Genomic DNA, 56,398 nt, shown 5'->3' on the forward strand with positions numbered 1-56,398 from the left:
GTTCCCCCTGTGAGAGTAGGACGTCGCCAAGCTTATATTGTTCCGCAGTAGCTCAGTGGTAGAGCATTCGGCTGTTAACCGAACGGTCGTAGGTTCGAGTCCTACCTGCGGAGCCATTATTGGAGAGCTGTCCGAGTGGCCGAAGGAGCACGATTGGAAATCGTGTAGACGGGTAACCCTGTCTCAAGGGTTCAAATCCCTTGCTCTCCGCCATTTATACCTGGCCCGTTGGTCAAGCGGTTAAGACACCGCCCTTTCACGGCGGTAACACGGGTTCGAATCCCGTACGGGTCACCATTTAGATAACATATTGGAGGATTAGCTCAGCTGGGAGAGCATCTGCCTTACAAGCAGAGGGTCGGCGGTTCGATCCCGTCATCCTCCACCATTTTCAATAAGATCAGGTTGTTTCTGCATAAAGGATTGATTATTCAGCCCATTGAAACGCTTAACACGAAAACTTGATGTATAATAGCAACATTATTACCGTCGCGGGGTGGAGCAGTCCGGTAGCTCGTCGGGCTCATAACCCGAAGGTCGCAGGTTCAAATCCTGTCCCCGCAATCTATGGTCCCGTGGTGTAGCGGTTAACATGCCTGCCTGTCACGCAGGAGATCGCGGGTTCGATTCCCGTCGGGACCGCCATTTTTATTGTTTGGCTCAGTAGCTCAGTCGGTAGAGCAAAGGACTGAAAATCCTTGTGTCGGCGGTTCGATTCCGTCCTGAGCCACCATAGTAGTGCCGGTGTAGCTCAACTGGTAGAGCAACTGACTTGTAATCAGTAGGTTGGGGGTTCAAGTCCTCTTGCCGGCACCATGTTTCATCCATATGCGGAGGGGTAGCGAAGTGGCTAAACGCGGCGGACTGTAAATCCGCTCCTTCGGGTTCGGCAGTTCGAATCTGCCCCCCTCCACCATTTTATTACAGGGGTATAGTTTAAAGGTAGAACAGAGGTCTCCAAAACCTCCAGTGTGGGTTCGAGTCCTACTACCCCTGCCAATTTAAATTCTATAATGGCGATTGTGGCGAAGTGGTTAACGCACCTGATTGTGGTTCAGGCATTCGTGGGTTCGATTCCCATCAGTCGCCCCATTTTAAAAAATATGATATAATAATTACAACGTTAATGGGCTATAGCCAAGCGGTAAGGCAACGGATTTTGATTCCGTCATGCGAAGGTTCGATCCCTTCTAGCCCAGCCATATGCGAAAGTAGTTCAGTGGTAGAATACAACCTTGCCAAGGTTGGGGTCGCGGGTTCGAATCCCGTCTTTCGCTCCAAAAAACGTTGGCGGCATAGCCAAGCGGTAAGGCAGAGGTCTGCAAAACCTTTACCACCGGTTCGATTCCGGTTGCCGCCTCCAACATACATGCCGGTGTGGCGGAATTGGCAGACGCGCACGACTCAAAATCGTGTTCCTCTGGAGTGCCGGTTCGACCCCGGCCACCGGTATCAAATAGTCGAAAAATGATTATAGAATCAAGGTCTCAACTTAATTGTTGGGGCCTTTTTTCTTTGTCTTAAATACGACAAAAATAATTCAAAATCGTGTGCGTAGGAGGCCTTAATGATGAGAAGGCGTAAAGAATTAACGGAAGATGAACTAAGAATTATAAAGAAGAAGATTTCAGATGAAGAAGTATATTGAAGCCTTTTTTAAGGACTGCTATTTAAGAAACTTAAGACCAGCGACGATTGAATACTACAAAAATGAATTTCATGGAGCAAAGAAGATTATTAATAAGCAGCTCGTTGAATGGGTACAAAAGGACGTAGAAAGCTTAATTCTCCAGAGTAAGGAATTAATGAAAGTTACTATTATTAATACCCGATTGAGAGCTCTAAGAGCATTCTATAACTTTTTATGTAAGAACAAACTTATCGATAGAACCCAATGAAGAACATCAAATTATTAAGGGATAGACAAAAGACAATTGAAACTTTGGACAATAAAGAAATTGAGAAACTTATAAGGACAATTAGAAAAGAAAAAACGTTTATATCCTTTAGAGATGAAGTAATCATACTTGTTTTCCTAGATACTGGAGTTAGATTGTCTGAACTTGTAGGAATTGAAGCAGATGATGTTAGAGGGAACATTATCATTATTAGAAGAACAAAGAGTCTCTTTGAAAGAATGGTTTATTTATCTGAAACGACACAAGAGCAGCTAAGCAGATATATAAAGATAAGAGGAGACGTTGAGACGACCAAACTGTTCATAAGCCAGGTTAATAAAGAATTAAAAATAAATTAATTTCTGAATATCGATTAAAAGGATTGAGTAAAGAAGTTTGTTACAGGGTCTTAAAAGAGGTCCATGCTTCAATTGGCTTTTATATAAGGTGTTTTCTAAGCAAGTTCTAAATAAGCTCCAAAGTTATCTATATCAGGATTTGCTTCAAATTGATCCCTATGAGATATTTGAAGGAAGATTAAATGATTCCAATGTTCAATTAATTAACTGGTAAGATTTATATAATCCCTAGAAGTCTCAGGATGCTCTGTATTCCAATAACTTTTATATAGAATTTTTATATAGGGAATAGTTTAATGGCCAATTCAGAGTGATTATTAATCCCATCAAATCAATTTAGATTTAGATGATTTTGAGGATTAATAACATATGCTCTATTTTTTTATTATAAGATAAAAATTTTATATCTTTCTATCTATATGGTTACTTAATAGTTTAAGATTATTTGTTAATAGTTTCTGTTAATATAATAATGGTTAGCTTATCCATAAAAGGATGTAACTGAAATGAGTGATAATCGAACTATGACTCGGAGGAACTTACAATGAACAAATTTAGATGGTCAATGGTTGGACTTATAACAGCTGCAGCAGTTATCTCAGTGGTAATGACAATTTATCAGAATGCTAAAAATTATGAAGAAAGGCGGGAATCTAGAAATACTCCTGGGGAAATTTTGAATAAGGATGATGAAGAAGCAGAAATGGAAGAACAAACTGCAGCAATTGGCGGAGTTGAAGATTCAACTGGTCTTAGTCCTAATTCAACTCAAGACGAAGTCATTGAGGTTATGCATCACATGACACATCAAAAAGTTATTTCTGAAGACAAATGGGGATCAGTTCAGATGACTTCTGAAAACATTAACGAAGTTTACGAAATAGTGAAAGGCAGCGATTTCTCTCTTAAAAGTTATTTGTTAAGGATCGTAACTGGTTGGAAAGAAGGAAACTTTGAAAACGTTGATCAAGATCATAACTTCTTTTGGGAATATCAAGGAGGAACTGTTGGAAAAGCTACTGGAGTCCTTAACTCGGATGAAGAAGCAGAATTTATCGATAATAACTTTTAACAAAAACGAGCCCATCAAGGCTTATTTTTTATTTTAAAATCAATATTTTATTAACCAAAACAAAAAGGACCTGGGTGGTCCTATTGTAGCTTGTCCGCAGCAAGGACATCAAATTTCAAATTTCTTTGTTGTGATGAAGTTCATAATTCAGCAAAATTTATTGGATATGATCTTCAGCTTGGAGCAAAGAAAGAAGAAACGAACTTATATAAAGCTTTAGAAAAGATTGTTTGTGACCGTAGACGATACCCCGTTAACTAAACGCTAGGTACAATCACGAATACACGATTACGGAGAGCAGGCGGGTATAAAAGATGTACGTTGCAGACCGCATACGTTCCGACATACCTTTGCAAAGATGAGCGTTAAGAATGGCACCGGGATATTCGAGCTTCAGCAGATACTCGGACATACTACGTTTGAAATGGTCCGGATATACGTTAACCTATTCGCGGAAGATTTGAAAGAGCAGCACCGGAAGTTTTCTCCATTAAATACGTTAAAGAAACGAAACTACTAATTAAGCGTCACTTCGGGTGGCGTTTTTTTCTTTTCTTCACGGGGTTAAAAAACCCGAAATACGCAGCGAATAACGTCTTGCTCCAACTACACAGGGACGGAGAGATACAACGCTCGACCGCCTTTATTCCGTATTGCTATTTCGGTCCAAACGTACAGATGAAACAACAATCGCAGAAAGTAGGTCATTTTTTGGCGATATTAAACGTCTATAAAGAGATGCTGAAGCTTGGCGACCTGGAATCGTTTTTAGTTGAGCCGAAGTAGGGACGGAAAAAGGACGGATGCTGCGAGCCGGACATATACGTACACTTTCGGCGCACTCCGTTTTTTATCGAGGTACAGAAAACAGTTTACAGCTCTAAGCAGATGGATGAGAAACTCGACCGATATTGTCTGTTATACGAAAATGGTGTTATCGATAATCCGTTCCCGCACGTCCTAATACTTTCGGATCAGCGCTATGCAATCGACGGAAATTATCCATTTAAGGTCTTTCAAAGCGAATCATTTACGGAGTTCATGAGTTCGTTAAGGAGCGAACCAGCGCCAAGCAGGTCGAGTGAAGGCGGAGTGCGAATCGTTGTTAAATAAAAAGGCTCTGTTAAAGGATGTTGTTGATTTTCTTGATGAACTAACTGGGCAGTTTAGTTGAACAAGGAAAGATGGTCCAATGTTTTGCATAAGACGCATATTGCGAAACTAGCTCAGCAATTCATCCAGAGAGAAACTTAATTCCGGAACAAGGTCGGAACGCTGGTAAAAGCTATATTTTTCTATTTAGTTACAACTATAAGGACAAACGGTCACGCAATATTAAAAAACAAAAATATATTATTTAGAAGGAGGGGAATTTTATGTCATCTAATTCTAATTTTTGCTGTCCTCTCTGTTTTAATAGGATCTGTTGTTGTCCCCCTGTTCATCAAGGACCTCCGGGTCCTCCAGGTCTCCAAGGAGTTCCAGGAATTCCAGGGCCCCGAGGACTACGAGGACCTCTAGGACCTCCAGGACCTTCAGGACCTCCAGGACCACAAGGGCCTTCAGGACCTCTAGGGCCTCAAGGGCCTCAAGGGCCTTCAGGATCTCCAGGACCTCAAGGACCTCAAGGGCCTTCAGGATCTCCAGGACCTCAAGGACCACAAGGGCCTCCAGGAGAAGATGCAGGTTGTCTATGTGATTGCTGTGTTTTTCCTATGCAGAACGTTTTACAACAACTTGTTGGGCAAACTGTAATTCTTGGCACTATTGCAGACGCACCAAATGTACCTCCTCTCTTTTTTTTATTTACTATTATTCAAGTGAATGATTTTTTAGTTACTGTTACAGATGGAGTGACAACCTTTAGTGTAAATATTTCTGATGTAACAGGGGTAGGATTTTTACCTCCAGGACCAACTATCAATTTGTTGCCACCTGTTGATTCTGGGTGCGAATGTGAGTGTCGTGAACGACCAATTAGACAATTGCTGGATACACTTATCGGTTCTACAGTGAATCTTTTAGCAAGTAATGGTTCTATTGCAGCAGATTTTAACGTGGAACAAACAGGTCTTGGCATAGTGTTAGGTACTTTACCAATAAGTCCTGAAACAATCGTTAGATTTGCAATTTCAACTTGCAAAATTACGGCTGTAGGGCAGACTAGTTGATCAACCTTAATCTTTAACAAAGTCTAATAAAAAAGAGGAAGTCGGGGGATTATTCCGCATCCTCTTTCTTTTCGATAAATTCAACTACCTCACTTATTGAGCAATCCAAGTATTCGCCGATAAATAAAATATTGGAGGCGATTATATGAAAAACGCTAAAAAAATTACCGTAACTTACTTATTTGAGGGAAGATTTATCCATCAGAAAATACACCTGGCCTTCTTTTATCAGGCAATAAAGTTTTCGTGACTCACGAAAGGTTAGCTGTTTATAAAGCAACTCCTACAAGCGATCTGAACGTTTATCTCGTTAATTTGGACGAAAATGACAAGGATTATTTAATGAATTCGGGTCCAGTCATGGAAGCTATAGGCGTTTGAAACCGAAAAGGTAAATAAACGGCGCGGCAACGCCGGAATTAAGACAGGATCACGGCAATGACCATCGAACGGAACGCCTGTCATGCGGCAACGTGGCGGGCAATGAAAAAGAACGGTTCAGGGCAATTTAGGCGGGCCCAAGAGCCGTTTTTTATATATTGAAGGCGGGAAATTTCGAAAAAGCTACGAAGTTTCCGTTCCTAATGCCTATTATTTTTTAGGGAGTTGCACTACATCTATTATGTCTACATGCACTTAGTGTTGCAACAAAATATAGTTAGGACCACGAGGACAGCGTACATTTTGGTTAGCTGTCTTTTTTATGGCAAAAGAGAACATTAAATCTAGATACAGTCTATATTATCCTTATTCAAGGGAACTATATAACCAATTAACTTAATGATGTCAGGAGCAGGGGGATAAATAATGAAAGTACTGTCGATGATCCAGCCTTGGGCAAGCTTATTTGTCCTTAGGGAATCCGAATATGAAACAAGGACTTGGAGAACGCATTATCGGGGTCCTCTTGCTATTCATACGAGCAAAAAAGTAGATAAGCCCGCCTGTAGACTGGATGGAGTTGCCGAGCTGCTGGCTAAGCATGGGTATACAGAAGATAATCTGCCGACCGGAATGATAATTGGAGTCTGCAAGCTGAAAAACTGTTTGAAAATAGAAGAAAACAATGGAAACTGGGCGGTCTTAGAAGATAGTCGGGTTATTTCAGGGAATGACTTGTTTTTAGGGGATTACAGAGTTGGCGGCTATGCCTGGGAAATTGAGGACATGCGGATGCTCGATGAATATATTCCTGCAAAAGGGCAGCTTGGGCTGTGGGAGTTTAGCGGAAAAATATAAGTATCAAACCATAGTGGCACTGAATCTGGAAATTCTATGCTTGTGGTTCTCTTTGGGGTTGCCATTTGATTAGGAATTTACTGTTTTTTTGGTGGTTTTTCATAGTTCTGAGACTAATTTTTGCTTGTTTCCCCATTGCGCGGTTCAAAAAGAGGGAGAAATATGATGGTTTTTAAAGGATATCGGTTTCCGCAAATGGGGATTAACATTTTTTTAGCCCGACTCAAAATCGTGTTCCTCTGGAGTGCCGGTTCGACCCCGGACACCGGTATCACCAATAGCGAAGGATTGCTATTACAAAAAGCTTCACACTTAATTGTGTGAAGCTTTTTTTGTGTTCATGACACTACAAGATCAAATGATTTTCCATCACTCAAGAATGTAGGAAAAGTGAAACGAAGGAGCAAACAAACATCATGGGAGTGATTAAGGGTATTAGAATATCATGTGATACGCTGTGACAGACGCCTATTGAAGCTACAAAACGATACATGAATTCTCTATTAAGGAGCACGTTTGTTACTACGATTAAAAAAAACGAATGGTCAAAGAGTATTAACTCTGCCATTCGTTTCGTTAACTTTGATAAATGATTTAGAATTCAATATTCATAGCATTCAAGTCTGCTTCGGTATAGCCAGAAGCGGAGAGTGCGATTTCAATTTTTTCAGCAGCCTTATAATCAAATAATTTGAATTTAGACATTAATGCGAAAGCATTTTGATTTTCGATCGCCAAGGCAACAGCCTCCACGTCTTGCAGTAACTTCAGGTCTTCAATGTAGAATTGAGCGGTTCTCATAGCTAAATACTCATTCGTTGTAGTCGAACTGTAGAAAAGCCTTGTTAAAGTGGCGATTGCGTTAGGAACGAAAATCTTATTCATAATTACCCCTCCACTATTCATAATATTCTGTCACCTGAGTCACTACTAGTATGAGTCACTCTAAAAATGTTGTCAATCTTTATCTTTTGAGCATTTTTACTCACCAGTTGAAAGTAGATATATATTGAAATTGAGTAATAAAATATCTGAGACTTTTCCAAAGGCAAAAATCATTGCACAGGGCGCACGACGTAGGCGAAAGAATGAAGTTTGTTTACGAAACGAACATCTTTAGGTCTCAGGCTCGATCATAACAAGTTGGATTATATACTTCTTCTATTTACTTTATTCAACGCCATTTTTTTAGAAATTCTTTCAATTATGAGACTGTTTCTGTGTTCGGAAATTTAAAAGGGCTTATGAATCACAGATCCTTATAAACTGTAAAGAAGGCGGGCTCCCACATTACGCAGCTCTCCAGATGAAACACTATCAGCCACAATTATTTGCATGGTTCTCGTAGCTGTCATTCGTTTGTCTGGATATTTCAGTTGTAGCTGCTGTTGTATCGCTCGGAAAAGTTCATTATTTTCTGGACGGTTAGCGTTATAGATTTCTTGTAAACTTTTTGATTTTCCCATGACCTTTCCTACTTTCCATCAAGTGTGAGATACATATAAAAGCTTATGCAATAATATTCGTATGTTCTATATTTCCGTCTAATCGCTTCTAATTCCTTCTTTTTTCAATTAAATCTTTAAAGAACAGAGAAGGTTGCCCCTGTTTTTTTACAAGGCGTTAGCCCACCTGTCTTACAGCTTGACCTTTGTTATATATGTTGTTGTTGTTTTTCTTTATTTTTTAAAAAAGAACCTGTGCATTAAACAGGAGAGAGGTATAGGAAGACCTTATAAAGGGTAATTAAAATCAGTAAATAATAAATGGAGGAGCATTTAAAAATTTCATTAAAGAATTATTATTTAAGAAATCCAAGACCAGGAAAGTAGCCGCCTCGCAGTATTTTTAATAATATCGATGGAATATGGCAATAAATAAAAAAACACTATCTAAGAACACTTCACAAAACAAATTTTCTAAGGGGCGGAAAATTGTGAACAATATGGGATGTCAATGCAGGTCCAATGACGAATTACAGCAACTGGTTGATGAGGCAAAAAAATATACGAGTAACGGAACAGTGGCAAACTATATACCGGCTCTTGAAAAGGCGAATCCTGAGGATTTGTCTGTTGCTATTTATTATCCTGACGGGAAAGGATATTGTGCGGGGAATGTAAGCGGTAAAATGACCCTTCAAAGCATATCAAAAGTTTTGACACTTGCTCTTGTATTAATGGAAAAAGGGGAGGATCATGTTTTTTCCTATGTAGGAAAGGAACCCACTGGGGATCCTTTTAATTCGATTGCCAAGCTAGAGACAAACAAGCCATCCAAGCCGTTAAACCCCATGATTAATGCAGGAGCATTGACTGTGACCCACATGATAGAGGGTGCCAGTGTAACCGAGCGATTTCAGCGTATTTTACATTTTATCCGGAAGTTGACGCAAAATCCGAATATCGGCTTTAATGAAGATGTTGCCCGGTCAGAATATAATACAGCAGACTTGAATAGGTCGTTAAGTTATTTTTTAAAACAGCATCAAGTAATAAATGAGGATGTGGAGGATTTAATCGAATTGTATTCGAAGCAGTGTGCCATTGAAATGGACAGTCAGGATTTAGCGAGGATAGGCTGTGTGCTTGCCATGAATGGGAAAGATTTACTGACGGGAAAGCAAATCATCCCAGGGGACATTGCCCGTATTTGCAAGACATTCATGGTTACCTGCGGCATGTATAACGCATCAGGTGAATTTGCCATTAATGTTGGCATACCGGCTAAAAGCGGTGTGTCAGGGGGAATCATGGGGGCCGTCCCCGGAAAATGCGGGATTGGAATTTATGGTGCAGCGCTGGATGAGAAGGGGAACAGCGTTGCCGGGATAAAAATCTTGGAAATGATGGCGAAAAAGTATTCCTTAAGTATGTTTAATTTGTAAACATGGAAACCAGTACCGAGTCAGTCGGATGTTAATTGAGTTCAGTGTAAAGCCTTAAGGAAACAAATTTTACTTTCAAGGCAAAAAAAAGACCTTTGCACATCAGGGCAAGGTCTTAGGACTATTTCATAACAAGTTGGAGAAAAGGGATACTTTTTTATATAAAGCATTTACCTCTTTATTTCGATGTTCCCCGATTTCATTTTTTAGCTGGCCTTCCATATCGATCATTAGATCAGCTAACTTCAATGCCTTTTGTCTGTCGGAAATATTGCTGCGAATGATAGATTCATATTTTGCATTGTATTCAGTCAGTGACATTTCTTCCGTCCTCCCATAGTGTAAAGTCATATAAGCTGCCCTCTGTTCCTTCATCAGCAACCCCAATGTACTTAAGTGTAATTACAGGGTGTGAATGGTTAAGGATCATTTGTAACTCAGCGAGGTTCTTACTACGTTTATAGTGCCAGTACCCGAATGTTTTCCGCATGGTATGTGTACCGACGCCCTCGATGTCCACCATGTCCGCTGCTTTATTAAGCTGTCTGTATGCTTGTATCTTACTTATTGGCTTATCACCCTTGCGTGAGGGGAATAGCCATTCACCATCAATGGTGGCTATATAGGCGGCCAATTCATTACATATAGTATTAAGCTGTATCATTCTTGGCTTTTTTGTTTTCCCTTCCTTGATGATGACCTCCATCTTGCCTTCAATGTCCTTTATCTTCAGCGATAATAGATCAGTCACCCGTAAGCCGGTATTGATGCCTAACAAGAACAATATGTAGTCTCTCTCGCTGCAATGTCTTTTCAATGACCATTTCATATCATCTAATTTTTCCGATGATCTGATTGGTTGAACGTCTATTAAATGTTCTTTTGGCAAAAGTGATCACCCTTAATTCACGCCAATGGAATCAGTATTTTGAATGTATACTTTTAAGAGTAACACTGAAAAAGGAGGGAAGTCAATTTGAGGGGTATATTGATATTTTTTGGACTGTCCATTTTATAGGGTTCGGAGTATTTTTAGTTGTTTATTGAATAATGGCAATAAAAACTTCTGGAACTTGATATAATGAAAATAGTAATATTTTTCTAAACTAGTGTTATTGATGGATATTTAATAGATGAATTAATTCATTCTGAATGTAATATGCTTTAGCAGGATTGGGGAAACCACCATGAAGAGAGTTTTGGCTATATTGAAAAAATTACACCCTATAATGTCAAGGTTGATCACCATGGCAATTATGGTTTTGGTTTTTTACTGCATGTTCATGTTCGCAGACCTGGATAATGAAAAGTCAGACAGCGAGCGTCATAACGAGCGGTCGGTGAATTTTGAAGAGATGAGCGATCAAGAGTCTGAAGAAAAGCCAGCAGGTTCTATAGTGAACTATTGTAAAGATAGCGCTAATGAGAGTCGCTCCTCCAGTTGGTTTGGTATGGAAGTAAACGAAATGGAACCTAGCGAATACACGGTCGAATGCATTGAACACTTGGAATAGCAGCGGAGTTCCTATGAACAAATTAAGGATTCACACCATGGACATTAGGTACGTACATCCAAGCGTCTGGCTGGCTTATTGGAATGGAGCGGAAAGCACGGGAGTAATGGTCTACACTGAAATGATTGGTGATGAACCGGGTACACAGCGGGGGAAGCCCATATTAGCCTGTTTGGATCTTAACCAAACAGGTTTTTAGTATGAAAGGAAATCCAATGGAAAAAATGGAATAGAATATAATGAAGCATGAAGGAAATTTTTTCACCCCCATATCTTTTTCTCTTTCTGAAACGTTTAGAGGATAGAGGGTGTTGAAGGAGTGAGAAAAATGATAAATAAGTTGAGGGAAGATATTTCTGAAGAAAAGGATAACGGTGCAATTTTGCGTGAAGTTTATCCTGAATTGATTCGATTTTGCCGATTTCTGACCCAAAATAATTGGGATGGGGATGATTTGGCTCAGGAAACGATATTGAAGGCAATGCAGGGCTATGGGAAGAAAACGGTGATAACCACAGCTTTATTGAAGACGATAGCCCGACATTCCTGGATTGATACGATACGAAAAAGGAAAAAAGAATCTTTAGACGATCTGTTGGATACCGAACAACTGGGGGCAGTTGGGGAAAATGTCTTTGAAACGGTTGAATATATAATAAAATCCCTTACCCCGAAACAAGCTGTAGTGTTCATATTAAAGGAAGGATTCCTCTACCGGTCAAAAGAAATCTCAGATTACTTGAACACCACGGAAACGGCTGTAAAGGCAATCTTGAACCGTGTGAAGAAGCGTTTTGAGAATGACGTTGAAGATCGTAGGTTGTCTTGCGTGGAAGATTGGCAGGATGAGGAGGAGCAGCGGCTCATGTCCCTGATGACACAGGCTTTAAAAGCCCAAAATCCGGATATCCTCATTAGAAGCATCCCATCTTTCAAATCCCTGAAGAGTGCGTCGATGATTCCTAAACTGATGAATCGTTCGAATCTTTCCAAATCAAGCTTCACTCCTTCAAACACACTCTCAATGGCTGCATAGCCAATATTATTGTTAGGAGGAAGAAGAGATATGACCACCATTCCATATGTAATTGAGCAATCCAGCAAGGGTGAGCGCTCGTACGATATTTATTCCAGACTTCTAAAAGACCGTATCATCATGATTGGGGAAGAAATCACCGATCATTTAGCCAATAGTGTGGTTGCCCAATTGTTATTCTTGGCAGCAGATGCACCTGATAAAGAAATTACTATCTTCATAAACAGTCCCGGGGGATCGACCAGTGCCGGTTTCGCCATTTATGATACGATGCAATATATTAAGCCTGATATCCGGACTGTATGTACGGGGATGGCCGCATCATTCGGTGCCATGCTTTTATTGGCGGGTACGAAAGGGAAAAGGTGCGCTTTGCCAAATAGTGAAATCATGCTTCATCAACCGCTTGGTGGGGCGAGGGGGCAAGCAACGGAAATCGAAATTTCTGCCCGAAGGATTTTGAAGCTGAAGGATCATATCAATCAAATCATCTCGGAAAGGACCGGTCAGCCTATCGAAAAGGTGGCGAAGGACACAGATCGCGATTACTTCTTAAGTGCAAATGAGGCGAAGGATTACGGTATAATCGATGAAATAATCGTTCAGGATAATTAATTCTGATAAAGACGCTGGCTGTACGAAAACGAAAAGAAACTGCCGATATTAGATTGGCAGTTTTTTTTACCTTTTTCCCATTACTCCATCTATTTATCCACAAAACCCCATACCTTGTTTCAATACTATTCCAAATCCACTACCTCAGCTTCACAATGCCCGGCACCCGGTATTATCAATTTGTCTTTGTATACTGTTGCTGCATTATATATGTCATCCAGTATGCAATAAGTGACGAATGAATCTTCTTGAAAAAATGGAATGTTATCTTGGGTAATTATTGATATCTGGGTTTGGATGTCTTCCTTTTCTGGATAGTCCATCCATTTAATATGTTAAAATAAATAGTATCTGACATTATCAATCTTGGAGGAAGTTTTTATGAAGAAACCGCAAAAGGTTTTACTTATTAGTGGAATCTCTGCTGTTGCATTATTCGGGGTGGGGGTTGCTTCCTTTAAAATCATGGAGAACTCCAATGAGTACGAAAAAGCTCAACTCGTAATGGAGGCCAGGGAAGCCAAAGAACAAATTGAAAGAGAAAGAGAAGATGAAAAAATCGAAGCCAAAAGGGAAGCGAAAGCTAAAGCTGCGGAACTTGAAGCGAAAACAGCGATATATGATGGGATTGAATTTGAAACGGGACTTGATGAGGGCTCAACCGAAATGGAAGTCATGGACGTCATGCATAAAATGACTCATCAAAAGGTTCGCTCGCAAGATAAATGGGGAGCTATACCGATGTCCCCTAAGATTATAGAAGAAGTTTATAAAATAGTGGATTCAAGTGATTTTCAGCATAGAGAAAGATTGCTGTCCATCGCTGCCCGGTGGCGAGACTTTGATTTTAGCACGATCGTTCAGGACCATAACTTCTTTTGGGAAGATAAAGAGGGCACCGTTGGAAAAGCCCATGGAACATTAAGTCGGGCAGAAGAGATTGAATTCATTGAAGTTAATTTTAAATGAGGGGACAAAGTACTGAAAATGCCAAAGGGCGAGTTGGCTAGTCCTGCCAATAAAGAAAACACTCAAACTTCCTGCAATAAGGCCGTTTGAATGTTTTCATTCGCTTATGGGGCAGTCAGTAAAGGAAGCTTACCTTCGATACAGGAGTTTTATTTCTTAACAATTAGTCTGCTGGACTCGTTCTCCTTGTTTACGGGAACGTCTTTTCCTACTGTGACCCTGCGAACGACGCGGTGCTGGTTCCCGTAATCGGCAATAGCGTAATGCTGCGTGGCTAGGTTATCCCAAATGGCCACGTCGCCTTCACTCCATTGCCAACGCACGGTATTTTCTAAGCGCGTGACGTATGAATCGAAGATGCTTAATAATCTTTCGGATTCACTTGTTGTATAGCCTTCCACTCTACCAGCAAAGCCACCTAATAACAAATGCCTTTTTCCGGTTTCGGCGTGTACGTGAACGACTGGGTGCCTTGTTTTATAAATGGTCGATTCGAATATATCACGATATTTCTTTTTAACCTCATCATCAATGTTTTCGGCTGGTTTGAATTGAGCATAATCATATTCATTTGTATGGATTGCCCATAGTCCGTCCGCTAATTTCTTCAATCCATCCGGCAGGTCCTCATATGCTTCATTCGTATTGGCCCAAACTGTATCTCCGCCAACTTCAGGGATGGTCACCCCTCTTAAAACAGAGTATTTAGGAACCTCTGGAACGAAAGTGACATCAGTGTGCCAATGGTTTGCTTTAGCACCGCGTTCGGAGTCAAGCTCGAAAATATAGTTAGTATTGTCTTTGACCGGTACTGTAGGATGTGCATAAGGTTCACCCAATAGTTTGGCAAATGCTTCTTGGCTGGCATCGTCCAAATGATTTTGACCTTTGAAGAATATGACTTTATGATCGTTTAACGCTTGTTTGATTTCATTGAAAATAGTTAAATCCAAGTCTCCGCTTAATTCCACTCCTTGAATTTCCGCTCCAATCCTTCCTGCTACCGGTACCACTTTCAATTGTTGTGTTTTAGTTTCCGTCATAATCAATCTCCTCCTGTAAGGTTAGTTTTTTATTTTTTAAAGGCTTCATCAATGTATTCATTGTTGATGTGATTTTTAAAATTAAATGATTTCTTGATATAACCCACACCAGCTAAAGTATCGATGGATTCTTGTTGTGCTTTGATGGCATCTTCGGTAAAGAAGATATTTGGTTTTTCGGCCGTTATTATTGTCTTTACGGTGCTCACTGGCAATTTAGTTTCTTTGGAATAAATTTCAGATGCTTCATCTGGATTCTCAATTTGCCAGTCGGCTGCTTTTTTATAAACCTTTAAATAGGCCTCGACAATTTCAGGATGCTCTTCGGCAAAGCCCTTACGTGCAATGATTGCACCAGGAGCTAATATTTTTCCTTTTACTTTAAGTGCGACAGCATTCCCTTTTTCAATATTATTAAGGTAATAAGGGTTCCATATTGCCCAGGCGTCCAATTTTTTGGTTTCAAAAGCCGCTTGAGCATCATCTGGTTGCAAATTGATGAGTTTAATGTCATCAGTCGTTAAGCCATGGGCTTTCAATGCCTTGATTAAATACACATGACCCGTTGTCCCCGAGGCAACGCCGACCGTTTTTCCTTTTAAGTCTTCAATCTTCTTTATGTTACCTCCCGCTTGAGCCAGGATCCGGACAGATGACTCACCCCGGCCTGTTTGTGCAATCACTTCGAATGGCAGGTTTTTATCAATGCCGGCAATCAGTGCACCATCCCCTAAAAAGGACAGGTCAACCCGATTGGAAGCGAGGGATTCCAAAAGCGGGGGACCACTCTGGAATTCACTCCACTCGATTTGGGCATCCAGTTTAGAAAACTCTTCGTTGAACAATCCCTTTTCCTTTGCAATGACCAATGGTCCCATTTTGCCATTTAAGGCAATATGAACTTTCAGTGGATCACTTTTCCCGGAAGCTTTGCCGGCATCGGAATTACAGCCTGCCAATACAGCGATGCTAATGATGGCAAGTAGTACTGCGGTTAGATGTTTACGATATTCCTTCATGAATTCCCTCCTTTTTTACAGCTATACACATCTGGATAGTCAGACAAATGACAAAAAAGAGATTCAACGAAGAGTTTGATTGGTTACTCTTCATTGAATCTCCGGTAGTCCAGTTGATTCACATGACCTTTATTTAATTGGCTCCAGTGTGAAGCGGATTTGTGTATGAATGCATCTTAACAGCTGTTAGAATTATCTGTCAATACTTTTTACGATTAATCCGATAAAATAAATTGGTATTAGGTGTTGATTATAAATAATCGATAAGTTAATATAAAATGAAATATTGAATCGACTAGTTAACTAGAGATTCAGCAAAGGGACAATTTGTGCCTTATTGCTGGATCTCTATTTTTTTTATTTGAGAAAGGGTGAGGGGATTGGTTGCGACATTAGAAATTAATCAGGTAAGCAAAACATTTAAGAATGAGAATGAAAGTGTCCATGTTTTGGATCATTTAAATCTGACCGTCAACAATGGTGAGTTCGTAACCATCATTGGTCCGAGCGGCTGCGGGAAAAGCACATTATTAAAGTTGATCGCAGGACTTGATTCAGACTTTGATGGCACGATCATGGCAGGGGATCTTAAGGTTAGCGCCCCATCTAAAGACCGTGGTTTCATTTTTCAGGAGCACCGATTATTTCCATGGCTAAACGTGGAGAAGAATATTGCAGGTAACCTTCCATTAAAGAAACCGGACATTCGAAAAAGGGTGGATGATTTGATATCACTTGTTAAACTAAAAGGTTTTGAGAAGGCGTATCCACGCCAATTATCCGGAGGAATGTCGCAGCGTGTTGCCATTGCCAGGGCCTTATTGCGTAATCCTGAAGTTTTATTGCTGGATGAGCCATTCGGTGCATTGGATGCATTCACGCGAACGCATCTTCAAGAGGCTTTACTGGAAATATGGGAGAGAAATAAGACAACGATGGTGCTTGTCACCCATGATATTGATGAATCCATCTTTTTATCGAGGAAGGTGGTCGTCATGGATGCAAAGCCTGGACGGATTAAAGCTATCGTTCCGATTGATTTGCCATACCCAAGAACCCGAACAAGCAAAGCGTTCCAGGAATTCAGGGCCGTCATATTAACACAACTTGAACATCATCCAGCAGAGGTGGAAGATTGGAGCATTTAATTGAATTTTTGAAAAAGGAAGGATGAAAATTATGTCTACACAGACCGTTGCACAAAACAAGCACCTTGTCATAAGGGAAACGACAAAACAATCCAAACTTGCCAAATCGGCATTGCGGGGTTCGGTACTTCCCGTTGTCGTGTTGATTGCATGGCAAGCATTAGGTTCGGTTGGCATCCTGCCTGCCCAATTGTTCTCATCCCCTTTATTGATCGTCATGACGTTCATTGATCTCGTCCAGTCGGGGGAAATGGGCATGCATTTACAGATCAGTTTAACGCGGGCTTTTCTTGGCTTTGCCTTAGGTGGGTTTTTAGGCTTATTGTTTGGTGTCATCGTTGGGATGCAAAAAAAATCCGAAGAGTATCTTAACCCAAGCATTCAAATGTTACGAACGGTTCCTTTACTCGCGATCACGCCTTTATTCATTATGTGGTTCGGGTTTGGTGAACTATCAAAAGTGCTGCTTATTGCTTTAGGTGCTTTTTTTCCTCTATATCTACAAACTTTTTTGGGTCTTCGGAATGTGGATAAAAAACTCTACGATGTTGCCCTAATCTTGGAGTTTAGCCGTCGGGAACAAATAACGAAGCTCATGATTCCGGCAGCATTGCCTAACATATTACTTGGTATCCGTTTAGCCTTAAGTGCGGCTTGGATGTGCCTGGTCGTCGCTGAATTGCTTGGTGCGGATAGAGGGGTCGGCTTCATGATCCAGGATGCCCGTTCATTCATGCAAACGGACGTCGTATTCGTAGGCATCATCATATTTGCCCTCGCTGGTAAAATCTCAGACTCGTTTGTCCGCCTTTTAGAAAATCATTTGCTGAAATGGCAAGATAGCTTTAAAGCGTAATTGAAAAAGGATGACCGCCCGGTGATGGGGGGTCATCCTTTTTCTTATTAGGTATGTATGTTTAATCTATTTTATTATATAAGGGCAAATAAATGGTGAACGATGTTCCTTTGTTCACTTCGCTCTGTACCACGATTTTCCCTTTGTATTTTTGAACGATGGAATAACAAACGGTCAGGCCGATACCGGTTCCCCTATCTTTAAGCGAGTAAAATGGGGTGCCAAGTATTTCAAGCTGCTCTTTTGATAACCCTATTCCTGTATCCGTTATTCGTATTTTTGCCATAGTGCGTTCCTGCTCTGTTTCCACCTTGATGAATCCGGGTTTGTTCATTGACTCAATTCCATTTTTCATGATATTGACCAGTATCTGTTTAAGCTCGATGGGATTCATGTTAATGTGCAGGTCGTCACGGAAATCGAGAAGAAAGCCGATGTTGCGATTATTGGCAAAACTGGTCAATAGGTCGGAAATCTTTTGGATTTCATCATTTAAAGGAATGACCTGTACATTATCCGTTTGCGGTTTAGCTAAAGACAAATAGTCATTGATAATCACTTGTGTATATTCAAGTTCCGTAAGCATGGTCTGTACATAAAATTTTTCCGTTTCATTCAGTTCCTTCTCTTGATCTAATAGCTGGGCAAACCCTTTAACGACTGTAATCGGATTACGTATCTCATGTGCAATGGTGGCAGCTAGCTGTCCGACTGAGTTCAATTGCTTGGCCTGCTGTATTTCCTTATGAAATGCATTATTGGATTCCATCCTATTATTGGTTCCTATGAATACGAATACCAATATGATTTGTATAGCGATGAAATTAAGCGTGTTGCCGAAACTATCCAAAGCGACATATTCATAAGTGTGTTGAAGATCCGTTTTTGAAATGATCAAGATGGAAGCGGGACCTAATAAGATATTTAAACTGGCCACAATATAAAACCCGATCTTATCAAAGAGAAAAATGGGAAACAAGGGTGCTATAGCGAATAAGGCCAGCATGATGGCAGTATCCGGGAATATCCAAAACTTGCTATAAAAATAAACAGTAATTAAGAAAATGAATAGGGTTTTATAAAAATTGACTTCTGTTTTTAAGAAAAATAACAGAGAAATTATCATCCCCGATATTAAAATGACCTGTAATGTCATCTCGTAGGGATTATCTTTCCAACTTATAGGTGATACAGAAATCCCAACTAATAGTAAAAAGGATATCATTGCCATGAAAGCCTTCAGTATAAATCGGTGTTTGTTTTGATAATATTGATAATTTTTTAACATAATTCCCCTTAGTATTAATATTCTGTTTGCTTAATAGTAATATGATACTAGTTTTTTGTAAATCAGAAAAAGATAGATTTTGTCATCGATAACCTTTCTATCTATATTATGGAAATGGAAAGGTGTGTCAACATCGGTGCGTCCTCTCCAATATATGGGATTTATCGTCTGAAAGTTTGGTTTATTATAGGTATGGAAGATTTAAATTGTTTGAATAAGAAGCATGACTTGCATAAAAGCGGAGGGTTTAGAAATATTTAGTTATAATCATTTGGACGATCGTTTTTTTCTACTATTTCAATATGTACATGCCAAGAAATATTTTATATTTTTTTAGAAAAAGAGGCTTTTAGAAGGCTTCTTATCATTAATCAAACAATAAAGTTTTCATTCAACTTTTTGGTTGGGTAGAACGTACTGCATGAATGCCCTGTTTTTGATAGGTTATTTTAACCATTTTAACTACTATATTATTTCTTTACATTATATTCGCTGTAGATTCACATTCCCCTTTTAAAATAATGGTAATAATAGGAGGGAGAGAGGGAAATGAAAACGAATCTAAAGAAATTCGGTTTTTGTATGATGAGCGCGGCCTTTATATTGCAGGCTACTTCAATGGGGGCCTCCGCTGCAAATGGAAATCATTCCAATTCGTCTATTTATGAGAAGAAAATTGTGAATGTCGCACATAGGGGAGCTTCTGGTTATGCACCTGAACATACCATTCCCGCTTATCAAATGGGAGAACAAATGAAAGGCGACTACATAGAAATCGATCTTCAAATGACCAAGGATGGTAGATTGGTAGCAATGCATGATGAAAAAGTGGATCGTACAACGAATGGTACTGGACTTGTGAAGGATTTAACGCTGGCAGAAATCAAGAAACTGGACGCCGGTACTTGGTTCAATGAAAAATATCCACAATTGGCAAAAGAGGGATATGAAGGGTTAAAGGTCCCTACTCTTGAAGAAGTCTTTAAGAAGTTTGGAAAGAAGGCCAATTACTATATCGAAACAAAGTCCCCTGATGTGTATCCAGGGATGGAAGAAGAACTTCTGCAGGTTCTGGAAGAATATAAAATGGTGGATTCGAAGGGCCGTACAAACAATGTATTAATACAATCGTTCAGTAAAGAAAGCCTTATGAAGGTTCATGACTTGAATCCAAAGTTACCTCTTGTGCAACTTTTTTCATACAAGACCCAAGCAACCATTTCCGATGAAGAATTGGAATCCATAAAGGAATATGCAGTTGGCGTTGGCCCGAACTTTAGTAAAGTTGACGGACAATATGTGAAGATGGTTCGAAACCATGACCTCCAATTCCATCCATATACAGTAAATGAAAGAGCCGATATGAAAAAGGCGCTTGAATGGGGTGCAACGGGGCTGTTTACGAATTATCCCGATGTGTTCAACGAGGTACTAAGTGAGTATAAACACAAAGATAATGGAAATAAAGTTACTAAATAAATAGTTTCAAATGTGAGTTCCGGTTTCCGGGGCTTTTTTTTTGTCATCCAGGTGCAGCATAATGGGCGATTAATTCTTGGGGAAATTAGATGTCCATAGGCTTAGTAGTCTTTCGGACGGGTATATAAAATAAATCAAGAAAATTTTAGGAGGTTGATTATGAAGGCTGTAACTTTTCAAGGAGCAAAAGATATACAGGTAAAACAGGTTGAAGATCCGAAACTTCAGGAAAAGGATGATATTATCGTCCGAGTGACTTCAACAGCTATATGCGGGTCCGACCTCCATATATATCAGGGGGCTTTGCCGACGCATAAAGATTATGTCATTGGCCATGAACCGATGGGCATCGTCGAAGAAGTGGGTCCGGAAGTGACAAAGGTGAAAAAAGGAGACAGGGTTGTCCTGCCTTTCAACATTTCTTGCGGGCACTGTTATTATTGTGAACATGATATGGAGAGTCAATGTGATAATTCCAACCCTAATGAAGCGGTGGATACAGGCGGGTACTTTGGTTTTACGGAACGATATGGGAACTATCCAGGCGGGCAGGCAGAATATTTAAGGGTACCATATGGAAACTTCATGCCGTTTGTCATCCCAGAGTCATGCGAACTAGAAGATGAGTCGCTTTTGTTCATGTCTGATGTGCTGCCAACCGCATATTGGAGTGTAGAGAACGCTGGCGTCAATAAAGATGATACGGTAGCGATATTGGGCTGTGGACCGATTGGATTGATGGCTCAGAAGTTCGCTTGGATGAAAGGAGCAAAAAGGGTCATTGCCATCGACAATCTACCTTATAGACTCAATAAGGCTAAACGGATGAATAAGGTAGAGGCGTATAACTTCGATGAATATAACGATATGGGCAGCTACATTAAGGAAATCACTTCAGGCGGGGCCGATGTAGTCATAGATTGTGTGGGAATGGATGGGAAGAAATCGACGATAGAGGCGATTGAGCAAAAGCTGAAACTTCAGGGTGGAACGTTAAGTGCGATCGAGATTGCCCTTAACGCCGTACGTAAATTCGGCACGATTCAACTGACTGGCGTATACGGTTCGAAATATAATATGTTCCCATTAGGCAATATATTTGAGCGGAACATTAACCTGAAAATGGGACAAGCACCAGTCATTCACTACATGCCAAAGCTTTTTGATGAAATCACGGCTGGAAAGTTCGACCCCACGGAGATCATATCCCATAAAGTCCCTCTCGAAAAAGCGAGTGAGGCTTATCAAATCTTTAACGATCATGAAGATGAATGTATTAAAGTGGTGCTAAAGCCATAATGTGAAGCTTATAAAAAGTCCAATGCATGGAGTTGCATTGGACTTTTTGGTTATGTTCATAAATAGTTAATGGTGTATTATGGATAAACGTATAAATGACTCGTGATAAATGATCATCATACCCTTGAAGTGAGGAAATAGGGTTACACTTTTTTTACCATGATGCCGTTTTAAAGGGGCTTCCGATGATGAAGGAGAGATGCAGTGCCAAGTGAACTTGAATAAGGGTTTTTGGTAAGGGAATGGAGTATTTATATTATATAATGATAGTGACAAAAGGAGGATGTTCAGATGGTATATAACTCGGCAGCAGAACTTTGTGAAGGGTTTGGTTATCCGCCCGTTCACGTTAAATTGACGATAGAGATCATAGATAAGAGATTGGGACCTGTAAAGGCAGAAGCGGAGATTGCCATCAAGCCTGTTAAGGCAAAGGGATACCTGGAAGTATTGGTGGAAGAATTGGAATCGGAGCATATCTTTGCCGATGAAAATGGCAGTATCTATGGCAGCTTCGGCATCGATCAAAGCATCCAGATATATGATGAGGTCCTGACTACCATTCCGTTCGAAGAGATAATGGGAAATGAAAATTGGAAAGAGACAGTTGAGGAATCCATCACGGCGGATAAACTAAGGGAACAACTGGGGAAATCCCTAAATGATTATCAATTCAGTGATTTGAGCGGGAAATATAAATTCAGGAAAAGATGTAAGATAACAGAACTCCAATTCATAGATTAAACGAAAGGAGAAGGCGATATGCTTTCTCTTTTTTACATATGGCCATAATGTTTTTCCTTATGATAATTAAATTCTTGCAGTGACACAATTTGGAGAACCTTTGACCAGGTTTTAATGGTTTCAATTTGCATTTATTATATTGCTTTACATAGGTTAATATATTGTTAAGGGCTTTTATAAGAAATAGAAACGAATATTTTAAAAGATAAAAAGGAGAATATATGAAAATTGGTTTGGTACGGCATTTTAAGGTGGCACATGAATTTCCTACTGGGAAATCTGTGACGGCGGATGATATGAAGCAATGGTTTGTGGACTATGATGCAGCGGATATTATTTATGGAACGACTTTATTTGGCATGGAGGAATGGCAGGAATGTTATTGCAGTGATATGTCGAGAGCCGTCAAGACAGCGGAACACATCTTTCCAGGCACGGTTCATCGGATGGAGGAGCTGCGGGAAATTCCTTCTCCCCCTCTGAGGGGAAGGATTAAGCTGCCGTTCATCCTTTGGGCCATCTGGATTCGCTGCTGCTCGGTGATCAACAAGCAGACAAGGGCGGAAATTAAGTTTGCTGAGCAAAGAATCAAAAAAGTATTGGATGAAGTCTTTGCAAAGGGGGAAAGGAATGTTCTGATCGTGAGTCATGCCGCCCTCATGGTATATATGAGGAAAGAGCTGATCCGACGGGGGTTCACCGGTCCAAAATTCAAGATTGCCAGCAATGGAAAACTGTATGTATTTGAAAGCGGAAAAGGGAAATGAATATATGGTTCCCACCGGAAAAGGGAAGCCATTTTGCGAAGAAAGAGGCATGCATTTTCCGAATAGTTATTCTTTTTTTATTGGTTGTGGTTTATTATTGTAATAGTGTAATTTTTACGAATTCAATATTGGGGAAAGAGGGGTGGACATTTTGCTGAAGGCAGTTTTTTTTGATTTAGATGATACATTACTATGGGATCAGAAAAGTGTAAAAGAGGCTTTTGTGGCCACATGCGAAGTTGCCAAGGAGAAATATGGTCTGAATGTCGACGAGTTTGAAGAAGCGGTGCGGAAGGAAGCGCGTGATCTTTATTCTTCTTACGATACATATGCATTCACTCAAATGATTGGAATCAACCCATTTGAGGGACTATGGGGGAATTTTCAGGATGATCATGATGAATTCCGGAAGATGGCCGGGATTGTACCGGCTTATCGGAAAGAAGCGTGGACGAGGGGCTTGAAGGCATTAGGGATCAATGACCCGGAATTTGGACTTGAACTGGCAGAACGTTTCCCGGCCGAAAGACGCAAAAAGCCATTTATCTATGAAGAAACATTCCGTGTTCTGGATGAATTAAAAGGGAAGTACAAATTGCTATTGCTTACGAACGGATCTCCTGAGCTGCAAAATACCAAACTTGAAATAACGCCTGAACTGGTTCCTTATTTCGACCAAATCGTGATTTCAGGCGCATTTGGACGAGGTAAACCGGATGCCTCCATTTTTGAGCATGCTTTGGAAATCATGGAGCTAGATAAGGATGAAGTATTGATGGTCGGCGATAATTTAATGACCGATATCCTTGGAGCATCACGGGTAGGCATAAAGTCGGTTTGGATAAATCGCCATGATAAGGAACGGAATGAAGTGATTCCAACCTACGAAATCACGCATTTAGAGGAGCTTTTCCCTATCCTTGGGAGCCTGGGGAATTAATTGGCGGTCCTCCTCCAAATAACAAATTTTTAGATGATTGCAGAGAAAATACTAGGTCTTTTAAATTATTTACAGAATGAAAAGGGTGAGATATAGTTACCCTGTAATCAATTAAATTATTCAGACTAGGGGTGTCCAATAAAAGTTGGGCTGAGAGAGAAGCGCTTAAGCTTCTTAACCCTCAGGACCTGATCTGGTTCATACCAGCGTGGGGAAGTTAGAATCTACTAAACGATGACCTTTCAATTGGTCATTTCTGTAGTCATACTAACGTTAGCCGGGTCTTAAATATGAGACCTGGCTTTTTCGTGCGAAGTGGATTGGATTTTGTCCTTTTTAAATGAACTTAAAAAGGAGAAATGAAATCATGAAGAGTAATTCAGTAAATGACATGAACGTTTCAATTATGTCCAGTTTTGCCGGGAGTAAAAAAGTGTATGTTGAGGGATCTAGACCCGATATTAAAGTACCTATGCGTGAAATTGAGCTAAGTCCGACGACAGGGGCATTCGGCGAAGAGGAGAATCCGCCTTTACGTGTATATGATACAAGCGGCTTCTATACGGATTCAGAATATCCGATTGATATTCATAAAGGCCTTGCCCCGATTAGACGCAGCTGGGTTCTGGAACGGGAAGATGTTGAAGAGTATGAAGGGCGTGAAATAAAGCCGGAAGATAACGGATATAGAAAAGTGGAGTCACAATCCAATGCCGAAGTTTTTCCGGGATTGAAAAGAAAACCATTGCGTGCGGTGAAAGGGAAAAACGTAACCCAGCTCCATTATGCCCGCAAAGGGATCATTACTCCAGAAATGGAGTTCATTTCGATCAGGGAAAATGTAGCCCCTGAGTTTGTAAGGGAAGAGGTAGCTAGCGGGCGGGCAATTATTCCGGCAAATATTAACCATCCTGAAAGTGAGCCGATGATCATCGGACGTAATTTTCACGTGAAGATAAATGCGAATATTGGAAATTCAGCTGTCAGTTCATCGATCGAAGCTGAAGTGGAGAAAATGACTTGGGCTACACGATGGGGTGCAGACAACATAATGGATCTTTCCACAGGAAAGAATATTCACACGACGCGGGAATGGATTATCAGGAATTCACCTGTGCCTGTTGGGACGGTTCCGATATATCAAGCATTGGAAAAAGTGAATGGGGTCGCGGAAGATTTAAATTGGGAAGTATTCCGGGATACATTAATCGAGCAGGCTGAGCAAGGTGTCGATTACTTCACCATACACGCTGGTGTGCTTTTGCGATACATCCCAATGACAGCAAAGCGAGTTACGGGTATTGTTTCCCGGGGAGGCTCCATCATGGCACAATGGTGCTTGGCCCACCACCAAGAAAGCTTTCTCTATACACACTTTGAAGAGATTTGTGAAATCATGAAGACGTATGATGTTTCTTTCTCATTAGGTGACGGTCTCCGTCCGGGATCCATTGCAGATGCAAACGATGAGGCACAATTTGCGGAATTGGAAACACTTGGGGAATTGACGAAGATTGCTTGGAAGCACGATGTTCAAGTCATGGTGGAGGGACCCGGTCACGTACCGATGCATTTGATTAAAGAAAATATGGATAAACAGCTGGAAGTCTGTCAAGAAGCACCATTCTATACCCTGGGACCATTGACGACGGACATAGCTCCTGGATACGACCATATCACTTCTGCGATTGGTGCTGCCATGATTGGATGGTTTGGAACGGCCATGCTTTGCTATGTGACACCGAAAGAGCATTTGGGACTTCCGAATAAAGAGGATGTTCGGGTAGGGGTCATTACTTATAAAATTGCAGCACACGCAGCTGATCTTGCAAAAGGCCATCCGCAGGCAAGAAAACGGGATGATGCCCTTTCGAAGGCTAGATTCGAATTTCGTTGGAGAGATCAATTCAATCTTTCCCTTGATCCTGAAAGGGCGGTTGAATATCACGATGAAACTCTTCCGGCAGAAGGTGCCAAAACAGCCCATTTCTGTTCAATGTGCGGACCGAAATTCTGCAGTATGAGAATCTCTCAGGACATCCGTGATTTGGCGAAGGAAAAGGGTCTGGGCTTTGAGTCGGTAATCGATGAAGGGCTTAAAGAAAAAGCGAATGAATTTAGGAAAACGGATGGGGAAATCTATCAATGATTCCGACGAGAGGGAGAATTCGATGAATCGGGTAATCCAGATAAAAGTTGAAATGAAACAGTTGGAAACTCAATTGGAGCAGCTGAAAAGAGAGCTGAATATTTTTCGGGAGAATTGCAACCATGAATTTGTGAAAAATGATTATAGTCAACAATGTACAAAGTGCCACTTGATCGAAAGTCTTCAATGGTAATGATTCCTTAATCGTCCTTTTGGAATGAATCCCTTAATCATGTTGATTCGATTACAAACATGATTAAGGGGATCTATCATTACTATTTACATACTTGTTTTATTGATATGAAGGGGAGGAGGGACAAGCCATCCTTTTTCCTTATTCAATCTTAGGAAGTCAGCACCCAATGCAGCTTTGTTGGTATGGAATTGCGCAAACATCTGTGCAATATCTTCGCGGATGCATTGACCCATCATTTGGCTGCAAGCAACTAATCCTGCATTAATATCGATTGATACTGAAGCGGAGATTTCAGGATCTTGAAGACGTGCCCCGACGGGAATATCCTCCAAATTAGCTTTAGGCCTTTCAGGTGGTGAGGGAGGCAGTCCTACGTTATTTTCTTTTAATAATGATTCAAGTTGGTCATGTTCCTGTTTCCCTTGATCGATCACTTCAACAAGCAATTTATGCAGGTCTTTGTCGCCAGTATGATTAAGCATGGTTTGATGACAGGCAATCAACCCTTTTGTAGTTGTTAGAAATGCCCATGTTCCAAAAACCTCTCCGTAATGCATAGGCTCATCTTTCGGATTTCCGCTTAAAATTCCCATAACCATCCTCCTTGAAATTCATTAACGAATTTAAGTTACCCTGAATTCATCCAAGCATGCATCGTTGATGTTTGGGAAATGTTAGAGGGCTTTTAATGCTTACCCTTTTATTCCTTGCAGCCATTCTTGATAACATTCATCACACAGCATTTCGTTTCTATCCGTGTCAGTAATTTGAAATGTTACGATATGGATTTTTTTTTCTTCCGTGACATCACTACAATAGAAGCATTGATGTGTCATTAGAAATCCTCCCATGTATATAAAGTGTTTATAGTTTAAAGCGCCACGGTTTTTTTATACAGAAAAAATGATGCAGCAGTTTTTTGGTCTTCTTGGAAGAGTTTAGATTGAATAATCCGGTTGGGGTTTAACATACTAAACGTGTTCGCTTGATTGATAAAATGAGGAGGGAAATACAATGCAAAACCAATATCAACAAGGTCAAGTACACCAGAACATGCAAACGGGTGCTATCCCCCCACAATTGAATCACGGTGGTCACGAAGTATTCGATGTACATGAAGTGCTGTCGGGAGCGATCGGTACTTTAAACACGTATACTCTTTTGCGTCAGCATGTCCAAGATCAGGAATTACTCGACATTCTGGATCGTCAATATCAGTTCATCCAAGATGAATATAATATTTCATTGGAGTGCTTCCAAACGGGCCAGGATCCTTCTAAACGGACTGAGAGCTACAAAATGAATCAAGGTAACGATTTTATATATGGATTGACACCAACTCAGCCAAAAAAACCTTTGCAATCCGTATCGGAAATTACGGATGAATGCATTTCAGGCTTGATGCTTGCGGCTGTTAAGTCTGCGGCATCCATGAAGGCGATGGCAGCACTTGAAATAACGAATCCGGTGGTTCGCCGCGTATTTGCAGATTCCGTTCCGAACTGCATTGAAATGGCCTATGAGATTTCGATATATCAAAACAAACATCATTATTACCAAGTTCCGCAGCTTGCACAGCAGGATATGCAACAAATGATGAATTCGTATGCCCCCGCACAAGGGAATAACAACAACATGAGTCATTAAAAGCAGTTATTAATAACATAAAGAAGGGATAGGACTGATTCTCCTATCCCTTCTTTATCATTGTTTCATCTGATTTATTTCCTGAATACATTCCTGGACGAGGGTAACAGCCTGACTCATGGTTGCTCCTCCGCCAAATGCCGCGGTCACACCAATGGCTTCAAGAATTTCTTGTTCGGAACAGCCTTGAACAAGACATCCTTTTGTATGATAGATAATACAGTATTCATCTTGTGAATATAAGCTTATTCCTAGTGCGATAAGCTGTTTTTCTTTCTTGGACAATTGACCTTCTTTAAAGCACTCTTCCGTAAACGAATTGAATTTCTCAGCAAGATCTGGCATTTTATGCGTAAAGACACCGATTCCAGCTTTATAATCACGAAGAGCATTTTCAGTAGAATTGTTCGCTTCATATTCCATTTTTCATTCAGCTCCATCCAAAATTTTTTCATCAAAAATTAGTATGAGCTAAATGTTGGACGATTAAACAGAAACGCAGGAGTTTACCGAAGTAATCATGGAACCGCCTTCCTATAAGGCAAGTGACCCCTTGGGCCGGGTAACTTTGAACCATTGATAGCAAAGGATGCATATAAGTGCAACGTCAATCGCATCACCAGCATAGTACATTAACATTCCGCCATTTTCCGCTTGTACCTTGGTGACTCCGTTTGGCGGGTGGGCAAAAATATATTTAGAAAGGATATCATGGCCGGCCAGTGAAATTGTAAATACGATAGCTCGAAACATAAAGCTGAACCTGTGGGGTGCAGGGTCCATATAAATCATAGACGCAGTGAATAGATAGCCTGCTATGAACACGTGGAAATGCACTAATGCATGCAGAAGGGCATTCTGATGCATCAACCCGTACAGACCAGTCGTATAAAGGATCCAAAGCCCTCCAATATTAAGCGCAGAGGCAGTGATTGGATTGCTTAAAAATCGCAGCGGCCAACTTTTCAACACCTTTGAAAGGCGTCTTGCTGATTGTACATCAAGTGTTCGCAGTGCAAGCGTAATGGGTGCAGCAAGCACGAGCAGGATGGGTGCAATCATTCCAAGCAGTAAATGACCAACCATATGCGCCGTGAAGTCCATATGCGCACGATTGGCTATTGGGCCTATAATTGCAGAGGCTGCACAGAGAGTGCCAAGAATCCAAAAGAAGGTACGGTATAATGGCCATTTTTTATAGCGGCGGTTCGAAATGATGACAGCTGCGATATAAATCACTAAACCCGGCATGAGTAGCATCAATAAAATCGGTTCAAAAACAGTTCCGTTATCATGAATATGTCCATTACTGTGCATTGCTGGCGTCTTCTTTCATTTTAAGTAAGCTGCGCCTTGTTTGAATGACGAGGGTAATGCCAATCAAGATCATGATTGTAGCGGCAATGTTCCAAGTCAAGTCGTATGGGAAAATATCGACATTGTAACGGATTTGATGGAGGCGCATGAGCTTGTGCTGGATGATTCCGTCATATAACTGGAAAGAACCTGCCCCGAGCAAAACTCCCCCTATCCACCTTTTCAGCCATAACCCCTTTCGACGGCGAAGGTCAGCGAACATGAATAACGACCCGACCGTTGCGAACCAGCTTAGGGCATGAAATAAACCATCCGAGATAAGCCCGATACTGGTTGTGGATTTGTCATAGAAATGATGCCAATGTAATAGTTGATGAAAGATGGCTTCATCGATGAATGCAACCAATCCGATCCCGAATAGAAAACCGGACCATAGGTTACGAGCGGAATAAGTATAACGTAATTCTGAAATGGATTGATCTCTTTGATTTCGGGGCTTGAAATCCATTTTTCATCCTCCTTTTTCCTATATATGGTTCTTTCTACTTTACCCTGTATTTTAAAGTTATAGACAGGTAGATGGACCTTTTATATATCTTATTTATTGAGCGATTCATAGCACAAAGAAAATCCTTGGCTTATTAGTTCAGTCATCAATGTTAATGGTATGTAAATTTCTTCTAATTATTGTTCATGATAACTGAATTATGGTTTTAAGTATGTACAGGCGGGTAATAAAAAACCGTACATCATAAAAAAAAAGGAGGAGTTAATATGTTTCGCCATCAAAAAGAATTGCAATTTGAAGTTAAGGTAGATCGACCAGATCCGATGCTTGCCCGTCAAATTCAGGAAGTGTTAGGTGGACAGTTTGGGGAAATGACTGTCATGATGCAATACCTTTTTCAGGGATTTAACTGCCGTGGAGAAGAAAAATACAAAGATATGCTGATGGATATCGGTACAGAGGAAATTGGACATGTAGAGATGCTTTGTTCACTCATTAGTCAATTGCTTGATGGCGCTTCTCCGGAAGATCAAGCAGAAGCCGCAAAAGATCCTGCTACAGCAGCGATCATGGGTGGTATCAATCCCCAGCATTTGCTCGTAAGCGGTCTTGGCGGACTGCCAACCAACTCGAATGGGGTGCCTTGGAACGGATCTTATATCGTAGCCAGCGGAAATTTATTAGCAGACATGCGATCCAATCTGCATGCTGAAAGCCAAGGACGCCTTCAAGTGGCCCGTTTATATCATATGACAAAAGATGAAGGGGTACGTGCTACCTTCCGTAAAATGTTAGCCCGTGATCGTTACCACCAATATCAATGGATGGCGGCCATTGCAGAACTTGAAGAAAAAAATGGCGTGGTTGTTCCCGCATCATTCCCACCGGAAGCGGAAATGGAATCTCAACCGGAAGCGTACGAATTCTGGAACTTATCGGAAGGTAATGAATCGGCAGATGGCCTATGGGCAACAGGAAGCGCCCCAGATGGTACGGGAGATTTTGTTTATGTAGCTGAACCAGTCGCAAAAGGACAGATTCCTAACCCTAAGGTTCCGGCAGCACAATTGCATCATGACCTGGATAGAAGTCAATCGCTTAATAAAAGATAATATAAACTTTTCAAAAAAAGCTCGATGGCCCCGAAAGGGACATCGACTTTTTTTATTCTATCTTATTTGCCAAAACCTAATTATTTGCTTGTGGATATTTTTTGGAGTAGGATAGTTTCCATCTTCAAGACAAACCATTTTAAAAGGATGGTCACTAATTAATTGGTAAGGAGTGGGGCAAATGAAAGCAGTAGTGGTTAAAGAACCGGGTGGTGCAGAACAATTACTATTTAAAGATTTTTCAAAGCCCGTGCCCGGTAAAGGGGAAATATTAATAAAGGTTAAAGCGTCTGCGATAAATAGAACGGATATTGTTTCCCGGGAAGGGAAAACCGGTTATATGGCCAATCCAATATTGGGGATTGAAGTTTCCGGGGAAGTGGTGGAAACAGGGGAAGGTACAAATATACAAACGGGGACGAGGGTGATGGGCCTTGTAAACGGCGGCGGTTATGCTCAATATGCCTTGATGCCGGCTGATCGTGCAATGAAGATACCGGATAACCTGTCATTTGAAGAAGCGGCAGCGATTCCTGAAGTATTCTTGACTGCGTACCAAACCTTGTTTTGGTTAGGTGAATTGACGGATCAAGAAACGGTATTGATTCATGCTGGCGGAAGCGGTGTAGGCACAGCAGCTATCCAACTGGCAAAAAAACTGACAAAAGCGAAAATCATCACTACAGCCGGCTCAAAGGAAAAATTGGATTTCTGTCACTCACTAGGAGCGGATATCTGTATCAACTATAAAGAACAAGCTTTTGATGAGGAAGTACTGAAAGCTACAAATAATCAAGGAGTGGATGTTATCCTGGATTTCATCGGTGCTTCTTACTGGGAGAAAAACCTTAAAAGCATAAAAACTGATGGACGATGGGTACTGATAGGCATTCTAGGCGGAACTGTAGTCGAGAAGGTAAACCTGATGGAGCTTCTCTTAAAAAGAGTTCAATTAAAAGGCACTCTACTAACTCCCCGGAGTGATGAATATAAAAAAGAGTTAACGGAAGAATTCGTTAATAAGGCAATGCCGTTGTTCCGCAAAAATGAAATCAAGGCAATCGTGGACCATGTCTTCCCTTTTGAAGAGGTACAAAGGGCGCATGAACATATGGAAGCTAATAAGAATGTAGGTAAAATCATCTTACAGGTAAATGAATGATTAAAGAAAAACTGCCTCGGTGCATGAATGGGGGAGGTTGCCCATGATTCAGACAAGATTGGGCGACCTCTTTTCAGGTGATAAGCAAAAGGTGGAGCTGATGGCAGATTGATTGAAGGATGAAATATGGACAAAGTATAATGAATATATACAAAGTCAAGATACGCTTCGCCGGTATCTGTCTAAGGGGGGAATCTTAATGAATGAACTGAATGTATTATTCAGGAAAAGAATAGGGCTCCAGGAAGATGTGAAACTGACATTTGAGAAATTAGACGAAATTCTCGATAAGACAGCGAAAACCATTCCTTTTGAAAACTTATCGATCATGGCATCCCATCTGAGTGATATCAATAAAGCGAATATCATGAACAAAGTCCTCCTGAGGAATGAGGGGGGATTATGCTATGAATTGAATTCAGCCCTTTATTTTTTCCTGTTGGAAAATGACTTTGATGTATCTTTGGTTCGTGGTGTCATCTATAATCAGGGGTGGATGACCATAGGAAGGACACATGTCACCATTCTATTGAACCATGAGGGCCAAACCTATTTGATCGATACGGGTTTTGGCGGGAATCTGCCATTAAAACCAGTTCCGTTGAACGGAGAAACGGTCGTTTCCCAAAATGGCGAATTCAGGATAAAAAAAGAAAGTACTAACCACGGAGATCATATCCTTGAATTAAAACTGAAACATAAAGATCGCGATTGGAGAATAGGCTATGCTTTCGATTCTTCACAACCCGTGGGAAATGTAGCGGAACTTAATGAGGTCCAAACGATCATCAGGGAAAATCCCCAATCGCCATTCAATAAACATCCATTAATCACCCGTTTGACAAACAGCGGGAACATCACTTTAACCGATACTTCCTTTATACAGTGGGAAAATGGAAAAATGACGAAAGAAGAAATAGATGGAACACGATTTAAAGAGTTAATGAAACAGCACTTCGATAGATAGTATAAAAAAATCTGAATATCAAAGGCATCCTTATCGAAAGATTGTCCATTCTAGACAGTTTTTTATAGAATGGTCTTTCCATAGGATGTCATGGATATGCAAGACTTAGAAAACTATTACTATATTAATGTGCGACACTCCTGCCGAATAGTTGGCCGGTAGAGAACCCGCTGAATGCTTTATGGCGGAAAAGTAGCGAATTTCTGAGAACACTTGAAAACTGTAGGCAAACTGTCTTACTACGAATTTGTCTACAGTCTGAAACATCCATTATGGATGTTTTACTATTTATTCAATACATTCGAATTCAGTGGGGTGAGAAGGATATGGAGAAGAAGAACCGATTGGTTTTTACTAGATCGAATGCAGCTGCTAAACGAAAATTCGATGAAGCCATCACCATTTTGGAATATAGTGTAATGCTTGTTGAATTCTTTGGATTACAAGAATTCAACAATATAATTGCCGGACAGTTAAGGCTGATTCTATGTGAAACGAAAAATACGCGCATAAAGCGGGAAAAGGTCACAATTGACCAATCCTTAATAAAGAAAATCAATCCTAACCCGAAACTGTATCCCATTAAAGACTCCAATCAAATGAGCAATGATCATGATCATATTACTGAAGAACTCTTCGATTATACTAAACAAAGGATTGAGCTAAAGCTTTGGAGAAATCAAATTATCTATAAAATCGACATCGAAGGAAAAAACCAGGAAATTAAAGTCATTGATTTTATTAAGGAGACAGCTAATAAAATTGGCGGTGCACATGCTGAATCAAGTTTCCCTAATAAGTCCATTATTTCTGATGGACATACGAAAATCATGTTAATAGGTATAGCGAAAGGGTTATTCAAATCCATAGGCAGGGATTATAAAAAACATGCCTCCCTGAACCTTTCACATATCATGCAAAAAATCGAACAATCAACTTTGGAAGACTAGACAGAGGAAGGACTTTTGACCAAGTCCTTCTTGCTTGATTTCCAAGCACGATCCGGCAGGAATGAATACCTCAAATACCCTCTCTATCACTAAACCATTCTTTTTCCTCGTTAAACCCCGCTCGATGGCATGCTGTTCACTTTTATCCAGACCTTTAATATGATCGCCATCAGGTTACATTCAGTCACGAGTGTACTCCATATTTTCTGCATATTTAATTGGTAAGATGGATGTAATCATAAAGGAGGTTTTATTCAATATGAAAATAAGAACAAAATTGCCTATCATCTTATCATTATTTGCAGCCCTGTTTTTAGTCCTTGGAGCATGTTCCAACAGCGATGATAAAAACAAAGAAGAGAAAGAAGTAAAGGAACATAGTGAAATGGACATGAACCATTCTAGCTCGGATGATGTTCCGGAGGGATTAAAACCGGCAGAAAATCCAACCTATGAAGTTGGAAGTCAAGCGATTATCGAATCAGGTCATATGGAAGGGATGAAAGGGGCGGAAGCAACAATAGTGGGTGCCTTTGATTCGACTGCTTATGCAATTTCGTATACCCCTGCAACTGGAGGAGAAAAAGTGGAAAATCATAAATGGATCATTCACGAAGAAATCAAAGATGCAGGTGAAGTGACGTATGAACCCGGAGCGGAGGTTACAGTAAATGCTTCTCATATGGAAGGGATGAACGGGGCAGTCGCTGAAGTTGAATCTGCCGAAAAAACGACTGTTTATATGGTCGATTTCACACCGACTACGGGAGGAGAAAAAGTGAAGAACCATAAATGGGTAACTGAAAGCGAATTATCTGCGTCTAAATGATTTAACATCATGAGTTCAAAAACAGAAGAAAAAAGGATTGGAAACTCCTTCTTCTGACTAGGAGGCTTGGCAGAAAGTCGTCGGAAAGGGAGCGGATTTCGAAAAAGGGTATGTGTAATGATTTCCAATCCAGGCACTCGCTTTCCGCGGGCGGTCCGGGAGCCTACTCGGCGTTCGCCTGCGTGGTCTCCCTGGCCACGCTTTTCCCGCAGGAGTCTCGTACCTTCCGTTCCAATCAACTGGAATTTTATAAAAGTAATATTGTATGGAAACTGGCTCTTTTCCAATTCGTCTACAGTCTGGCTGTCCCATCAATTTTTTGACAAAAGGGAGTTCGGATTGGTCCCACCCCGAACCATGAAATATTAAAACAAGATTAGATTTTCATTGATGTTTTTTCTCTATAATCCTTATGGGATTGAAGAAATTGCGACTGCCGAATAACTGGCTAGCCGAGACCCCACAGGCGCTTCTGCCTAGGAGGCTTGGCAGAAAGTCGGAGGAAAGGGAGCTGGTTTCCGAAAGGGGGGATGTGTAATGATTTACACTCCAGGCACTCGCTTTCCGCGGGCGGTCCGGGAGCCTACTCGGCGTTCGCCTGCGTGGTCTCCCTGGCCACGCTTTTCCCGCAGGAGTCTCGTACCTTCCGTTCCAATCAACTGGAATTTTATAAAAGAAATATTGTATGGAAACTGGCTCTTTTCCAATTCGTCTACAGTCTGGCTGTTCCATCAATTTTTTGACAAAAGGGAGTTCGAATTGGTCCCGCCCCGAACCATGAAATATTAAAACAAGATTAGATTTTCATTGATTTTGTCCACAGTCTGAAGGAATGGTAAACAAAACCATTCCTTTTTTGTGTGAATGAATTTTCTTGAAAATTACTTTACTTGGAGTGTAAAACATTAGTTTCTGTTAATATGGCTTTATCAGAAATATGAAAATGGGGTGCAAGTATGATGGCTGGATTAATTATTAGACCTTTTATGGAAAGTGACCTTGAGGCGCTGAGCAATTATTGTTTACCTATAGGACAAGCAATCTATACTTCTATACCTTTAAAAGTTATCGAAGACTTCAGGAAGGATAAATATAACCTCCCCATGGTCATTTATTTAGATGAGGATTTGATTGGTTGTTTTGCCTTATATACGGATAAAGCGGGAAATCAATATACAAATAATGAGAATGCGATCCTTCTTAAATCATTCTCCTTGGATTTGCGCCATCAAAAAAAGGGGCTAGCTTTTAAGGCGTTAAAAGTGCTGCCTGATATGATCAAACTAAGTCATCCAGATAAAGATGAGATTATTCTAACGGTGCATCATTCGAATGTCCCAGCGATAAATTTGTATAAGAAAGTTGGATTCATTGACAAAGGATACAGATTTAACGGGGAAGAAGGGGAGGAATTCATTTTCCACTTTGCTCTGGATCAAGGGGGATTTAACTAACTTCTGGAATGCTTTGTCCCGATAGGAAAAGCATGTAATTAAACGACAGTATACAGTCAGCTTAAATATGATGAAGTCGTTAAACGCAAAATAAGCATCAAAACGATGCTTATTTTTTTGAAGATATTCTAAACGATATGATTAAGAATTCATGGAATCCATCCTATAATTTCTAAAATCGTCAGAAGAATCTCAAAGACAATGAGAATTACAATGATCCATTCAACGAATAGTCCCCTGATCGAATGGCTAATGTTAGAAAACCCATCCATGATGTTATATAAAATTTCGGTTTTACTTTTCAAGATTTTATACCGATCATTCAATTCAAAAAATTCAAGCATTCTATCATAAAATTCGCCGGCAATGCTGCTTGTCCATGTAATATCAGGTTTATCCAGAATCATGATATATGCCAGGGTATTGTACTCGTGACGTACGATTTTTGCCGTAGTCCTCGCTAGTTCCTTGTTACCGATTCTGAGCTTGCCTTTTTCCAGTCGGTCAATCATGGCTTCAAGCTTGTCGTGGATTTTTCCTAGTTGCTCCTCCGTCTTTTCAAGTGCCACCGATTTTGCGAGAATGGTGGAAATTAATTCAGGGTAGAAAAATTCATATTTAGGAACAACTACATATTCGTCTGTCAAATTGATGTTTTCAGTTTCACTGAAGTGAAGGCTGTAATCATCCGTATATCTATCTACATTGACGAGATCAATGTCGGGCTCGAATGAATGGATAAAGGAGGAAAATGCCTTGATCTCATCCTCATGTGAGTAATTGATGAAAACGATGCTGCCAAAGGAAAAAACCAGCACCTGCTGCGATTCGTCCACATTTTTATAAAGGATGGAACGTAGAATATCGCCTTTAAGAATTAAAGGCTCTTCCCAGGTGAATTTTTTGGGGATGCCGCAATGAATGGCGATTTTGTTCAAATCGATTTCATTAGTGATTGCACATGCTTTAAAGGTAATTGCCTCCATCTATATCACTCTCTTCAGCAAATTGGTCTTTTTTCGATTTTATTCTATTCTTACAAAAACATGCTTGAATAATTCTGGAAGTAGAAAAAAGTCAACTGAATAGGATATAGAAAGTGATCAATAGAAAAATATGATTTTACTGTATTTAAATAACCAATATTCCATAAATTTCTTCGGAAGGTATATGGATAAAAGATGAAAGTTTTGTAGAGATGTCATGAACATAAATCCCGCAATCCAGCAATATATTCGTATGTTTATTCAATAAAACAGGAATTTGCCTGCTCTCACTTTGGCCAACAAACATTGTTTGATTTCTAACGGCTAAACCGCGGGTATAACCAAGGCATTTAAAAATATCTTCCTCATTTCTTTTTACTAGGAATTCACCTGAAACACAATAAAATATCTTATTATCATAATGAAGTACGCTGTGAGGCTGGAGTAATTTATCATGACAAATCTTAACCACTTTTCTTTCCTGTAAAGAATATTCCAGAATCACACCTTGGTAAGTTTTATTAGCGAAAGAGAGGGAATTTTTCCTTGGAGGATATGAAAACATTGATACATATAGCTTATCATTTGCTATATACAGATCGTTGACGTGGCAAACATCGTCATTTTCAGGTGAAAATCTAATTTCATCGATTCTTTCCAAATTGTTTTTCAAATTATAAATACCAATTGAATTAGTTTTGGTTTCAATAATATAAGCTTTATCATTATCTATTGCTACACCATGTAAATCTAATTCTGTAGATAAAGCCTTATTCATTATAACATTTAGGTTTTCATCCAAAATGAAGATTCCGTGAGAATTTGAAATTACGACAAAAGAGCTTCCGTATTTTGTAATGCCTGTACATCCAACATTTAAAATCTTTTTTATTTCAGGTTGTTGTTGTTTGAAATGGACTAAATAAAGACCACCTTTATGATTGCAGCATGAAATTAATAATTGACAATCATCTATGGGTATCATGTAGATTTCACCTCTTTTTCTTATATAGTATGAATTTTAATTGTAATAGTGTGGACAAGTTATGGAGGATGATAGTGGACATTTTATATCGGTTTAACAGGATTGTTCGTTTTGAAATGGGCTTTAGGCCCTAAACTCCCAAACCCTATTAATAGTATGAAAATATAATAGTTTATAGGTAAGAGGGCGATTCCGCAAACTGGATCGTCCTTCTTTATTTTGCTTGTTTATACATACTTAAACTTTACAAAAACATATAAAAGTTCATGAAAACTTTACCTTTATTTACAGAATTCTAACATTGATGTCAATATTCAGTAATACATGTTTGTTATAATCGATTGACGGTTTTAAAAGTGGTTGGAAAAGGGTCTTTTAAAAATCCTTCATTTACAGATAAGTAGCAGGCTGATTGAAGATGACTGAATAGTAGGAGTGAACAAAAATGGAGGAATCTATAAATCTATATGAGCTTACATTTAGTGAAAAAGATAGATATGTGATCATTACGAATGCTTATCCACATGAAGATCAGTTATATCGGAATGGGTTTATCCACCGAAGAGTCAAGGCTTATCTGGATGAGGGTTTGAAGGTGGATGTCTTTGTTTTGCATCCTGCCTATAAAAAAGCGGAAAAGTATACGTATGAAGATGTGCCTGTTTATCGAGGAACTGAACAGCATTTGCGCATTTTCTTAAATCATAAAATACATAAAAAAGCGCTCATTCATTTTGTTAATCCAAAAATGGTGCAAGCGATAAAAGAAACGAACACGGATTTACCGATTATCACCTGGATACATGGATTTGAAACGGAGGCATGGCATAGAAGATGGTTTAATTTTCTTGAAAGCCCTGAAAGCTTGAGGAAGATACTTGAAATGTCGGACGATTATTATGTATCACAGCTTTCTTTTATGAATTGGTTTTATCAAACGACTGAATTGGATACAACCTTTGTTCATATATCCAAATGGTTCAAAGAGCATATAGCGGAATGTGATGCAAGAGCAGAATCGAAAAATTCAATAATCATTCCTAATGTCATAGATGACAATCTGTTTACCTTTATTGAAAAGCCAGCTGAAATTCGGACAAAAGTCCTTTCAATCAGGCCATACGCTTCACGAAAATACGCCAATGACCTATCGGTGAAAGCAGTGCTGGAACTATCGAAGAGACCATACTTCGATAAGTTGGAATTTGCATTTTATGGCGATGGAAAATTGTTCGATCAAACCGTTGAGCCAATCCGGGATTTTGGGAATGTAACGATTCATAAAGGTTTCCTTTCTCAGGAGAAAATCGCTGCATTACATAAGGAGTATGGAATTTTCCTTTGCCCGACCCGTTTGGATTCTCAAGGGGTTTCCATGTGTGAGGCAATGTCGAGCGGACTAGTGCCGATTTCAACAGATATTACGGCAATCCCGGAATTCGTTAAACATGACGTTTCTGGCCTTCTAACAAAACCTGAGTCTCCTACCGATATTGCCGATGCAATAGAGCGCTTATATTACAACTCGGACGTATTTTTAAGAGTGTCAAAACAAGCTTCTCAGTCGATTCGGGAAAAATGCGCTGTAGATGTTGTTATAAAAAGAGAATTGGAGATCATCCAAGGTTAATGGAGGGAGTTTTTTCAATATGGACGAGCGAAACGAATATTGGAAAACGATGTATGAGGAACTCGAATTACAAATGAAAGACATGATGTCCATGACATTGGAGCTCATAGAGAGCAACGGCATGGAAAAACAAAAAACCATTGAGAAAGTTACAAAAGAAAATAATAGGCTGCGAGAAGAATTAGAAAAAAGTAAGATGGCCCAAATGGAAAATATTAAGCTTAACAAAGAAATACGAAGACTTAAGTTGTTAGAACATAAATTCAACGTTACGTATGCAGGGAAATTTACATTAAAATATCTTGCGCTTAAATCATCTATTAAAGAACAAATAAAGAAATAAAAATTCATATCAGATTTCAGTCATTGGAGTGAAAACTTTGAATTCACATGAACTAGTTGAAAACAGAAAAATGAAGGTACTTCTATTTGGCTTTATTGACATGAATTCAATGGATGGATCTGCAGTATTTTTATCTTCCTTAGCATCGACCATTGCGTTAGATTCCAACATCGAAGTTGACTTACTTTTAGCTAGTCCGGTCAAACGTGATATCTTAATTCAGCCACTAGAGAAATTTGATAATATAACCATTCTCAATCCTTTTGTAGATCCTTTTTTTTATGCCGCCGGTGATGAATGGGTAAAAAAAGGTGTCATTGATTTCGATATAGCTGAAATGCTCATTTCTCATTATTGGAGTCAAAAGGAATATGATTGGCTATTTGTCAGAAGCATTGAGACTGTTGAAAAAATCGCAAAGCATAAGCAGATCATAAAGAATACATTAGTTTATGCTACAGGATTGACTCACATAGGTCAGGATGTTAATGAAGAGAAATTCGAGAGCATCAAAAATATATATGATCAGTGTGCGTATTTCTTATGTCAAACAGAAGAGATGTGCGAATTTGTCATCGAAATTCTTAATTTGAATAAAGAAAAAAACAAAGTTGCCCTGCTTACCCCGATGATACCAAACGTTGAATCAGCGGAAGGGCAGACCCGGTTAAAAAACAAGCTTGTATATACAGGGAAATTCGACCCGGATTGGAAGACCATTCCCATTATTACTGCTTTTAAAGAATTAAAACGTGAGATCCCGAATCTATCACTTGATGTGGCGGGGGATAAATTCAAATGGGTTAAAGATGATTCTCAGTTTAAGGAAGAGGCGGCATACCTCCTTAAAAATACGGATGGGCTTACATGGTACGGTGCTTTGACAAGGGAGAATGCCCAACAATTAATCGTGAATAGTGATATTGGGATAACCTGGAGAAGTGAGGAAATGGACAGCAGTCTGGAACTGTCTACAAAGCTATTGGAATATGGGATTTTAAGGAAGGCTGTAATAATGAATCCAACCAAAATGCATATGAAGCTTTTTGGCGAAGATTACCCGTTATATGCTGTTACAGAGAAGGATTTCCGTGACGCTGTCAAATTAGCATTATGTAATAAGGATATATATGAGTTTGCGGCACAACGAATGTATCAAGTTAGCAGGCAGTTTTTATTTTCGGAAGCAATAAAAAAACTGCAAGGACCATTATGGAGCAAGCGCATTACCGATTATGTGAATGAAAGTGCGAATATGTTTTATATTGATGAAGATGACTTTGATGAACTGATTAGGCATACATCATTAAAAAAAGTGAAAATATTGCCTGCGGAGTTTAATGTTGACGAAGTTTTCACTTATATTGTCAAAAACATACCTGAAGAAATAAAACGAGTCGAAAAACTGTTTAAACTGTCTGGGTATGGTCAAATCATTTCAGCAGAAAAAGCTGGATGTTATACATTTCTCCACATCCATAAAAGGTATGGAAACTTTGAACGAAATTTTCAAAATAACGTCCCTTATCTAAAAACGATAGGATTTGAAACCTTTGGCAATCCAAAGCTAAAACCAAAAGATGTGGAGATTTCAATCAAAGAACGGGCAGTTGTTGATAAAGAAAAATATGATATGAAAGGGAAAAATAAGGAATTAGCTAAAGAAGTAAAGGAATTAAAAAAACTGAACACAGTTCAACTTAAACAAATTACTAAGCTAGAAAAACAAAATCAAGCACTTGGACGTAAATATGATTCACTTTCAAAGTCGAAAATGGGTAAAATGACATTCAAGTATTGGGATTTAAGAAAAAGGCTTAACTTTTAATAAGAAGGTAAGCCTGCAATAGAATGGTAAACACTTCTTAACTCTATATCAGTCAAAGGAAAGCTCCTGAATGCTTCTGGCTTACAGGGGCCTTTGTCAATTATATCGAGTAAAAGGAGCAGGGATTCTTGCAAACTTTTTATGTGTTTTCGATTAAAGCTGCATCAGGTTATTATTCTATGAAAATTAAAACTTGGTAGTAAGCTCAATAAAGAATCATGGAATTTAAAAAAACTACCCTTTCAGCATGTATCCTAATAGACCCCTTATTCATTAATGGTGTTATAATATTCTGAAAAAGGGGGAGAGATGATGGAGGAGAATGTGCTAAAAGCGATTCAAGATGATTATCCAGATGCATTTGCATGGTGTTATGGATGCGGTCGCTTGAACAAAGATGGTCATCATTTTCGAACAGGTTGGCAAGACGAGCAAACAAGGACTATCTATACACCACGTCCAGAGCATATTGCAATTCCAGGATTTGTTTATGGCGGCTTGATTGCCTCTTTAATTGATTGTCACGGAACAGGTTCCGCTGCATTGGCTTTACACCGTAAAAACGGTCATGAAGTTGGAGATGGAGTGGAACCACCCAGGTTCGTGACTGCGTCACTGAATGTGGAGTTCGTAAAGCCAACCCCAAATGATGTGCCATTAATGGCCGTTGGGACGATTCATGAAATTCACCCTAAGAAATGGAGAATCAAAACAGAGGTATTTGCACTCGATAAACTTTGCGCCCGTGGAGAGGTAATCGCTGTGGTGATGCCAAGTACTTTTACAAGTAAAGAGTGATCTTAATTAATGTAAACGCATCGAATCCGGAATTAGATGTACTATCAAAGGGCCGTCCAATTATTTGGACGGTTATTTAGTGTATCTGAGTATCCATTTCAAGCATGTTATCGTAATAAAGGGGCATGTAGCTGGGATTACAAGCGAATAGTAAGATATTAATATACTTACATTATAAGCAAAGGGAAGTTGCATGGATGGAAATAAACGTAGAGATAGATGAGGAGATCAAGGCGATAGAGGAGCTTATCCGCAATCATGAATGGAAAGAGGAAGTGCAGGAATTGATGGAGCGCTTGAAGGAGAGGAAAAGACCGTATTTTGTCGGCAGAAAAGGAGAAATGCAGCCTGTTTTCCGGGCAGAGAAATCATCTGTTTGTTCACAGAGCAAGGTTCCATAATGGTGCGGACGAAACAGGGGATTTTCGAAATGAAAGAAAGGTTATATGAACTGGAAAGGGAACTTCCTGGTGCTTTTCTGGTGAGTTTGGGACAATTACTCGTGAGTTTGGTGTTTTTCTGGTGAGTTTGGAGTAATTACTCGAGAGTTTGGAGCGAATACTCGTGAGTTGATGCTATTACTCGTGAGTTTGGAGCGAATACTCGTGAGTTTGGCGCTTTTACTCGTGAATTTGGTGATTTTACTCGTGAGTTTGGAGCGAATACTCGTGAAACACAGAAACGAACATGCTTTTTTTCATTGTCATTACGCTGCATCTTGAATTCAAAGAAGAGTTCGTTGTATTGACCTGCCAGCTTCATGATACTTTTATGAACTGATTTAGGTTCAATTGTAAAAGCTGCAAAACGGTGATTTAACTCCATTGTGATGGAACAGATGCCATGAATCCTCTGGAATTTCGATGAAAGCCCTTATACCTGCTCGATCTACAGTCATTTCATTTTAATTTTTCTGAGGTATTCATCCTTGCCTTGGAATGTAAATAAAGAGACACCGCTTCCTGTTGCATCGGAGTCTCTTAATATTTTATCAATTTTGTATCATTATCATTTCATCGTAGATCAAGTTTTGTCTAATCTCAGTTGCTGTTTGTATGGATATTTGCTCATCTTCAACCATTTGCGCAATGATATCACGTTCGATTTGCATCGCATTCAACTGAAATTGACTTACCATCTCTTCAAAGCGTTTTGCTTCTTTTTCATTTAATGTTCCGAACGGATTCAAATAACGATTATATCTTTGGATGACAAGCATGACTTCATGGCGGTTTTCAGGTGCAGTTTGTTGTTTGATCAATAAAATGGCTTCCTTTGAAGCTTCTTTTTGTGCTTTACGAAACTCCCTGATCAGGTCAGCATTTTTAACGATGGAGTCCTCTAATTTCGCTTCCCATTTCTTATCCCATTTGACATTGATCTTTTTCTTGAAAAGAATGGCCTGCAAATTGATCCAAGCCCTTTTCATGGAGGATTTTTGCATATAATTCGAGGTTCTTGAAAGATACACTTTATATAGTTCAAAGGCTGTTTCAGATATAGTCCCTTTTTCGACTAATCCAGAAACGACTTCAAATTCCTTATTGGCTCCTAGCTCCACTAATTCGCGTATTGTCCGATCATCCGGTCGATTCGTTATTCCCCGTTCCAAATCTATCAGTTGTTCATTTAAATCTTCCATTACTTGATGGACCGCTTTCTGATTCTCGATGGTTGCTTCTTTGCTCAGTTGATTGATCGTTTTATTTAAAACAATTTTATAAGCCTCCTCAGAGGTTAGACGCTCATCTTTGAATTCAATCGGTGTCTTTACCAGTAATGGCAAGAGAACCGTAGCCAAGGTGACGCTTAACAATATAACGCAAGCTGCGATAAACAAGACTGTATTACGCATCGGGAATAAAGTGTCATCCCGCATGAAATATGGTATGGATAAAGCTGTAGCTAATGTAATGGTTCCATGAATGCCGCAAACGGATGTCAAAAATGCAAATCGGGATCTTGAAACATTCTCCTCATCGGTGTCATTGCTATCTTCTGGATGAACCCTGGACATAATGAATTGCTCTAATGGATTCACTCTGTTTTTCGTAAAAGTATCATGCAGGATGTATACCCATATAAAACGGATCACCAATAATAAAAGAACGATCAAGACACTTATCCCAAAAAGAATGCCCCTATTTAAGTTGGACTCAATTTCCTGATAAACACTCGGCAACATAAATCCTAACAAAGCAAATACAAGTCCATTCAAAACATAACCTAATACAGACCATGTATTAGTTGATACAATTTGCAATTTAGTCGTTGAACTCTGAAGGCGATCCCGCTCGATGCCATGAATGACACCTGCAGCAACAACTGCCAAGATTCCGGAAACATGGAATTCTTCAGCTGCCATATAGATGGCAAAAGGCGTAATTAGTTCAATGACAATAGACATTGGGATTTCCTCAAATCCATGAATCCGTAAAAATAATCGTAATTTAACGATTAAATAGCCCAATAGGATCCCTATAAAGATACCGCCTAAAGCTACAAATATAAAATTAAGCGAAGCATCTTTTATAGAAAACACTCCAGTTAAGGCAGCTGCCAGGGCAACTTTAAAAGCGACGATTCCGGCAGCATCATTGAAAAGTGATTCACCCTCAAGGATGGGCATCATGTTTCCAGGCAATTTCAATCCTTTTGTAATCGATTGTACCGCTACCGCATCCGTAGGGGTAATTGTTGCGGCTAAAGCAAAAGCCACAGCCATCGGCATATCAGGTATTAACCAGTGGATGAAATAGCCTCCTGCAAAAACCGTCACAAATACTAACCCAAAGGCCAATAACAGAATTGGCTTACGCAATTCTAGCATTTCTTTACGAGACGTATTTTTTCCTTCTGTAAAAAGCAGCGGAGCAATGACACAGATCATAAATAATGCTGAATGAAAATCAAATGATAATTGAAATGGTAATAATGAGAACACTGCTCCCATGGATATTTGATATATCGGAAGTGGGATACGAGGCCATATAGCATTTAATATTGTAGCGATTATTGTGGACACCAATAATCCGAGCAATGTGATTAAGAATGACATAGAATCTCCCTTATCTTCTAATGTTTTAGTCTGATTGCCCATGCAATGTATAAAAAAACAGAGGTGTTTAAAAAGCAAAATCCATCCTTTTAAAAGTAACCATACTATATGGTCAAAACAATACTTAGCCATGGACAGTGTTCTCGACTAACATATAGCCTCGGTTTTTGATATACCCCTTAGTTATTAATTACAAACAGGATATCACAAGAGTTTTCGGTTTATTCAAAATCAACTTATGACATGGTTTTTCCATGAAAATTAGTTCATGTCGGAAACAGGATTTTCTGTATAAAATACCCTTAATGAAGAAACATAGAAAAATGGAGTTAGAGCGACCTGCAAAAAAATGGGGGTAACCAGCTTGATTCGTAATATAGGCAAATTATTAAGAAATAAGAAAGTAAAAAAATCCCTGATGCAAAATGATTACCTGGATTCCAAGCCTGCAGATGCACTTGATGCGAATTTCAGTCTAAATGTAGAAACACTTCGTTCTGTTTATGATAATTGCTCGGATGTCATGTTCCGTTCGTTCTTACTTTTCGGAAAGACGCGGGCGATGCTTATTTACATTGCGGGACTCTCGGACATCGAGGCGATAGAGCAATATGTGCTATCTCCACTCATGCAGGAGTCATCAAAAGAACCACAACCATTAAATGAGTTTATTGAACATAAAATGCCCGTTCCTAAAGTGGTAAAAGTGAATATGTTGGCGGATTGCATTGAATCGATTTCCTCTGGAAACCCAATCCTTCTATATGAAGGGGGAAGCGATGGATTTTCTCTAGGATTGTCCAAATGGGAAAAGAGGGCCATTGAAGAACCTGTGGCAGAGGGAGGGGTTAGGGGGTCACGAGAGGGGTTTATTGAATCTCTAGAGGTAAATACGTCCCAATTGCGACGTATTATTAAAAGTCCTGCACTTAAAATACAATCGATGAAGATAGGAACTTATACCAGGACGAATGTTTCGATTGCTTATATTGATGGACTTGCGGATAAAACACTGATTGAAGAGATTACAACCCGGTTGGAACGAATTGAAATAGACGGAATTTTAGAAAGCGAGTACATCGAGGAAATGATCGAGGACAATCCGTATTCACCTTTCCCTCAAATCATGTCAACAGAACGTCCTGATGTCGCCTGTGCCAGTTTGCTGGAGGGACGGGCTGTCATTCTTGTTGAAGGAACCCCTTTTACATTAATTGCACCAATAACCTTCTTTTCTTTGATTCAATCACAAGAGGATTATGCTCAACGTTTTTGGGCAGGCACTTTTATCCGTTGGTTACGATATTTTTTTATGGGATTATCCCTTTTGCTTCCATCACTTTATGTTGCTATTTTGACGTTCCATCATGAGGCGGTCCCAACCGCACTCCTGTTAAGTGTAGCGGCATCCCGGGAATCGGTCCCTTTTCCTGCAATTGTAGAGGCATTGGCTATGGAAATTACGTTTGAAGCACTAAGAGAGGCAGGGGTTCGCTTGCCGAAGCAGGTAGGTTCTGCCGTTAGCATTGTTGGAGCGCTGGTGATTGGTCAAGCTTCCGTACAAGCGGGATTGGTTTCAGCGCCAATGGTCATTGTGGTTGCGATTACGGGAATCGCTTCTTTTATGATGCCTCGCTATATTGCCGGAATTGCTTTCCGGATGCTGCGTTTCCCAATGATGCTGCTTGCAGGTACCTTAGGACTGCTTGGCATCATGATGGGGATCATCGCCATAGTCATTCACTTATGCAGCTTGCGTTCCTTTGGCGTTCCATACTTAGCGCCACTGGCGCCGTTAAAAGGTAAAGAGCTGAAAGATGTACTGTGGAGAGCTCCTTGGTGGAGGATGGATACACGCCCGCGTCTCACAGGGGATTCTAATGTATACCGTCAAGCCCCGGAACAGAGTCCAAATCCAAAAAGGGGGAGTGAAACGGAGTGAATAATAACTGGAGGCGAAAAAGCATATTAGAGAAAGGAAAGAGGCGTCATTTCATGAAACATGTCCTTCTTTTGCTCGTTATTTGTGGAACGACCCCTTTTCTAAGCGGTTGTTGGGATCGAATAGAAATCACTGATTTGGCGATTGTCACAGCAGCCGCCATCGATAAGAAGGGTAATGATCAAATCGAACTATCCGTCCAAGTCTTTATTCCAAGTTCAATAAGCAGTGGAGGCGGTCAAGGAGGGGGCAGTCAAGGGGGAGGTGGGGTTACGACAATGGTGAGAAATGAAAAAGGCTCCAATATTTCAGATGCATTGTCTAAGCTTCAAAGCAAGCTTCCGCGAAAAGTATTTTGGGGACATTGTAAAGTTTTTGTATTCGGTGAAAAGTTAGCGAAGGAAGGAATTCAAGAGCAGCTGGATTTTTTGCTGCGCCATCCTCAGCCAAGAGAGAAAGCAAATGTGTATGTCAGCAAAGGGGAAGCAAAGCCTATTCTTGAATCTTTGCCACCCTTGGAAAACTATTCAGGGGAAGTGCTGAGAGAGCTATCCGATTTACATATCGGGATGCTGGTCACAATGCAGGATTTAGATGAAATGTTAACCGGTAGGCCTCAAGCGGCCGCAATTCCAATGGTTAAAATATTGCCGCCGGGTAAAGGGCAAACGAAATTACAGGGAATTCCTTACATTTTCGGTACGGCCGTGTTCAAAAAAGATAAAATGACTGGAACGATGACTGAAAAGGAAACTAGAGGGCTATTGTGGTTAAGGGATGAAGTGGAATCATACACCGTTACCTTCCAACCCAAAGGGGTGAAAGGGAAGATATCTTTAAGTCCAGTGTCAGCCAAAGTCAAGATTATCCCGCAAATTATCAATGATAAGTGGAAATTGTTGGTGAAAATAAGTACGGATGGAGCTGTTATACAAAATGGAACGAATTTAAACCTTTCAAATCCTAAGTCTCTAAAAGCAGCAGAACGAGCATATCAAACAGATATAGAAAATCGCATTAGGATGGCTTTTCTGCATATTCAGCATAAGAAATCGGACATTTTAGGATTGGGTAAAGATTTCTATCGGAAATATCCTAAACAGTTTAATAAGGTAGATAACCACTGGGATGAGATATTCGCGGAAATGGAAGTGGAAGTCGATGTTGCGGCCCATATTCGGAGACAGGGCTATATAAACAAACCGGCGGGGTTGTCTGAAAATGAGGTGAAGGACAAGTGAGATGGGGGGCTTTTATTTGTACAACCGTGATCGTAGCTTTAATCATTTTGTATGAATGGCCGAAAATGAAACAAAATCCTAAAAAAGATAAAGTGGCATTTCTTACACTGCTTCTCACTGGCTTGGTTCTATCCATGTTCAATCTCCCACAGATGTCAGGACCCACTCAATGGATCGAAACTCTTTTCAGGCCATTTGGAGAGTTTATGGAAAAGTGAGTCTATTAGTGGGTGTTGCGGGATTAATTTCATTCTATTAAGAAAGGAGGAAGCAGATGGAGAAAGGGAAAATTTCATCTCTGCAGATGGCATTCATGTTGTATCCCGCGATTGTGGCAACGGCTATTCTCGGGGTTCCCAGCATCACAGCGAAATATGCAAAAACTGATTTATGGCTGTCCCCCATTTTTGCTGCGCTCATAGGATATCTGACGGTGTATATCGCTTATAAACTGCACCAGCTGTATCCAAAACAAACGGTGATCCAATTCAGTGAAAAGATCATTGGTCGGATTCCGGGGAAAATTTTTGGTTTTTTACTCTTGTTTTTTTATATCCAGAACACGGGGCTACTCGTTAGAGGCTACGCAGAATTTGTTGTCGGCTCTTTTCTGGTACGTACCCCGATTAGTGTGATCATGGTATCGATGGTGCTTCTATGTGCGTTCATCGTGCGCGGAGGGATAGAAGTGTTGGGGCGAGCTGCACAATTGTTTGTACCTGTTTTCATTTTTCCAATCTTTATCTTAATCATTTTACTGATTCCTGATCTTGAATTCAAGAATATATTCCCGGTATTGGCGGATGGTATAATGCCCCCAATCAAGGGTTCGATTGTACCGGGTGGATGGTTCAGCGAGTTTTTCCTGATGATTTTTCTTCTTCCTTTTTTGGTAGATATGAAAAAAGGGATGAAGTCCGGTATGGTGACTGTGTTTGCCGTGATGATGACGTTAATTGTGGTGAATCTTACGGTTCTTTTTGTACTTGGGTCAACAACATCCACAAAACTTTACCCCTTGATGAATGTATCTCGATACATCAGTTTTGCCGACTTTTTTGAACATGTAGAATCCGCCGTTATGGCGGTATGGATTGTAGGGGCGTTTGTGAAAATTTCCGTTTTTTATTATGCATGTGCTTTAGGTACAGCGCAGTGGCTGAATCTCTCCGATTATCGACCTGTTGTATGGCCGGTTGGGATTTTTATTGTCATATTCAGTTTGTGGTCGCTGCCTAGCTCTGTGGATGTCAGTCGTAATGATATCAACGTCTTTCCGTTACAAGGGATTTTGATGCAAACGATTATTCCTCTGTTATTGTTGTTGATTGCTGTTGTAAGGAAAAGAAATCGTAAAGGAACCGAAACCAGCCGAATGGATTGAAACTCTTTTTTAAGCCGATTGAAGAGTTTATGAAAAAGTAAAACGATCAGTGGGCTTTGTGATTTCAAATTTTCATACTATCACGGAAAGGAGGAAGATGATGGAGAAAGGAAAAATTTCATCTTTACAAATGGCATTCATGTTGTATCCAACGATTGTGGCAACGGCTGTTCTCGGTGTTCCAAGCATCACAGCGAAATATGCTAAAACTGATTTATGGCTTTCCCCCATTTTGGCGTCCCTCATCGGGTATGCGACGGTGTATATCACTTATAAACTTCACAAACTTTATCCGAAACTAACGGTTATCCAATTCAGTGAACAGATCATTGGTCGGATTCCGGGGAAAATTCTCGGTTTTTTATTCTTGTTTTTTTATATCCCGATCACAGGGCAGATCCTAAGAAGTTACGGGGAATTCATTGTCGACTCTTTTCTGGTCAAAACCCCGATTAGCGTGATCATGGCATCGATGGTACTCCTTTGTGCCTTTATCGTACGCGGAGGGATAGAGGTGATGGGGAGAGCTGCTCAATTGTTGGTTCCCGTTTTTATCTTTCCAATCCTAATTTTAATCGTCCTCCTGGGCCCTGATCTTGAATTTAAGAATATATTGCCGATATTGGGGAATGGAATTATGCCTCCAATCAAGGGCTCGATTGTACCGGGTGGATGGTTCAGCGAGTTTTTTCTGATGATTTTTCTCCTCCCTTTTTTAACCGATATGAAAAAAGGGATGAAATCCGGGATGATGTCTGTTTTTGCCGTGATGATTACGTTAATTGTGGTGAATCTTATGGTTCTTTTTATACTCGGGTCAACAACATCAACAAAGAATTATCCCGTGATGAATGTATCTCGGTACATCAGTTTGGCCGACTTTTTTGAACATCTGGAGTCCGCCATCATGGCCGTATGGATAGTAGGAGCGTTTGTGAAAATTTCCGTGTTTTATTATGCGGCTGCTTTGGGTACAGCGCAGTGGCTGAATCTCTCCGACTATCGTCCTGTTGTATGGCCGATAGGGATTTTGATTGTAGAATTCAGCTTTTGGTCGTATCCCAGCTCCATGGTTGTCAGTCGATATGATATCGTCGCCTTCCCTTTTCATGGAATTTTGATGCAAACGATTATTCCTCTGTTATTGTTGGTGATTGCTATGATCCGTAAAAGAAATAGACAGAGAAAGGGAAGCAAATCAAGCTAAGCTTTTCTGCCGATTTTTTGATATTTAATTTAAAAGGAGCTCTATCTTAATGTTAAAACAAAGTTGATTGAAAGGTATGAGACCCCTAGTCGCTTCCATGGGAGAACCCGCAGACGCAATGGCGCCGAGGGCCCTACGTTCCAATCAACGGCCAAATTTAAAAACTTATAAAATGTAGAAAGACTCAATTATTATGGAGTTTGTCTACAGTCTGCAACCATTCCGTTTCCGAATGGTTTTTTGCTGCGGGTTGAAAACTGGAAATCATCAGATGTACTTTGCAAAAGTTTAAAAAAATTAACAATTTTTTTCAAACCGTTTGGAAGTTTGTCCCGTTATCTATAGTACAAAGGCTTTTTAGAAGGGGGAGAAGAAAGACTTGAAAAAGGTCATTTTTGTAGGGTGGATATCATTGATGCTAGTACTGTTAGGATTTTCACCGGAAATGGGTTCGAATCGGGGGCAAGCTGTCAACGATGTCGTAAAAGTATATGGACCAGGAGGACCTTTTGGACCTATCAAGGAAGTGGCGGAACGATTCACCCAAGAAACGGGGATAAAAGTTGAAGTAACAGCGGGACCCGAAGAAAAATGGATTGATCAAGCCAAACAGGATGCGGATATTATTTACGGGGGGTCCGAGTATATGCTAACAGAATTCATGCATGATCATCCGGAGGTCCTTGATGGAAAAAACCGTACAGAATTGTATGCACGGTCAGCTGGAATTCTGGTTAGAAAAGGAAACCCAAAGAATATCCAGTCATTGGAGGATCTAACGAAGAAGGGCATAAAGATTGTGGATGTTAATGGAGCCGGGCAACTGGGTCTATGGGAAGATTTGGCTGGAAGAAAAGGATTGATTCCTGGAATTAGCAGGAATATTGACATTTCAGTGAAGTCCAGTGCAGAAGCTATTAATTTATGGAAGGCAAATTCAAAATTGGACGCCTGGATTACATATGAATCCTGGCATTACCGTCTGGCGGATGTGACGGACCTGGTTCAGCTCCCTGAGGAAGACAAGCTCTATAGAGGGACCCCGGTAAGCATAACAAGTAAGAGTGGAAACAAGAAAAAGGCAAAACAATTCATTGCTTATCTTAAAACGGAAGAATCCCATCAAGTTTTTCAAAAATGGGGATGGAAGTAAAATTTATGAGGAGTGAGAGTATATGAAAAAGTGGATGGTATTTTCAGTTTTTATGATGGTCTTAGTATTGGCGGCATGTGGAAATGAAGCGAAGGATTCACCCGAAAAGGATCAAGCTGTTAGTGGTACTGCCGATGAAAAAGCGGTAACCCTAAAATTATTGGAAAGTAAACCATTAGGCGAATACCTGGCTGATTCCAAGGGAATGGCACTTTACTATTTCAAGAATGATAAATCAGGAAAAAGCAATTGCATGGGTGATTGTCTGAAAAAATGGCCGCCGTTCATGGAAAGCGATTTTGCTGTCCCTAAAGGATTTGAGGAAAATGACTTTGGAACCATTCAAAGGGAAGATACAGGGGAAGAGCAGGTGACGTACAAAGGATTTCCACTCTACTATTTTGCGAATGATAAGGTAGCGGGAGATGTCAATGGTGAAGGTGTGAAAAATGTTTGGTATATTGTGAATAATAAGACTATTTTTCCGAAGTAAGAAAAAGGGGCGATCAGTGATGGTCGTTCCTGTTATATATTTTTTCCAAATTTACTTGTGAGGAGTTGCAGGTGCGATTGAAAGAAAAACTTGATAAGGAATTGATGGCATTAGTCATGAAAAAGCATCGTCCTGCTCTGGAAGAACTTTATGACCGCTATATTAAATTAATCTATGGTTATATTTTTAAGTTCACAAATGGAAATGCTGAAAAAACAAAGGAGATTGTGCAGTTGGTCTTTTTAAAGCTCTGGACCACAAAAAGCAGTTACAATCCCGAAAAGGGGCACTTTGTCAGCTGGCTTTTGACCGTTACACGAAATGTGTGTGTGGATTATGTCCGTAAAGACAGCGTTCATATCCGGAATAACAAACACATGGACATGAGTCATCCAATAGACATAGAAGATCCTAATAATAATATAGAAAATGGGCTATTGCACAGTGAAATTGCCAAGGCAAAAAATAAGTTAAGCAAGCCGCAAAAAAGGCTGATTGATTTACTGTATTGGAAAGGGTACTCGTTAACGGAAATTGCCAAAATTGAAAATGAACCGGTTGGTACCATCAAGAGCAGACTTCACCAGTCGCTTAAATTGTTGAAAAAGCATTTGGAAGTAGGTGGTTTGTAAATGAATACAGAGTGCGCTAACCTGCTTTCATTTTTATCGGGTGAACTGGGAGAAAAAGAAAAAAAGGCATTCACGGAACACTTAATGCACTGCTCTGAATGCACTAGGGAGTATGAACAAATGACAGAAGCCTGGAATTCATTGAAATGGGATTTTGAAGAAATGGAACCTTCATCTTCCCTGAAATCAGAGGTCATGAATTTTCTCTTTGAGACTGACGATGAAGTTCCGGTGAGAAGGGAAAAGAATTGGAGTAGCTTTTTCTTTAAGCAGTTTACACCAGTCACTTCAGGTCTCTTGCTGGCTGCACTGGTTTTGGCGTTTGTGCTGTTATATTCCAATATTCAACTGAAAAAAGAACTTGCAGCTATCAATCTGCCAATGGAGGTTAAAACGTCGCTATCTTTGCAGCCTGCTGATAAAACCGCTGTAAATATGAGTACGGACGGTGCTGCATACATTTTGCAGCAAGGTGAAGAAAGAAGGTTAATCGTTCAGATTCAGAATTTGCCTAGCCTTCAGAAGTCCGAGGTGTATCAGGTGTGGTTACTGAAAGATGGAAAACGGACAAATGCAGGAACTTTCAAGCCTGATGAAGCCGGCACAGGATCATTGACATACAAACTGTCCATTAATGATAAATTCAATCAAATTGGCATCACAAGAGAACCAGATGCAAATAGTACAAAGCCGAGAGGCGAAAAAATAGTAGGATCTTCTTAAAAATAAGAGACTTTCCCGCAAAGGGGAAGTCTCTTATTTTCTGTTCGTACCTGAATTTAATAGCTAAGTGCTTTAAACAAGAAGAAGTCTCCGCGATTAACAATGGGAGCTCATTTGAATTGGAATATAAGTGTTTACCATTCACCATGATCACTAGCAACGAATAACCAGCATGTCGGGTGGGGGAAAATGGACTTGTTTAAAGTTAAACAAGCATTTTCATTTCCATGATACCTATTTATTCATTAAGTCCCCACAGTACTCCCGGATCAACGCTGAGGCTTTCGTTTGGCTGATAGAGAGGTCCTTCGCGACTTTCCTTGATGATTTATATGTTTGGTAAGATTTCCTGATCAATATCCGTTTCGTTTCATCAAGTGCTTTATCGAGAGTAGTGGGGAGATCAATCTGTGTGACCTGTTCAACGTTCTCGGTTATCATTTCAGGCAAGTCGGACATCAGGATAACGGAGTCACTTATTAAGACCAACCGTTCAATCAAGTTTTCGAGCTGGCGTACATTGCCTGGCCATGAATAATGAATTAATAGGTTCAAGCATTCTTCCGAAATGACTTTATTTTCATGATACCTTTCATTGAACTTATTTAAAAAATTGTACGTAAGGGGAATGATATCTTCTTTACGTTCCCGCAATGGAGGCAATTGAATATCAATCACATTCAAACGGTAAAATAAATCTTCCCGGAATCTTTTATCATTGACCATTTCTATTAAGTTCTGGTTTGTTGCGGCGACGATGCGGATGTCGACTTTTTTCATTTCGCTGCCGCCGACGGGAATGAATTGCTTGTCCTGGATTACTTGGAGAAGCTTTGCCTGCAGAGCGAGCGGTATTTCCCCAATTTCATCAAGAAAGACAGTGCCGCCGTCTGCGGATTCAATCAATCCGCGTTTTCCAGTTTTATTTGCACCGGTAAATGCTCCTTTTGAATAGCCGAATAGTTCGGATTCGAGCAGTTCCTCCGGAATGGCTGCACAGTTGATCGTCAGGAAAGGTTTGCTTTTCCGCTTACTGATCCGGTGGATGAAATGGGCAAGCACACCTTTACCCGTTCCAGACTCCCCCTGGATCAAAATCGTGGAATCCGTTGGTGCCACCTTTTCACAAAAAGTGAGGATGCGGTTGATTTTACCGCTATTAGTAATAAATCTCCCCGTTTCATCTTCGTCATGAGTCAATTTCGACTCACTACTTGCTTCATTTGCTTTTAACATTTTATACGTTTGTGTTTCTGTGGATGTAGTGACCACCAGTTCAATTTCCCCTGCATCATTTAAAATTGGAATCGCCGATGTCATCAATTCAGCCCCAATATACGTTTGCTGTTTCATGTAGCAAG

57 protein-coding genes, 15 tRNA genes, 3 pseudogenes and 1 riboswitch (1 of these 76 cut by a window edge) are annotated in these 56,398 nt (G+C 40.1%); of the genes and pseudogenes, 58 read left to right on the forward strand and 17 right to left on the reverse strand.

All coding sequences use genetic code 11. From position 1 onward, the window contains the following. Positions 1 to 41 precede the first annotated feature (41 nt). From OTG27_RS05505 to OTG27_RS05610, 22 genes and pseudogenes are all read left to right on the forward strand, one after another. Positions 42 to 116 (forward strand) — tRNA-Asn (locus OTG27_RS05505). 5 nt (positions 117 to 121) lie between these two features. After that, positions 122 to 213 (forward strand) — tRNA-Ser (locus tag OTG27_RS05510). Positions 214 to 222: 9 nt separating this feature from the next. After that, positions 223 to 297 (forward strand) — tRNA-Glu (locus OTG27_RS05515). 15 nt (positions 298 to 312) lie between these two features. Next, positions 313 to 388 (forward strand) — tRNA-Val (locus OTG27_RS05520). 102 nt (positions 389 to 490) lie between these two features. Next, positions 491 to 564 (forward strand) — tRNA-Met (locus OTG27_RS05525). A gap of 5 nt (positions 565 to 569) precedes the next feature. Further along, positions 570 to 645: transfer RNA gene (locus OTG27_RS05530), tRNA-Asp, on the forward strand. Between the two features lie 12 nt (positions 646 to 657). Continuing rightward, a tRNA-Phe gene (locus OTG27_RS05535) sits at positions 658 to 733 on the forward strand. A 7-nt stretch (positions 734 to 740) separates the two neighbouring features. Beyond that, positions 741 to 816, forward strand: a tRNA-Thr gene (locus OTG27_RS05540). Between the two features lie 16 nt (positions 817 to 832). After that, positions 833 to 916 (forward strand) — tRNA-Tyr (locus OTG27_RS05545). A gap of 9 nt (positions 917 to 925) precedes the next feature. Then, a tRNA-Trp gene (locus OTG27_RS05550) sits at positions 926 to 999 on the forward strand. Positions 1,000 to 1,016: 17 nt separating this feature from the next. After that, positions 1,017 to 1,092 (forward strand) — tRNA-His (locus OTG27_RS05555). A gap of 35 nt (positions 1,093 to 1,127) precedes the next feature. Next, positions 1,128 to 1,202 (forward strand) — tRNA-Gln (locus OTG27_RS05560). A 3-nt stretch (positions 1,203 to 1,205) separates the two neighbouring features. Further along, positions 1,206 to 1,280, forward strand: a tRNA-Gly gene (locus tag OTG27_RS05565). A gap of 9 nt (positions 1,281 to 1,289) precedes the next feature. After that, positions 1,290 to 1,363: transfer RNA gene (locus tag OTG27_RS05570), tRNA-Cys, on the forward strand. A gap of 8 nt (positions 1,364 to 1,371) precedes the next feature. Then, positions 1,372 to 1,452 (forward strand) — tRNA-Leu (locus OTG27_RS05575). A gap of 442 nt (positions 1,453 to 1,894) precedes the next feature. Further along, complete coding sequence (locus OTG27_RS05580) at positions 1,895 to 2,257, forward strand: site-specific integrase (protein ID WP_268936442.1); 363 nt, start codon at positions 1,895 to 1,897, stop codon at positions 2,255 to 2,257. A 544-nt stretch (positions 2,258 to 2,801) separates the two neighbouring features. Continuing rightward, the gene (locus OTG27_RS05585; RefSeq protein WP_098864908.1) at positions 2,802 to 3,329 is read left to right on the forward strand and encodes a DUF6241 domain-containing protein; all 528 of its coding nucleotides are present in this window, start codon (positions 2,802 to 2,804) and stop codon (positions 3,327 to 3,329) included. Between the two features lie 226 nt (positions 3,330 to 3,555). Further along, positions 3,556 to 3,849 (forward strand): annotated as a pseudogene (locus OTG27_RS05590) (tyrosine-type recombinase/integrase); the annotation flags it as partial. A 368-nt stretch (positions 3,850 to 4,217) separates the two neighbouring features. After that, positions 4,218 to 4,442 (forward strand): hypothetical protein, encoded by a 225-nt coding sequence (locus OTG27_RS05595; RefSeq protein ID WP_268936443.1) that lies wholly within the window; start codon positions 4,218 to 4,220, stop codon positions 4,440 to 4,442. Positions 4,443 to 4,777: 335 nt separating this feature from the next. Further along, positions 4,778 to 5,500 (forward strand): annotated as a pseudogene (locus OTG27_RS05600) (hypothetical protein); the annotation flags it as partial. 807 nt (positions 5,501 to 6,307) lie between these two features. After that, the gene (locus tag OTG27_RS05605; protein WP_098864910.1) at positions 6,308 to 6,739 is read left to right on the forward strand and encodes an ASCH domain-containing protein; all 432 of its coding nucleotides are present in this window, start codon (positions 6,308 to 6,310) and stop codon (positions 6,737 to 6,739) included. A gap of 162 nt (positions 6,740 to 6,901) precedes the next feature. Beyond that, positions 6,902 to 7,063 carry a hypothetical protein gene (locus OTG27_RS05610; protein WP_268936444.1) on the forward strand — a complete coding sequence of 54 codons (162 nt, stop codon included), beginning with the start codon at positions 6,902 to 6,904 and terminating at the stop codon, positions 7,061 to 7,063. 270 nt (positions 7,064 to 7,333) lie between these two features. On the opposite strand, the gene OTG27_RS05615 is transcribed toward OTG27_RS05610, so the two are convergent. Both OTG27_RS05615 and OTG27_RS05620 read right to left on the reverse strand, forming a co-directional pair. Next, complete coding sequence (locus OTG27_RS05615) at positions 7,334 to 7,624, reverse strand: hypothetical protein (RefSeq protein WP_034305321.1); 291 nt, start codon at positions 7,622 to 7,624, stop codon at positions 7,334 to 7,336. A 374-nt stretch (positions 7,625 to 7,998) separates the two neighbouring features. Then, on the reverse strand, positions 7,999 to 8,205 hold the full coding sequence (locus OTG27_RS05620) for a hypothetical protein (protein WP_063577327.1): 207 nt from the start codon (positions 8,203 to 8,205) through the stop codon (positions 7,999 to 8,001). 479 nt (positions 8,206 to 8,684) lie between these two features. Here OTG27_RS05620 and glsA point away from each other — a divergent pair, with 479 nt between their 5' ends. Further along, positions 8,685 to 9,626, forward strand: coding sequence for a glutaminase A (gene glsA / locus OTG27_RS05625; protein WP_268936664.1), 942 nt, complete (start codon positions 8,685 to 8,687; stop codon positions 9,624 to 9,626). Positions 9,627 to 9,752: 126 nt separating this feature from the next. Here glsA and OTG27_RS05630 read toward each other — a convergent pair whose 3' ends face one another. Together OTG27_RS05630 and OTG27_RS05635 are read right to left on the reverse strand one after the other, a co-directional pair. Further along, positions 9,753 to 9,947, reverse strand: coding sequence for a hypothetical protein (locus tag OTG27_RS05630; protein ID WP_098864911.1), 195 nt, complete (start codon positions 9,945 to 9,947; stop codon positions 9,753 to 9,755). Continuing rightward, on the reverse strand, positions 9,934 to 10,455 hold the full coding sequence (locus OTG27_RS05635; RefSeq protein WP_052137229.1) for a tyrosine-type recombinase/integrase: 522 nt from the start codon (positions 10,453 to 10,455) through the stop codon (positions 9,934 to 9,936). Before OTG27_RS05635 ends, OTG27_RS05630 begins: the two co-directional genes overlap by 14 nt. Before the next feature lie 358 nt (positions 10,456 to 10,813). Between OTG27_RS05635 and OTG27_RS05640 the strand changes: the two genes are divergently transcribed. The 4 genes from OTG27_RS05640 (at position 10,814) to clpP (ending at position 12,791) form a co-directional block, all read left to right on the forward strand. Continuing rightward, positions 10,814 to 11,140: a hypothetical protein gene (locus OTG27_RS05640; RefSeq protein ID WP_268936445.1), complete on the forward strand. Its 327-nt coding sequence runs from the start codon at positions 10,814 to 10,816 to the stop codon at positions 11,138 to 11,140. 37 nt (positions 11,141 to 11,177) lie between these two features. After that, positions 11,178 to 11,339, forward strand: a complete 162-nt coding sequence (locus tag OTG27_RS05645; protein WP_268936446.1) for a hypothetical protein — start codon at positions 11,178 to 11,180, stop codon at positions 11,337 to 11,339. A 129-nt stretch (positions 11,340 to 11,468) separates the two neighbouring features. Then, a complete protein-coding gene (locus OTG27_RS05650; protein WP_268936447.1) occupies positions 11,469 to 12,176 on the forward strand; it encodes a sigma-70 family RNA polymerase sigma factor in 708 nt (235 codons plus the stop codon). 30 nt (positions 12,177 to 12,206) lie between these two features. Further along, positions 12,207 to 12,791 (forward strand): ATP-dependent Clp endopeptidase proteolytic subunit ClpP, encoded by a 585-nt coding sequence (gene clpP, locus OTG27_RS05655; protein ID WP_034305312.1) that lies wholly within the window; start codon positions 12,207 to 12,209, stop codon positions 12,789 to 12,791. 125 nt (positions 12,792 to 12,916) lie between these two features. Here the strand turns inward: clpP and OTG27_RS26640 are convergent. After that, a pseudogene (locus OTG27_RS26640) lies at positions 12,917 to 13,012 on the reverse strand (alpha/beta hydrolase); the annotation flags it as partial. A 160-nt stretch (positions 13,013 to 13,172) separates the two neighbouring features. Between OTG27_RS26640 and OTG27_RS05660 the strand changes: the two are divergent. After that, entirely contained in the window at positions 13,173 to 13,760 is a 588-nt protein-coding gene (locus OTG27_RS05660; RefSeq protein WP_268936448.1) for a DUF6241 domain-containing protein, read from the forward strand. Positions 13,761 to 13,909: 149 nt separating this feature from the next. Here OTG27_RS05660 and OTG27_RS05665 read toward each other — a convergent pair whose 3' ends face one another. Beyond that, a complete protein-coding gene (locus OTG27_RS05665; RefSeq protein WP_268936449.1) occupies positions 13,910 to 14,803 on the reverse strand; it encodes a TauD/TfdA dioxygenase family protein in 894 nt (297 codons plus the stop codon). A 29-nt stretch (positions 14,804 to 14,832) separates the two neighbouring features. After that, the gene (locus OTG27_RS05670; RefSeq protein ID WP_268936450.1) at positions 14,833 to 15,822 is read right to left on the reverse strand and encodes an ABC transporter substrate-binding protein; all 990 of its coding nucleotides are present in this window, start codon (positions 15,820 to 15,822) and stop codon (positions 14,833 to 14,835) included. 380 nt (positions 15,823 to 16,202) lie between these two features. Here OTG27_RS05670 and OTG27_RS05675 point away from each other — a divergent pair, with 380 nt between their 5' ends. Both OTG27_RS05675 and OTG27_RS05680 read left to right on the forward strand, forming a co-directional pair. Then, positions 16,203 to 16,970, forward strand: coding sequence for an ABC transporter ATP-binding protein (locus tag OTG27_RS05675; protein WP_268936451.1), 768 nt, complete (start codon positions 16,203 to 16,205; stop codon positions 16,968 to 16,970). Between the two features lie 22 nt (positions 16,971 to 16,992). Next, on the forward strand, positions 16,993 to 17,826 hold the full coding sequence (locus OTG27_RS05680; protein ID WP_052137178.1) for an ABC transporter permease: 834 nt from the start codon (positions 16,993 to 16,995) through the stop codon (positions 17,824 to 17,826). 61 nt (positions 17,827 to 17,887) lie between these two features. On the opposite strand, the gene OTG27_RS05685 is transcribed toward OTG27_RS05680, so the two are convergent. Further along, positions 17,888 to 19,057 (reverse strand): sensor histidine kinase, encoded by a 1,170-nt coding sequence (locus tag OTG27_RS05685; protein ID WP_176548602.1) that lies wholly within the window; start codon positions 19,055 to 19,057, stop codon positions 17,888 to 17,890. Between the two features lie 606 nt (positions 19,058 to 19,663). On the opposite strand from OTG27_RS05685, the gene OTG27_RS05690 reads away from it, so the two are divergent. The 7 genes from OTG27_RS05690 to OTG27_RS05720 all read left to right on the forward strand — a co-directional run bounded on the left by OTG27_RS05690 (position 19,664) and on the right by OTG27_RS05720 (position 26,685). Then, a complete protein-coding gene (locus OTG27_RS05690; protein WP_374941242.1) occupies positions 19,664 to 20,593 on the forward strand; it encodes a glycerophosphodiester phosphodiesterase in 930 nt (309 codons plus the stop codon). A gap of 159 nt (positions 20,594 to 20,752) precedes the next feature. Beyond that, entirely contained in the window at positions 20,753 to 21,892 is a 1,140-nt protein-coding gene (locus tag OTG27_RS05695) for a zinc-dependent alcohol dehydrogenase (RefSeq protein WP_098864918.1), read from the forward strand. Positions 21,893 to 22,183: 291 nt separating this feature from the next. Beyond that, positions 22,184 to 22,636: a hypothetical protein gene (locus OTG27_RS05700; protein WP_268936452.1), complete on the forward strand. Its 453-nt coding sequence runs from the start codon at positions 22,184 to 22,186 to the stop codon at positions 22,634 to 22,636. A gap of 221 nt (positions 22,637 to 22,857) precedes the next feature. Then, positions 22,858 to 23,403: a histidine phosphatase family protein gene (locus OTG27_RS05705; RefSeq protein ID WP_268936453.1), complete on the forward strand. Its 546-nt coding sequence runs from the start codon at positions 22,858 to 22,860 to the stop codon at positions 23,401 to 23,403. 151 nt (positions 23,404 to 23,554) lie between these two features. After that, the gene (locus OTG27_RS05710) at positions 23,555 to 24,343 is read left to right on the forward strand and encodes an HAD family hydrolase (protein ID WP_268936454.1); all 789 of its coding nucleotides are present in this window, start codon (positions 23,555 to 23,557) and stop codon (positions 24,341 to 24,343) included. 117 nt (positions 24,344 to 24,460) lie between these two features. Next, a riboswitch (TPP riboswitch) is annotated at positions 24,461 to 24,575 on the forward strand. Positions 24,576 to 24,710: 135 nt separating this feature from the next. After that, entirely contained in the window at positions 24,711 to 26,492 is a 1,782-nt protein-coding gene (gene thiC, locus OTG27_RS05715) for a phosphomethylpyrimidine synthase ThiC (protein WP_048684249.1), read from the forward strand. Between the two features lie 22 nt (positions 26,493 to 26,514). Beyond that, positions 26,515 to 26,685, forward strand: coding sequence for a hypothetical protein (locus OTG27_RS05720; RefSeq protein WP_153246124.1), 171 nt, complete (start codon positions 26,515 to 26,517; stop codon positions 26,683 to 26,685). Between the two features lie 86 nt (positions 26,686 to 26,771). Here OTG27_RS05720 and OTG27_RS05725 read toward each other — a convergent pair whose 3' ends face one another. After that, on the reverse strand, positions 26,772 to 27,281 hold the full coding sequence (locus OTG27_RS05725) for a DUF3231 family protein (RefSeq protein WP_063577312.1): 510 nt from the start codon (positions 27,279 to 27,281) through the stop codon (positions 26,772 to 26,774). 99 nt (positions 27,282 to 27,380) lie between these two features. Further along, positions 27,381 to 27,524: a hypothetical protein gene (locus tag OTG27_RS05730; RefSeq protein WP_176548603.1), complete on the reverse strand. Its 144-nt coding sequence runs from the start codon at positions 27,522 to 27,524 to the stop codon at positions 27,381 to 27,383. 178 nt (positions 27,525 to 27,702) lie between these two features. Here OTG27_RS05730 and OTG27_RS05735 point away from each other — a divergent pair, with 178 nt between their 5' ends. Continuing rightward, positions 27,703 to 28,335: a spore coat protein gene (locus tag OTG27_RS05735; RefSeq protein WP_268936455.1), complete on the forward strand. Its 633-nt coding sequence runs from the start codon at positions 27,703 to 27,705 to the stop codon at positions 28,333 to 28,335. Positions 28,336 to 28,392: 57 nt separating this feature from the next. Here the strand turns inward: OTG27_RS05735 and OTG27_RS05740 are convergent, their stop codons facing one another. The 3 genes from OTG27_RS05740 to OTG27_RS05750 all read right to left on the reverse strand — a co-directional run bounded on the left by OTG27_RS05740 (position 28,393) and on the right by OTG27_RS05750 (position 30,160). Further along, on the reverse strand, positions 28,393 to 28,758 hold the full coding sequence (locus OTG27_RS05740; RefSeq protein WP_268936456.1) for a carboxymuconolactone decarboxylase family protein: 366 nt from the start codon (positions 28,756 to 28,758) through the stop codon (positions 28,393 to 28,395). Positions 28,759 to 28,869: 111 nt separating this feature from the next. Then, positions 28,870 to 29,595, reverse strand: coding sequence for a cytochrome c oxidase assembly protein (locus OTG27_RS05745; protein ID WP_374941246.1), 726 nt, complete (start codon positions 29,593 to 29,595; stop codon positions 28,870 to 28,872). A 46-nt stretch (positions 29,596 to 29,641) separates the two neighbouring features. After that, positions 29,642 to 30,160, reverse strand: a complete 519-nt coding sequence (locus tag OTG27_RS05750) for a DUF2243 domain-containing protein (protein ID WP_057275556.1) — start codon at positions 30,158 to 30,160, stop codon at positions 29,642 to 29,644. A gap of 266 nt (positions 30,161 to 30,426) precedes the next feature. Between OTG27_RS05750 and OTG27_RS05755 the strand changes: the two genes are divergently transcribed. From OTG27_RS05755 to OTG27_RS05780, 6 genes are all read left to right on the forward strand, one after another. After that, complete coding sequence (locus OTG27_RS05755) at positions 30,427 to 31,272, forward strand: manganese catalase (RefSeq protein ID WP_034305265.1); 846 nt, start codon at positions 30,427 to 30,429, stop codon at positions 31,270 to 31,272. A 181-nt stretch (positions 31,273 to 31,453) separates the two neighbouring features. Continuing rightward, the gene (locus tag OTG27_RS05760) at positions 31,454 to 32,434 is read left to right on the forward strand and encodes an NAD(P)H-quinone oxidoreductase (RefSeq protein WP_268936458.1); all 981 of its coding nucleotides are present in this window, start codon (positions 31,454 to 31,456) and stop codon (positions 32,432 to 32,434) included. A gap of 199 nt (positions 32,435 to 32,633) precedes the next feature. Further along, positions 32,634 to 33,401 carry an arylamine N-acetyltransferase family protein gene (locus tag OTG27_RS05765; RefSeq protein ID WP_268936459.1) on the forward strand — a complete coding sequence of 256 codons (768 nt, stop codon included), beginning with the start codon at positions 32,634 to 32,636 and terminating at the stop codon, positions 33,399 to 33,401. Positions 33,402 to 33,727: 326 nt separating this feature from the next. Continuing rightward, on the forward strand, positions 33,728 to 34,351 hold the full coding sequence (locus OTG27_RS05770; protein WP_268936460.1) for a hypothetical protein: 624 nt from the start codon (positions 33,728 to 33,730) through the stop codon (positions 34,349 to 34,351). 259 nt (positions 34,352 to 34,610) lie between these two features. Beyond that, positions 34,611 to 35,180: a YdhK family protein gene (locus OTG27_RS05775; RefSeq protein WP_268936461.1), complete on the forward strand. Its 570-nt coding sequence runs from the start codon at positions 34,611 to 34,613 to the stop codon at positions 35,178 to 35,180. A gap of 956 nt (positions 35,181 to 36,136) precedes the next feature. Continuing rightward, the gene (locus tag OTG27_RS05780) at positions 36,137 to 36,634 is read left to right on the forward strand and encodes a GNAT family N-acetyltransferase (protein ID WP_268936462.1); all 498 of its coding nucleotides are present in this window, start codon (positions 36,137 to 36,139) and stop codon (positions 36,632 to 36,634) included. Positions 36,635 to 36,783: 149 nt separating this feature from the next. On the opposite strand, the gene OTG27_RS05785 is transcribed toward OTG27_RS05780, so the two are convergent. Beyond that, the gene (locus tag OTG27_RS05785) at positions 36,784 to 37,620 is read right to left on the reverse strand and encodes an RMD1 family protein (RefSeq protein ID WP_098185620.1); all 837 of its coding nucleotides are present in this window, start codon (positions 37,618 to 37,620) and stop codon (positions 36,784 to 36,786) included. Between the two features lie 145 nt (positions 37,621 to 37,765). Further along, on the reverse strand, positions 37,766 to 38,605 hold the full coding sequence (locus tag OTG27_RS05790; RefSeq protein ID WP_268936463.1) for a DUF4915 domain-containing protein: 840 nt from the start codon (positions 38,603 to 38,605) through the stop codon (positions 37,766 to 37,768). 445 nt (positions 38,606 to 39,050) lie between these two features. Between OTG27_RS05790 and OTG27_RS05795 the strand changes: the two genes are divergently transcribed. The 5 genes from OTG27_RS05795 (at position 39,051) to OTG27_RS05815 (ending at position 43,605) form a co-directional block, all read left to right on the forward strand. Next, a complete protein-coding gene (locus tag OTG27_RS05795) occupies positions 39,051 to 40,235 on the forward strand; it encodes a glycosyltransferase family 4 protein (protein ID WP_268936464.1) in 1,185 nt (394 codons plus the stop codon). A 19-nt stretch (positions 40,236 to 40,254) separates the two neighbouring features. Then, positions 40,255 to 40,578 (forward strand): hypothetical protein, encoded by a 324-nt coding sequence (locus tag OTG27_RS05800; protein WP_134402175.1) that lies wholly within the window; start codon positions 40,255 to 40,257, stop codon positions 40,576 to 40,578. Between the two features lie 37 nt (positions 40,579 to 40,615). After that, the gene (locus OTG27_RS05805) at positions 40,616 to 42,406 is read left to right on the forward strand and encodes a glycosyltransferase family protein (RefSeq protein ID WP_268936465.1); all 1,791 of its coding nucleotides are present in this window, start codon (positions 40,616 to 40,618) and stop codon (positions 42,404 to 42,406) included. Positions 42,407 to 42,718: 312 nt separating this feature from the next. Next, entirely contained in the window at positions 42,719 to 43,204 is a 486-nt protein-coding gene (locus tag OTG27_RS05810) for a PaaI family thioesterase (protein ID WP_268936466.1), read from the forward strand. Between the two features lie 197 nt (positions 43,205 to 43,401). Next, positions 43,402 to 43,605: a hypothetical protein gene (locus OTG27_RS05815; RefSeq protein WP_268936467.1), complete on the forward strand. Its 204-nt coding sequence runs from the start codon at positions 43,402 to 43,404 to the stop codon at positions 43,603 to 43,605. A gap of 590 nt (positions 43,606 to 44,195) precedes the next feature. Here the strand turns inward: OTG27_RS05815 and OTG27_RS05820 are convergent. Continuing rightward, a complete protein-coding gene (locus tag OTG27_RS05820; RefSeq protein ID WP_268936468.1) occupies positions 44,196 to 46,262 on the reverse strand; it encodes a Na+/H+ antiporter in 2,067 nt (688 codons plus the stop codon). 418 nt (positions 46,263 to 46,680) lie between these two features. On the opposite strand from OTG27_RS05820, the gene OTG27_RS05825 reads away from it, so the two are divergent. From OTG27_RS05825 to OTG27_RS05865, 9 genes are all read left to right on the forward strand, one after another. Beyond that, on the forward strand, positions 46,681 to 48,204 hold the full coding sequence (locus tag OTG27_RS05825; RefSeq protein WP_268936666.1) for a spore germination protein: 1,524 nt from the start codon (positions 46,681 to 46,683) through the stop codon (positions 48,202 to 48,204). Positions 48,205 to 48,257: 53 nt separating this feature from the next. Next, on the forward strand, positions 48,258 to 49,445 hold the full coding sequence (locus OTG27_RS05830) for a Ger(x)C family spore germination protein (RefSeq protein WP_268936469.1): 1,188 nt from the start codon (positions 48,258 to 48,260) through the stop codon (positions 49,443 to 49,445). Further along, positions 49,442 to 49,663 carry a hypothetical protein gene (locus OTG27_RS05835; protein WP_268936470.1) on the forward strand — a complete coding sequence of 74 codons (222 nt, stop codon included), beginning with the start codon at positions 49,442 to 49,444 and terminating at the stop codon, positions 49,661 to 49,663. Before OTG27_RS05830 ends, OTG27_RS05835 begins: the two co-directional genes overlap by 4 nt. 56 nt (positions 49,664 to 49,719) lie before the next feature. Further along, a complete protein-coding gene (locus tag OTG27_RS05840) occupies positions 49,720 to 50,829 on the forward strand; it encodes a GerAB/ArcD/ProY family transporter (protein ID WP_268936471.1) in 1,110 nt (369 codons plus the stop codon). Positions 50,830 to 50,929: 100 nt separating this feature from the next. Continuing rightward, positions 50,930 to 52,036 carry a GerAB/ArcD/ProY family transporter gene (locus tag OTG27_RS05845; RefSeq protein ID WP_268936472.1) on the forward strand — a complete coding sequence of 369 codons (1,107 nt, stop codon included), beginning with the start codon at positions 50,930 to 50,932 and terminating at the stop codon, positions 52,034 to 52,036. A 415-nt stretch (positions 52,037 to 52,451) separates the two neighbouring features. Continuing rightward, positions 52,452 to 53,189 carry an extracellular solute-binding protein gene (locus OTG27_RS05850; protein WP_374941247.1) on the forward strand — a complete coding sequence of 246 codons (738 nt, stop codon included), beginning with the start codon at positions 52,452 to 52,454 and terminating at the stop codon, positions 53,187 to 53,189. Positions 53,190 to 53,211: 22 nt separating this feature from the next. Continuing rightward, on the forward strand, positions 53,212 to 53,682 hold the full coding sequence (locus OTG27_RS05855) for a COG4315 family predicted lipoprotein (RefSeq protein ID WP_268936474.1): 471 nt from the start codon (positions 53,212 to 53,214) through the stop codon (positions 53,680 to 53,682). A 77-nt stretch (positions 53,683 to 53,759) separates the two neighbouring features. Further along, positions 53,760 to 54,314, forward strand: coding sequence for an RNA polymerase sigma factor (locus OTG27_RS05860; RefSeq protein WP_268936475.1), 555 nt, complete (start codon positions 53,760 to 53,762; stop codon positions 54,312 to 54,314). After that, complete coding sequence (locus tag OTG27_RS05865; RefSeq protein ID WP_268936476.1) at positions 54,315 to 55,037, forward strand: anti-sigma factor; 723 nt, start codon at positions 54,315 to 54,317, stop codon at positions 55,035 to 55,037. Between the two features lie 234 nt (positions 55,038 to 55,271). Here the strand turns inward: OTG27_RS05865 and OTG27_RS05870 are convergent, their stop codons facing one another. Continuing rightward, on the reverse strand, positions 55,272 to 56,398 hold the 3' portion of the coding sequence (locus OTG27_RS05870) for a sigma-54 interaction domain-containing protein (protein ID WP_268936477.1). Its footprint extends 247 nt past the window's final position; the window shows 1,127 of its 1,374 coding nt (coding positions 248–1,374); the start codon falls outside the window, past its right edge — the gene reads right to left on this strand; the stop codon is at positions 55,272 to 55,274.

The sequence above is a fragment of the Peribacillus sp. AS_2 genome (assembly GCF_026891895.1).
Classification (GTDB): domain Bacteria; phylum Bacillota; class Bacilli; order Bacillales; family DSM-1321; genus Peribacillus; species Peribacillus frigoritolerans.

Coding starts and splice junctions, on each gene's coding strand:
- OTG27_RS05580 (WP_268936442.1), top strand. CDS start 1,895: ATGAAGAACATCAAATTATTAAGGGATAGACAAAAGACAATTGAAACT.
- OTG27_RS05865 (WP_268936476.1), top strand. CDS start 54,315: ATGAATACAGAGTGCGCTAACCTGCTTTCATTTTTATCGGGTGAACTG.
- OTG27_RS05615 (WP_034305321.1), bottom strand. CDS start 7,624: ATGAATAAGATTTTCGTTCCTAACGCAATCGCCACTTTAACAAGGCTT.
- OTG27_RS05735 (WP_268936455.1), top strand. CDS start 27,703: ATGCAAAACCAATATCAACAAGGTCAAGTACACCAGAACATGCAAACG.
- OTG27_RS05620 (WP_063577327.1), bottom strand. CDS start 8,205: ATGGGAAAATCAAAAAGTTTACAAGAAATCTATAACGCTAACCGTCCA.
- OTG27_RS05645 (WP_268936446.1), top strand. CDS start 11,178: ATGGACATTAGGTACGTACATCCAAGCGTCTGGCTGGCTTATTGGAAT.
- OTG27_RS05595 (WP_268936443.1), top strand. CDS start 4,218: ATGGATGAGAAACTCGACCGATATTGTCTGTTATACGAAAATGGTGTT.
- OTG27_RS05830 (WP_268936469.1), top strand. CDS start 48,258: ATGAAACATGTCCTTCTTTTGCTCGTTATTTGTGGAACGACCCCTTTT.
- OTG27_RS05770 (WP_268936460.1), top strand. CDS start 33,728: ATGGAGAAGAAGAACCGATTGGTTTTTACTAGATCGAATGCAGCTGCT.
- OTG27_RS05780 (WP_268936462.1), top strand. CDS start 36,137: ATGATGGCTGGATTAATTATTAGACCTTTTATGGAAAGTGACCTTGAG.
- thiC (WP_048684249.1), top strand. CDS start 24,711: ATGAAGAGTAATTCAGTAAATGACATGAACGTTTCAATTATGTCCAGT.
- OTG27_RS05700 (WP_268936452.1), top strand. CDS start 22,184: ATGGTATATAACTCGGCAGCAGAACTTTGTGAAGGGTTTGGTTATCCG.
- OTG27_RS05640 (WP_268936445.1), top strand. CDS start 10,814: ATGAAGAGAGTTTTGGCTATATTGAAAAAATTACACCCTATAATGTCA.
- OTG27_RS05740 (WP_268936456.1), bottom strand. CDS start 28,758: ATGGAATATGAAGCGAACAATTCTACTGAAAATGCTCTTCGTGATTAT.
- OTG27_RS05605 (WP_098864910.1), top strand. CDS start 6,308: ATGAAAGTACTGTCGATGATCCAGCCTTGGGCAAGCTTATTTGTCCTT.
- clpP (WP_034305312.1), top strand. CDS start 12,207: ATGACCACCATTCCATATGTAATTGAGCAATCCAGCAAGGGTGAGCGC.
- OTG27_RS05810 (WP_268936466.1), top strand. CDS start 42,719: ATGGAGGAGAATGTGCTAAAAGCGATTCAAGATGATTATCCAGATGCA.
- OTG27_RS05845 (WP_268936472.1), top strand. CDS start 50,930: ATGGAGAAAGGAAAAATTTCATCTTTACAAATGGCATTCATGTTGTAT.
- OTG27_RS05665 (WP_268936449.1), bottom strand. CDS start 14,803: ATGACGGAAACTAAAACACAACAATTGAAAGTGGTACCGGTAGCAGGA.
- OTG27_RS05820 (WP_268936468.1), bottom strand. CDS start 46,262: ATGTCATTCTTAATCACATTGCTCGGATTATTGGTGTCCACAATAATC.
- OTG27_RS05800 (WP_134402175.1), top strand. CDS start 40,255: ATGGACGAGCGAAACGAATATTGGAAAACGATGTATGAGGAACTCGAA.
- OTG27_RS05785 (WP_098185620.1), bottom strand. CDS start 37,620: ATGGAGGCAATTACCTTTAAAGCATGTGCAATCACTAATGAAATCGAT.
- OTG27_RS05585 (WP_098864908.1), top strand. CDS start 2,802: ATGAACAAATTTAGATGGTCAATGGTTGGACTTATAACAGCTGCAGCA.
- OTG27_RS05730 (WP_176548603.1), bottom strand. CDS start 27,524: ATGACACATCAATGCTTCTATTGTAGTGATGTCACGGAAGAAAAAAAA.
- OTG27_RS05670 (WP_268936450.1), bottom strand. CDS start 15,822: ATGAAGGAATATCGTAAACATCTAACCGCAGTACTACTTGCCATCATT.
- OTG27_RS05790 (WP_268936463.1), bottom strand. CDS start 38,605: ATGATACCCATAGATGATTGTCAATTATTAATTTCATGCTGCAATCAT.
- OTG27_RS05775 (WP_268936461.1), top strand. CDS start 34,611: ATGAAAATAAGAACAAAATTGCCTATCATCTTATCATTATTTGCAGCC.
- OTG27_RS05850 (WP_374941247.1), top strand. CDS start 52,452: ATGCTAGTACTGTTAGGATTTTCACCGGAAATGGGTTCGAATCGGGGG.
- OTG27_RS05795 (WP_268936464.1), top strand. CDS start 39,051: ATGGAGGAATCTATAAATCTATATGAGCTTACATTTAGTGAAAAAGAT.
- OTG27_RS05855 (WP_268936474.1), top strand. CDS start 53,212: ATGAAAAAGTGGATGGTATTTTCAGTTTTTATGATGGTCTTAGTATTG.
- OTG27_RS05695 (WP_098864918.1), top strand. CDS start 20,753: ATGAAGGCTGTAACTTTTCAAGGAGCAAAAGATATACAGGTAAAACAG.
- OTG27_RS05755 (WP_034305265.1), top strand. CDS start 30,427: ATGTTTCGCCATCAAAAAGAATTGCAATTTGAAGTTAAGGTAGATCGA.
- OTG27_RS05725 (WP_063577312.1), bottom strand. CDS start 27,281: ATGGGAATTTTAAGCGGAAATCCGAAAGATGAGCCTATGCATTACGGA.
- OTG27_RS05685 (WP_176548602.1), bottom strand. CDS start 19,057: ATGGCAATGATATCCTTTTTACTATTAGTTGGGATTTCTGTATCACCT.
- OTG27_RS05720 (WP_153246124.1), top strand. CDS start 26,515: ATGAATCGGGTAATCCAGATAAAAGTTGAAATGAAACAGTTGGAAACT.
- OTG27_RS05825 (WP_268936666.1), top strand. CDS start 46,681: ATGCAAAATGATTACCTGGATTCCAAGCCTGCAGATGCACTTGATGCG.
- OTG27_RS05680 (WP_052137178.1), top strand. CDS start 16,993: ATGAAAATTATGTCTACACAGACCGTTGCACAAAACAAGCACCTTGTC.
- OTG27_RS05760 (WP_268936458.1), top strand. CDS start 31,454: ATGAAAGCAGTAGTGGTTAAAGAACCGGGTGGTGCAGAACAATTACTA.
- OTG27_RS05840 (WP_268936471.1), top strand. CDS start 49,720: ATGGAGAAAGGGAAAATTTCATCTCTGCAGATGGCATTCATGTTGTAT.
- OTG27_RS05750 (WP_057275556.1), bottom strand. CDS start 30,160: ATGGATTTCAAGCCCCGAAATCAAAGAGATCAATCCATTTCAGAATTA.
- OTG27_RS05765 (WP_268936459.1), top strand. CDS start 32,634: ATGAATGAACTGAATGTATTATTCAGGAAAAGAATAGGGCTCCAGGAA.
- OTG27_RS05690 (WP_374941242.1), top strand. CDS start 19,664: ATGAAAACGAATCTAAAGAAATTCGGTTTTTGTATGATGAGCGCGGCC.
- glsA (WP_268936664.1), top strand. CDS start 8,685: ATGGGATGTCAATGCAGGTCCAATGACGAATTACAGCAACTGGTTGAT.
- OTG27_RS05660 (WP_268936448.1), top strand. CDS start 13,173: ATGAAGAAACCGCAAAAGGTTTTACTTATTAGTGGAATCTCTGCTGTT.
- OTG27_RS05610 (WP_268936444.1), top strand. CDS start 6,902: ATGATGGTTTTTAAAGGATATCGGTTTCCGCAAATGGGGATTAACATT.
- OTG27_RS05650 (WP_268936447.1), top strand. CDS start 11,469: ATGATAAATAAGTTGAGGGAAGATATTTCTGAAGAAAAGGATAACGGT.
- OTG27_RS05815 (WP_268936467.1), top strand. CDS start 43,402: ATGGAAATAAACGTAGAGATAGATGAGGAGATCAAGGCGATAGAGGAG.
- OTG27_RS05635 (WP_052137229.1), bottom strand. CDS start 10,455: ATGAAATGGTCATTGAAAAGACATTGCAGCGAGAGAGACTACATATTG.
- OTG27_RS05630 (WP_098864911.1), bottom strand. CDS start 9,947: ATGTCACTGACTGAATACAATGCAAAATATGAATCTATCATTCGCAGC.
- OTG27_RS05705 (WP_268936453.1), top strand. CDS start 22,858: ATGAAAATTGGTTTGGTACGGCATTTTAAGGTGGCACATGAATTTCCT.
- OTG27_RS05745 (WP_374941246.1), bottom strand. CDS start 29,595: ATGCTACTCATGCCGGGTTTAGTGATTTATATCGCAGCTGTCATCATT.